Source organism: Pedobacter terrae (assembly GCF_900100705.1).
GTDB lineage: Bacteria > Bacteroidota > Bacteroidia > Sphingobacteriales > Sphingobacteriaceae > Pedobacter > Pedobacter terrae.
The window spans coordinates 1-57,671 of sequence record NZ_FNCH01000022.1 but is presented as its reverse complement, the minus strand read 5'-3'; the positions used below and the strand labels follow the sequence as shown (position 1 = coordinate 57,671).

General features: G+C 39.3%; 36 protein-coding genes. 31 read left to right on the top strand and 5 right to left on the bottom strand.

All coding sequences use genetic code 11. The annotated features are described in order from the left end of the window. Positions 1-128: 128 nt before the first annotated feature. The 3 genes from BLR60_RS20890 to BLR60_RS20880 all read left to right on the top strand — a co-directional run bounded on the left by BLR60_RS20890 (position 129) and on the right by BLR60_RS20880 (position 4,237). Complete coding sequence (locus tag BLR60_RS20890; RefSeq protein ID WP_090503505.1) at positions 129-2,504, top strand: TonB-dependent receptor; 2,376 nt, start codon at positions 129-131, stop codon at positions 2,502-2,504. 31 nt (positions 2,505-2,535) lie between these two features. Then, positions 2,536-3,357, top strand: coding sequence for a DUF4249 domain-containing protein (locus BLR60_RS20885; RefSeq protein WP_090503502.1), 822 nt, complete (start codon positions 2,536-2,538; stop codon positions 3,355-3,357). Between the two features lie 136 nt (positions 3,358-3,493). Beyond that, positions 3,494-4,237 (top strand): phosphatase PAP2 family protein, encoded by a 744-nt coding sequence (locus tag BLR60_RS20880; protein WP_090503500.1) that lies wholly within the window; start codon positions 3,494-3,496, stop codon positions 4,235-4,237. Positions 4,238-4,856: 619 nt separating this feature from the next. Here the strand turns inward: BLR60_RS20880 and BLR60_RS20875 are convergent. Next, positions 4,857-5,270, bottom strand: coding sequence for a VOC family protein (locus tag BLR60_RS20875; protein ID WP_090503497.1), 414 nt, complete (start codon positions 5,268-5,270; stop codon positions 4,857-4,859). Between the two features lie 256 nt (positions 5,271-5,526). Between BLR60_RS20875 and BLR60_RS20870 the strand changes: the two genes are divergently transcribed. Next, positions 5,527-6,681, top strand: a complete 1,155-nt coding sequence (locus tag BLR60_RS20870; RefSeq protein ID WP_090503495.1) for an aspartyl protease family protein — start codon at positions 5,527-5,529, stop codon at positions 6,679-6,681. 224 nt (positions 6,682-6,905) lie between these two features. Here BLR60_RS20870 and BLR60_RS20865 read toward each other — a convergent pair whose 3' ends face one another. Together BLR60_RS20865 and BLR60_RS20860 are read right to left on the bottom strand one after the other, a co-directional pair. Beyond that, positions 6,906-7,523 (bottom strand): hypothetical protein, encoded by a 618-nt coding sequence (locus BLR60_RS20865; protein WP_090503492.1) that lies wholly within the window; start codon positions 7,521-7,523, stop codon positions 6,906-6,908. 198 nt (positions 7,524-7,721) lie between these two features. Further along, complete coding sequence (locus BLR60_RS20860) at positions 7,722-8,510, bottom strand: AraC family transcriptional regulator (RefSeq protein ID WP_167354797.1); 789 nt, start codon at positions 8,508-8,510, stop codon at positions 7,722-7,724. An 87-nt stretch (positions 8,511-8,597) separates the two neighbouring features. On the opposite strand from BLR60_RS20860, the gene BLR60_RS20855 reads away from it, so the two are divergent. From BLR60_RS20855 to BLR60_RS20790, 14 genes are all read left to right on the top strand, one after another. Continuing rightward, positions 8,598-9,656 (top strand): SDR family oxidoreductase, encoded by a 1,059-nt coding sequence (locus tag BLR60_RS20855; protein WP_090503487.1) that lies wholly within the window; start codon positions 8,598-8,600, stop codon positions 9,654-9,656. A 209-nt stretch (positions 9,657-9,865) separates the two neighbouring features. Then, positions 9,866-11,401 (top strand): SulP family inorganic anion transporter, encoded by a 1,536-nt coding sequence (locus tag BLR60_RS20850; protein ID WP_090503484.1) that lies wholly within the window; start codon positions 9,866-9,868, stop codon positions 11,399-11,401. A 531-nt stretch (positions 11,402-11,932) separates the two neighbouring features. Next, on the top strand, positions 11,933-14,947 hold the full coding sequence (locus tag BLR60_RS20845) for a SusC/RagA family TonB-linked outer membrane protein (protein ID WP_090503482.1): 3,015 nt from the start codon (positions 11,933-11,935) through the stop codon (positions 14,945-14,947). Positions 14,948-14,981: 34 nt separating this feature from the next. After that, the gene (locus BLR60_RS20840) at positions 14,982-16,499 is read left to right on the top strand and encodes a RagB/SusD family nutrient uptake outer membrane protein (protein ID WP_244155718.1); all 1,518 of its coding nucleotides are present in this window, start codon (positions 14,982-14,984) and stop codon (positions 16,497-16,499) included. Positions 16,500-16,510: 11 nt separating this feature from the next. Continuing rightward, positions 16,511-17,620 carry a discoidin domain-containing protein gene (locus tag BLR60_RS20835; RefSeq protein WP_090503566.1) on the top strand — a complete coding sequence of 370 codons (1,110 nt, stop codon included), beginning with the start codon at positions 16,511-16,513 and terminating at the stop codon, positions 17,618-17,620. A gap of 36 nt (positions 17,621-17,656) precedes the next feature. Then, positions 17,657-18,748 carry a DUF5007 domain-containing protein gene (locus BLR60_RS20830; RefSeq protein ID WP_244155717.1) on the top strand — a complete coding sequence of 364 codons (1,092 nt, stop codon included), beginning with the start codon at positions 17,657-17,659 and terminating at the stop codon, positions 18,746-18,748. Positions 18,749-18,769: 21 nt separating this feature from the next. Beyond that, positions 18,770-21,916: a SusC/RagA family TonB-linked outer membrane protein gene (locus BLR60_RS20825; protein WP_090503473.1), complete on the top strand. Its 3,147-nt coding sequence runs from the start codon at positions 18,770-18,772 to the stop codon at positions 21,914-21,916. A gap of 11 nt (positions 21,917-21,927) precedes the next feature. Further along, a complete protein-coding gene (locus tag BLR60_RS20820) occupies positions 21,928-23,448 on the top strand; it encodes a RagB/SusD family nutrient uptake outer membrane protein (RefSeq protein ID WP_090503472.1) in 1,521 nt (506 codons plus the stop codon). A gap of 16 nt (positions 23,449-23,464) precedes the next feature. After that, positions 23,465-24,205 (top strand): fasciclin domain-containing protein, encoded by a 741-nt coding sequence (locus BLR60_RS20815; protein WP_167354796.1) that lies wholly within the window; start codon positions 23,465-23,467, stop codon positions 24,203-24,205. Between the two features lie 30 nt (positions 24,206-24,235). Continuing rightward, entirely contained in the window at positions 24,236-25,858 is a 1,623-nt protein-coding gene (locus BLR60_RS20810; RefSeq protein WP_090503467.1) for a DUF5008 domain-containing protein, read from the top strand. A gap of 36 nt (positions 25,859-25,894) precedes the next feature. Beyond that, positions 25,895-27,592, top strand: a complete 1,698-nt coding sequence (locus BLR60_RS20805; RefSeq protein ID WP_167354795.1) for a DUF4983 domain-containing protein — start codon at positions 25,895-25,897, stop codon at positions 27,590-27,592. 31 nt (positions 27,593-27,623) lie between these two features. After that, positions 27,624-29,060, top strand: a complete 1,437-nt coding sequence (locus tag BLR60_RS20800) for a PA14 domain-containing protein (RefSeq protein WP_090503462.1) — start codon at positions 27,624-27,626, stop codon at positions 29,058-29,060. Between the two features lie 25 nt (positions 29,061-29,085). Beyond that, on the top strand, positions 29,086-29,907 hold the full coding sequence (locus BLR60_RS20795; RefSeq protein WP_167354794.1) for a PKD domain-containing protein: 822 nt from the start codon (positions 29,086-29,088) through the stop codon (positions 29,905-29,907). 409 nt (positions 29,908-30,316) lie between these two features. Then, positions 30,317-32,758, top strand: a complete 2,442-nt coding sequence (locus tag BLR60_RS20790) for a glutaminase family protein (RefSeq protein WP_394333581.1) — start codon at positions 30,317-30,319, stop codon at positions 32,756-32,758. A gap of 661 nt (positions 32,759-33,419) precedes the next feature. Here BLR60_RS20790 and dinB read toward each other — a convergent pair. Further along, positions 33,420-34,520, bottom strand: coding sequence for a DNA polymerase IV (gene dinB / locus BLR60_RS20785; protein WP_090503454.1), 1,101 nt, complete (start codon positions 34,518-34,520; stop codon positions 33,420-33,422). Between the two features lie 65 nt (positions 34,521-34,585). Between dinB and BLR60_RS20780 the strand changes: the two genes are divergently transcribed. Next, the gene (locus BLR60_RS20780) at positions 34,586-34,939 is read left to right on the top strand and encodes a DUF6717 family protein (protein ID WP_090503451.1); all 354 of its coding nucleotides are present in this window, start codon (positions 34,586-34,588) and stop codon (positions 34,937-34,939) included. A 140-nt stretch (positions 34,940-35,079) separates the two neighbouring features. Here the strand turns inward: BLR60_RS20780 and BLR60_RS20775 are convergent, their stop codons facing one another. Then, complete coding sequence (locus tag BLR60_RS20775) at positions 35,080-35,439, bottom strand: response regulator (protein WP_090503446.1); 360 nt, start codon at positions 35,437-35,439, stop codon at positions 35,080-35,082. A 312-nt stretch (positions 35,440-35,751) separates the two neighbouring features. Here BLR60_RS20775 and BLR60_RS20770 point away from each other — a divergent pair, with 312 nt between their 5' ends. The 12 genes from BLR60_RS20770 (at position 35,752) to BLR60_RS20715 (ending at position 57,243) form a co-directional block, all read left to right on the top strand. Further along, positions 35,752-36,762 carry a LacI family DNA-binding transcriptional regulator gene (locus BLR60_RS20770; protein ID WP_090503443.1) on the top strand — a complete coding sequence of 337 codons (1,011 nt, stop codon included), beginning with the start codon at positions 35,752-35,754 and terminating at the stop codon, positions 36,760-36,762. A gap of 437 nt (positions 36,763-37,199) precedes the next feature. Further along, positions 37,200-40,166: a SusC/RagA family TonB-linked outer membrane protein gene (locus tag BLR60_RS20765; protein ID WP_090503441.1), complete on the top strand. Its 2,967-nt coding sequence runs from the start codon at positions 37,200-37,202 to the stop codon at positions 40,164-40,166. Between the two features lie 22 nt (positions 40,167-40,188). Beyond that, positions 40,189-41,778, top strand: a complete 1,590-nt coding sequence (locus BLR60_RS20760) for a RagB/SusD family nutrient uptake outer membrane protein (protein ID WP_090503438.1) — start codon at positions 40,189-40,191, stop codon at positions 41,776-41,778. 17 nt (positions 41,779-41,795) lie between these two features. Further along, entirely contained in the window at positions 41,796-42,812 is a 1,017-nt protein-coding gene (locus tag BLR60_RS20755) for a SusE domain-containing protein (protein ID WP_090503436.1), read from the top strand. Between the two features lie 91 nt (positions 42,813-42,903). Then, positions 42,904-44,784 carry a glycoside hydrolase family 13 protein gene (locus BLR60_RS20750; protein WP_244155716.1) on the top strand — a complete coding sequence of 627 codons (1,881 nt, stop codon included), beginning with the start codon at positions 42,904-42,906 and terminating at the stop codon, positions 44,782-44,784. Between the two features lie 65 nt (positions 44,785-44,849). Further along, complete coding sequence (gene pgmB, locus BLR60_RS20745) at positions 44,850-45,536, top strand: beta-phosphoglucomutase (RefSeq protein WP_090503429.1); 687 nt, start codon at positions 44,850-44,852, stop codon at positions 45,534-45,536. Positions 45,537-45,608: 72 nt separating this feature from the next. Beyond that, positions 45,609-47,927, top strand: a complete 2,319-nt coding sequence (locus BLR60_RS20740; RefSeq protein WP_090503426.1) for a glycoside hydrolase family 65 protein — start codon at positions 45,609-45,611, stop codon at positions 47,925-47,927. After that, complete coding sequence (locus tag BLR60_RS20735; protein ID WP_244155715.1) at positions 47,924-49,789, top strand: alpha-amylase family protein; 1,866 nt, start codon at positions 47,924-47,926, stop codon at positions 49,787-49,789. Before BLR60_RS20740 ends, BLR60_RS20735 begins: the two co-directional genes overlap by 4 nt. A 130-nt stretch (positions 49,790-49,919) precedes the next feature. Next, positions 49,920-51,296: an MFS transporter gene (locus BLR60_RS20730; RefSeq protein WP_090503424.1), complete on the top strand. Its 1,377-nt coding sequence runs from the start codon at positions 49,920-49,922 to the stop codon at positions 51,294-51,296. 252 nt (positions 51,297-51,548) lie between these two features. Next, positions 51,549-53,480: an alpha-amylase family glycosyl hydrolase gene (locus BLR60_RS20725; protein ID WP_090503421.1), complete on the top strand. Its 1,932-nt coding sequence runs from the start codon at positions 51,549-51,551 to the stop codon at positions 53,478-53,480. 203 nt (positions 53,481-53,683) lie between these two features. Next, positions 53,684-55,243 (top strand): S10 family peptidase, encoded by a 1,560-nt coding sequence (locus BLR60_RS20720; RefSeq protein ID WP_090503418.1) that lies wholly within the window; start codon positions 53,684-53,686, stop codon positions 55,241-55,243. A 1,037-nt stretch (positions 55,244-56,280) separates the two neighbouring features. Beyond that, positions 56,281-57,243 carry an acetyl-CoA carboxylase carboxyltransferase subunit alpha gene (locus tag BLR60_RS20715; protein ID WP_090503416.1) on the top strand — a complete coding sequence of 321 codons (963 nt, stop codon included), beginning with the start codon at positions 56,281-56,283 and terminating at the stop codon, positions 57,241-57,243. Positions 57,244-57,671 lie beyond the last annotated feature (428 nt).

Genomic DNA, 57,671 nt, shown 5'->3' with positions numbered 1-57,671 from the left:
TTATTTTACTAGATGTAAAAGCAGCTTTAATATATAATGTAAGGCATTTAGTATATATAAAATATACGGGTTCAGCAAAAATATACTTTAGCCAAAAGTATTTAACATTTAACTCTAAAGATTAATAAATGAAAAGTAGAATCCTATCCTTTCTAGCACTCTTTTTTGCCCTTGCAGGCCATGCGTATTCGCAGGAAAAAGTTACCCTCAGCGGGACTATATCAAACAAGTCCAATACCGAGACACTCATTGGCGTGACTATTTACATTCCGGAATCGAAAATAAGCATTACGACCAATTCTTATGGATTTTTTACGACCACATTACCAAAAGGAACTTATACGATTATCATAAGCCACCTTGGTTTTGATCATATAGAAGAGAAGATTACACTGACCGAAAACACAAAAAGGAACTTTAGTATGACTGAAAACAGTAGAACATTGGGTGAAGTCGTAGTTAAAAGCAATTCAGCAAAAGAAAATATCCGAAAACCTGAAATGAGTACCAATAGACTGTCAATTGCAACGATAAAAAAGATGCCGGCCGTTCTGGGCGAAGTAGACGTCTTAAAATCGATCTTACAGCTTCCAGGTGTTACCAATGCCCAGGAAGGCGCATCGGGCTTCAATGTCAGGGGAGGCTCTGTTGATGGAAATCTGGTGTTGCTTGATGAGGCCGTTGTTTATAATACTTCGCATTTATTCGGATTCTTTTCTGTTTTCAATTCAGATGTAATCAAAGATTTAAAACTTTACAAAGGAGGAATCCCCGCAAATTTTGGAGGCCGTATATCTTCAGTACTTGATATTTATCAAAAAGAAGGAAACAACAAAGAGTATCATGTTAATGCGGGGATCGGATTAGTCTCAAGCCGGCTGTTGGTTGAAGGTCCTATCGTTAAAGATAAAAGTTCTTTCGTGGTTGCGGGTAGAGGTTCTTACGCGCATCTTTTTTTGAAAATGGCAAATGAACCAAATTCAGCCTATTTCTATGACTTGAACACTAAGTTCAATTACAAATTCAACGATAAAAACAATGTTTTTGTATCGGGGTACTTTGGCAACGACAATCTGAATTTTAATAACAGTTTCATAAACACCTACGGTAACAAACTTTTTAACCTCAGGTGGAACCATATATTCTCAGACAAGATTTTCTCCAACGCATCTGCCATTTATAGTGATTATGACTACAGGATTAAAGTAAAATCTGCTGGTCTTGACTGGAAAGCAGAGGTTAAAAATTACAATTTTAAATATGATTTTAAACATTATGTTTCAAATAACCTGACTTTAAATTATGGTATAAATTCAATTTACTACAATTTTAATCCTGGAACAATCAGACCTTTTAATGCGAGTTCAGCTGTCAATCCGGATCAGTTGGCCAAAAAATATGCCTTTGAAAATGCCGCCTATATCAGTGCCGAACAAAACCTTTCCGAAAAATTATCACTGAATTACGGACTTCGCTACAGTAATTTTCAAAGATTAGGTGCGCAGCAAGTGTACACCTATGCTAACAATCAACCGGTTGTTTACAATAAGGAACTTCATATGTATGAAGAGGCTAGGCCAACAGGAACAATTAACTATGCGAAAAATAAAAAGATAGCCAGTTTTAACAACCTGGAACCAAGACTTGCAATAGCTTATTCGCTAAACAATGACCAGTCCATTAAGGCTAGTTACAACAGAATGAGCCAATATGTTCATTTAATTTCCAATACTGCTTCTGCAAGCCCGCTCGATATATGGGCGCCTTCTGACCAATACCTTAAACCGGAAATTTTAGATCAGGTAGCACTGGGGTACTTTCACAATTTTAAAGACGGTAAATATTCTTTGGAAACTGAAACATTCTATAAAAAAGTGAAAAACAAGTCAGATTACATTGACGGAGCAGATTTATTGGGAATCGATGCTGTAGAAAGTGTGCTTTTAAACGGCGAAGGAAGAGCGTATGGTCTGGAAATGATGTTGAAAAAGAATACAGGAAAGCTGACGGGCTGGGTTTCCTATACGCTTTCTAAGGCACAACAAAGGACACCGGGTAGAAATGCAGAAGAATCGGGTATAAACAACGGAGAATGGTACAGGGCAAATTATGACAAACGGCATAATTTATCTGTTACGGGCGCTTATGCCGTAAGTCCGAAATGGTCATTTGGAGCTATTTTAACCTTTCAGAGCGGAAAAGCAGCGACATTTCCTGATGGAAAATACCTGTATCAGGGCGTAAATGTTGTGAGTTACGGAGTAAGAAATGAAAATTCTTTAGCTGCATACCACCGCATAGATGTATCTGCAACTTATACGCCTAAACCCGACAAGAAAAGAGGATGGCAGGGTGAATGGAATTTCAGCATCTATAATCTTTACAACAGAAACAATGCAGCATCGTATTCTTTCAGACAGAATGAAGATACTGGAACAAGTGAAACACGAAGAGTATCCATTTTTGGTATTGTCCCTAGTGTAACCTACAACGTAAAATTTTAAGTGCAACTCACCTATTTATAAAAAGATAAAAATGAAACTACTACAAAAAATTATAATTCTATCCGTTGCACTGTTTGTGACAGGATGCGAAAAAGCCATTAATGTGCCTCTTACAACAGCATCGCCAAGATTGGTTATAGATGCATCTATAGATTGGGTTAAAAATACAACGGGAAATGAACAAAAAATTATATTGTCGACAACAACAGGTTATTACAGTTCCGAATTCCCGAGCGTTTCGGGAGCAGTAGTTACTGTGACAAATGCATCAAATACGGTCTTTAATTTTGTAGAAACTCCCGGAACGGGGCAATATGTTTGTCACAATTTCCTTCCCGTTGTCGGCCAGGCTTATAATTTAAAAATTGTATTAAACGGCGAAACCTATACTGCATCAGAAACATTTACCCCTGTTCCAAAAATTGAAGACAATATTGATCAGAACAACAAAGGAGGTGAAATGGGCGATGAAATTGAAGTAACCTTTTCCTATAAGGATAATGCAAGTCAGGCAAATTTTTATCTAAACAGTATTAGTCAGCCGTATTCGCCGTTCCCCGAGCTTGAAGTTGAAGATGATGAACACACTAATGGCAATTTAATGCAGGAGTCCTTTTCGCATGAAAAGTTAAAAGCCGGGGACCAGGTAGACTTTAAACTGTACGGAATTTCAGAAAGCTATTACAATTACCTATTCAAATTAATATTAGCTACTGGCAATGATGGCAATCCTTTTCCTACAACACCAGGTACAGTCCGCGGTAATATTATCAATCAGACCAATAGCAATCATTACGCTTTAGGCTATTTCAGACTGGCCGAAGTAGACACTAAAAGCTATAAGATAAAGTAACCAAGTTTTGTGGGCGGAATAAAGATCACGTGTTATTCGCCAGACCAGAATTCCGTTCACATCATATTTGGAGGAAGTTCAGCAATACCATAGTTCAAATAGACACAAATTTTTCTTTGTAATTGTAATAAACTAAATGAATAAAATAATAATTGTGCTTTTTCTATTTTTATCTGTTTTACAGGTTAACGGACAAAGCGTTTCAATTGACTCAACGATAAACAATAAAAATATTCAGTTCAAATACAAATCGCTTATCATTCCAACTGCTTTAATCGGATACGGAGTTGTTGGTCTTGTAAGCCCTGCTTTAAAGGACATCAACAGGAGTACAAAAAATGAATTCAGGGACCATGATGATAAGAAAGTAAACTGGGACGATTATGCTCAATATAGCCCGCTTTTATCTGTTTATGCACTAAATGCGTTAGGCATACAAGGAAAAAACAATTTTAAAGATAGGACTATCGTTTTAGCAACGGCATATCTCCTAATGGGTGGTTCTGTAAACATCATAAAAAAAACTTCAAAAGTTACCAGGCCGGATGGCGCAGACATAAGGTCATTTCCATCTGGACATACCGCTACGGCTTTTATGGGTGCCGAATTTCTATATCAGGAATATAAAGATGTATCGGATTGGTATGGTGTTACCGGCTACCTGGTCGCAGCCGGCACAGGACTTTTTAGGATGTCCAACGAAAAGCATTGGCTTACGGATGTTGCAGCAGGCGCGGGAATCGGAATTTTAAGTACCAAAATTGCTTATTGGATTCACCCATTAATTAAGAAAACGATTTTCAATGATAAAATAAACGGAACCATCATGCCTTTTTATAATCAAGGGGCATATGGGGTAGGATTATCAATGACATTCTGAAAAGACAGTACAAAACCTAAACTCAAATATCAAGCAAAAAATTAAATCGTGCAATAATAATGTACTTTGTGGAAATAATTGATATACTGAAAAAGCTTCAACATGAATTTTAATTCAATCTTGTTTCTTACCAAAAGAAGCTAATTTCGATAATAAGGCTACAATTTGCTTCGAGAAGGGAAAGATGAGGTGCGAATAGTGGAAATGCAGCTTGCCAAACTTGCTAATTCCTATTTCCACTTTTTGCCTGTCTAACGGCATGCTCACCACTTAAGTTAAGGTGGTAAACAAAGGCTAGTCGATACCTTGCAGCATTTGGACTGTTAATTATTGGAAGAGAATAACGTCGAATCGATAATACGATTCTTCCAAAAACGCAAAAATAGCGCGAATATCCATCACAAGAAATCGAAATCCAGGCTAGCTTCGCTGGTCTTTTTGATGCCAAAAAGAAAGAGCCCTTGGGCGGCGGCGAGCCGAGGCAGGACCGCGTCCCTGGGACAAGAGAAGACAATTATATGTCCCTCATATTGATTTTAAACAATTAATTAACCCTCGGTGTGACAGCAAAGGCTATTTTGTAATAAAAATTAAATAGGCTCTTAAAGTCACATCTAAATTACTCTTGCTGTTGAGGCATGCCGTTCGGGTCCATCCATACATATTCCCAATGGTGGCCATCAAGGTCATCAAAACTGTGCTGGTACATAAATCCGTAATCAGTAGCCGGATTAGGTATAGTGGCACCGGCAGCTACCGCTTTATCTACCATTTCGTTAACCGCCTCTTTACTATCGGCTGATATGGCAAGAGAGGTTTCTATGGCTTTGTGGGCATCTATAATTTCTTTTTCGGTAAAGGTTTGGAAAAAAGTTCTGGTGAGCAGCATCACGTAAATCGTATCGCTGATGATCATACAGGTTGCTTTTTCGTTGGTAAATTGCGCGTTAAAAGTATAACCGAGTTTGGTGAAAAATGCTATAGATCGGTCAAGATCGTTAACAGCCAGGTTTACAAAAATTTGAGTTGCCATAATTGTTTTCTTATTTAGTTATCCAAAGATACTACCGTTGCTTAAAGATGTTCGTGTGCAAAAACGACAAGTTAAGGGGTTAAACGCGACTGAAATGTAGGATGCTAATCATTTAAACAACTCAAGATGGTTTATCGTTGCTCCAAACTTAAATGCATGGAAAATTACAAAGTTTAGCAATTCTTTTTATATTTAGTATCGATGGCAGCCATCAATAATTCACTGTAAGTCTAAAATCTAAATTCATTTATCGCTCATGAAACGAATATTGCCTGTTTTAACCCTCCTGCTTAACATTTCTGTCTTCGCTCAGAACAAACTGCCAGTGGTAAAGGCAAGCGCTGGTCAGGCAAAAATTTATGAAGAGCATCATGCAATATCACGCTGGTATATTAATCCTAAAGTGAAACTTGACGTTTTTACTACTGGTAAGTTTACGAAGTCTAAAACGGTAAAATTCAAAACAGATATTGATTCAATTGTTTTCAACATCAGCCCGGGGCAAAAAAAGGAATTTATAGTTTTATTAAACGGGAAAGATTCTTGCCTTACCCAAATCGTTGCCCCGATGCTCAAAAACTTCAGTAAAGTATCGCCCGAAATTCATGACACGATACCTTTTTTTGTGAACAAATACAATACGAATTTCTTACCTATCGTTTTCAATGGCACAGATTCGCTGTTGATGAATTTTGATTCAGGTGCAAATGACATAGACTTTACTAACGCTGCACTGGCCACAAAAGTGAAATCGAAGCCCAGGCTTTACGATACCGATTATGATGTCAAAATTGGAAACCATACTTACAAAAGCAAAATTTATGATATAGAATTGGCAGGGAATGAAACAGATGGTTTGTTAGGCTGGGATATATTTGATGGTATGATTGTAGTGCTGGATTATGATCAAAATAAAATGATGGTGCATTCTGTCATGCCAAAAGAGATTTTACAGGGTAAACAATATACCAGGTTTAAGCTCACTTATATTAAAAATAAACCTTTTATAGAAAGTGAAATGTCGCAAAGCGGAACCAAAAATAAAAGCCTGTTTATGTTCGATTTAGGCTACCAGCGTACGGCTATGCTGGATAAAGATTTGCTGCGTGAAATGAAGTTTCCAACTGAAAAAATGGAAGTGATCAATAAGGTAATGATGCATGGGGTAAAAGGTAATGAAGTGCCGGTAACTACGGTAAAACTTCAAAGTTTAAAAATCGGCGGTTTTGAACTCAAAAATGTACCGGCTCAGGTGATGGAACAAAATAAACCCATGCCAGGTATTAACGTTCATTACCTTGGAACCGATATATTGAAAAGATTTAATACCGTTTTTGATTTTCAAAATAATGTGATCTATTTGAAGCCCAATCATCTTTACGATGTTGCCTATGCAGATCAAAAGAGCTAATCTCATTTGTTTTACCGGAAAGACCGCTAAGGGAAGATGCAAAGCACGTAGAGTTAGGGTCGTCCTCTCGACTGAAGTTAAGGTTTTGACCACAGATTTACACGGATTATTATATCTGTGTGCACCCTTTTTTATCTGTGGTTAAATTGCATTGGGTGAAGGGGATGGATGCAGGCTTTATGTCCATCCTAAATGATCCCTTTTACCTCAGCCCCATACTCTCATTAATCAATAAACTGTATTTGCTGCACCAGATAGGCCTTTCCAAATTTCTGCGGATCGTGTACTACCGTAGCTTTAATGGCTTTCCATTTAGGACGTTGTCCATTTTGCCAGTTTGCACGGATTTCCTGTGCGTTCAGCCAGATTTCCTCCAACTCGTTCTGAACGGTACTGTTGGCATAAGTGAGCTGTAACTTATCTGGAATCATATAATAATCGTTTCCTGTTTTGCTGAGCCTGATATTTGGCCCGCCAACAACGTAATTGGTGATGAGCTGCACAATAAAAGATTCACTTCCTTTATACTGCTCTTTGCTAATTACCTTTTCGAAAACAAAATAATATTCAGGTCCATCCTGTAAAGGCACTTCATCGCGATTAAACCTCGCTTTAACACGGTAAGTGTAGCCAGGTTCACGCTCATCAAAACCAGATAGCGAAGCGCCAGCATCTACATTACCAGGTAGCTTTAATAGCAGATCATTATCTGCACCATAACGATGGCTGACCAGCAGTTCAACTTCCTGTCCGTTTTTTAAGTTTAGCGGACCGTATCTTTCTGATTTTTTACAAGAAACAATTGTAAAAACAGTAACTAATAGCAATAGTAGGTTTTTCATAGCGGTTTTGTGATTTAGATGAATTGTTTCTGTAAAACGATATGATAATGGTAGACGCTACACTATACTGACCATTTTTTGTCAATCTTTCTGCGTGATCTCTTTTTTCACTTGCCCAATGGAAAAATGTTCATTCACCAAAGTTTACTGAAACATTTGTTCTCCATTGATTTTAGAATAGGCTTACCATGTTAGGCCTCAGGCCATTCGCATAAGCTTACTTACATGGCTTTCATCAACAAGGCCAAATTCTGCAGCAATTTGTTTTAATCCAGATCTTCCGCTTTCTATCCTTTGTCTGATTAAATTTTTACGGTAATCATGGATATACCGGCGCAAGGTTATGCCTGTATTTCTTTTAAAGTAAGGACCAATATAATCTTCTGAAAGCTTAAAATGTGCTGCCATTATACTTGCTTTTAAATTTTTAGGCTGGTAAATGTTTTTGTGCAGGTAACAGAACATGGCTTGAATGTTTTTTGAACGTTCTGCACTGCTTTTAATTTCAGGCATATTACGCTGCATAATAACGGAAAGCATTAAGATCTGCGACCAGATCAAAGCCTCATTTTGCATTGTGTTTTTGCTGAGTGCTAGGATGAGTGCAATGATATGCTCTACAATCAACTGATCATCGGCAGTAAAGTTGAAACCTAGAAAATGTGTTTCACGGCTTTTGATCAGGTATTCCAGGTGTTGTAAACCAGTGGGGCTATTTTCCTTTTGATGGAGGTATATATCGGTAAATTTGATGTAAATGAACTGTGTTTTCTGGTCAATTTTAAAATGATGCTCCTCCTCCGGACCAATTAAGAAAAGATTTCCTTCTTTATAATCGATTGGAATTTCATTTATGATGTGCTGGCCAGATCCGCTTTCAATATAAATTAGTTCATAATGGTTATGCCGGTGTACAGGGTGGCGCCATTTGCTCATTTCAAATGCTGAAATAACAATAGGCTGAAATTGGACATACCGCTTTATCATAGATTTATACAAATGTATCATACTATTTTACAAAAACATATCTCCGGTTTGTCAGGATCTTTACATAAATCAATTTAGATTAAAGACATGAATAAAAGTAAAATAGCATTGGTTGTAGGGGCAAATGGTGTAATTGGCAGCAATTTAATCCGCCACTTAGAAAGCCTTAGTGATTGGAATATTATCGGCTTATCGCGTAGGGGTGGGGAGAATACGGACAAAACCAGGTACATTTCTGTTGATCTGCTCAATGCAGACGACAGTAAAATACAATTAAGCCCTTTAACCAGCGTAACACACGTTTTTTTTGCCGCGTATCAGGATAAACCAACGTGGGCAGAACTTGTACCGCCTAATTTGGCAATGCTTGTAAACGTGGTTAACACTATTGAACCTATTGCAAAAGACTTACAGCACATCAGTTTAATGCAAGGTTATAAAGTGTACGGTGCGCATTACGGTCCTTTTAAAACGCCGGCAAAAGAAACGGACGGTGGACATATGCCCCCGGAATTTAATATAGATCAGCAACAGTTTCTGGAGAAACAGCAGAAAGGTAAAAAATGGAATTGGTCTGCGCTTCGCCCATCGGTAGTTGCAGGTACGGCATTGGGTAATCCAATGAATTTGATTTCCGTAATTGCGGTTTATGCCACTATATCTAAAGAACTGGGTTTGCCTTTGCGTTTTCCTGGTAAATTGGGTGCTTATGATAAACTTTTAGATATTACAGATGCCGGATTATTGGCTAAAGCTACGGTGTGGGCCGCCACTAACCCCGCAGGTGCCAATCAGGCCTTTAATATAACCAATGGAGATCTGATCCGCTGGAACGACCTATGGCCTAAAATTGCAGCTTATTTTAAAATGGATATTGCCCCTCCGCTTCAAATGCCTTTGCAAACCATTATGGCCGATACATCGGCTATATGGACACAATTGCAGGAAAAACATAACCTTGTTAAACACAGTTACGAAGAAGTATCTTCGTGGGCCTTTGGCGACTTTGTTTTTTCATGGGACTACGATTTCTTTTCAGATGGTACTAAAGCCAGGCAAATGGGCTTTCATGAGTATATCGATACTGAGAAAATGTTTTTTGATCTGTTTGATGAACTTAAAAGCAAAAGGGTTATTCCAAACTAATTCATCTATATCTTTTGCTACCGGAACGGATGCATTTTTCTTTCGTATTTTAGTATCCTTTTGAAAAAACATGTGGCAGTGGTAAATAATAGCAGTACGTTTATTGGTATTATGTGTTAGGCTGTTGTCGGAATTAATTCAGCATCTGTTTTTATAAAGAATTAATATGCCAATAATTTAGATATTTGCAGCTTCCAATAACATAACTAATGAAGCCCTACCTGCAACTTTTCGATTTTTCAAAGAAGATCAATTACCGAACCGAAATTCTGGCAGGCTTAACGGTAGCCATGACCATGATCCCCGAATCACTTTCGTTTGCTATTCTTGCAGGTTTTCCTCCGTTAACAGGTTTGTACGCTGCCTTTATTATGGGCTTGGTTACTGCTGTTTTAGGCGGTAGGCCAGGCTTGGTATCTGGTGGGGCAGGTGCAACCGTAATAGTGCTAATTGCATTAATGAAAAGCCAGGGCATAGAATATGTTTTTGCTGCTGTGGCTTTGGCAGGGCTAATTCAAATTATGGTTGGGTTGTTTAAACTTGGTAAATTTGTAAGGCTGGTTCCGCAGCCCGTAATGTTTGGTTTTGTTAACGGTTTAGCAGTTATTATTTTTATGTCGCAGTTAACACAGTTCCAAACCCTTGTTAACGGCAGGGTAGAATGGTTAAGTGGTATGCCTTTATATATTATGCTGGCTTTGGTATTGCTCACCATTGCCATAGTAATTATTCTCCCAAAAATTACCAAAGCTATTCCGTCCTCACTGGTGGCTATTATTTTAGTTTTCCTTGTCGTTTTAGGTTTTGGGATTGATACCAAACTGGTTAAGGATATTGCTTCGGTAAATGGTGGTTTTCCACCCTTTCACATTCCAAAGGTTCCGTTAAATCTGGATATGCTCAAGATCATTTTCCCTTATTCGCTCATTATGGCTGGTGTGGGCTTAACAGAAGGCCTGCTTACTTTGAATCTGGTTGATGAAATGACGGCAACTAAAGGCAATGGGAACCGAGAAAGTATTGCACAAGGTATTGCCAACATTACAAACGGTTTTTTTACGGGCATGGGTGGTTGTCCGATGATTGCGCAAACACTCGTTAATCTCTCAGCAGGTGCGAGGGCAAGGTTATCGGGCATTATTGCAGCCTTAACCATACTGGTTATCATATTGGTTGGTGCTCCGGTAATCGACCGTGTACCGATGGCTGCTTTGGTTGGTGTAATGATGATGGTAGCGATTGGCACTTTTGAATGGATGAGCTTTAAAGTGATTAATAAAATGCCAAGGCAGGATATTTTCATTGGTATCCTGGTGGCTGTAATTACCGTTTGGCTGCATAATCTGGCATTGGCTGTATTAATAGGAGTAATTATTTCGGCACTTGTGTTTGCCTGGGAAAGTGCTAAACGGATACGTGCCGATGAATATACGGATGCCAGTGGTGTAAAAACTTATGAAATATTTGGTCCCTTGTTTTTTGGATCAGTTGCTCATTTTAATGAGCTGTTTGCTGTGGCACACGATCCGCAGCATATTATCATTGATTTTAAGCATAGCCGTGTTTTTGATATGTCGGGTATTGATGCGCTAAATAAACTAACCGAACGCTACCGTTTGTTGGATAAAAAACTTCAATTAAAACATTTAAGTAGCGACTGTAAACGCTTACTGAAAAATGCCGATCAGATTATAGACGTAAACATTATCGAAGATCCTACTTACCAGGTGGCTACGGAAAAGTAACTGATTTAACTTTTCGTTTTATATCATAAGCTACCTTTAGGATCCTGCCGATTTTAGCTTCCAATAATAGGCTTGGTTAATGCCTGAACGTTAATTTACGTCTGGGCTTCATTGTTTTCTTCAAATTGCCCGTTTATACTAAAACGTTTCAGTGTTTTGAGAATTGGCAACAAAAAAATGTTTCATTTATTGTGTCTATTGGCTAAAAATATCCTTACTGCCTGTTTTATAAGATGTTACTTTTATAAAGTATCCTGACAATATTTATTTTTTTACCTGTCTATCTGACAATTATTTTATTAGAATTAAATATTATTGCGCCATTTAATAAAAATTTCATAAAAATGACAATTCGTTATTAAAACGTTTTAGCATATTATATATTTGAATTAACCAAATAACTAAATTTTATGAGAATCCCTAACTACTACTGCCAAAGTACCTGTCCTTTTAACCTAAGACATGTCTTGCCGTTTCCGAAAAACTAAGTTTTAGCAATCATTTTTTTACCAATTAAAAGATCCATTAACTATGCGATACTTATGGGCGTGCCTTGCTTTTTTTGCGGCGTTTACGTTAAACGTTTTACCGAATTATGCTGCGGGCAAAAAAAATCATAAAGGCCTTACAATTAATTATTTGATCTTTCAGGATACAACGAGAATAAAGATCGTATCGTTAAAAGACTCCTTACAAAAAGATAGTCTTGAACAGATCAGGAAAAAAACACTTTACAACAAGTTATCTGGAGGTATACAAAAAGACACCAGGGATCTGGCACTCTTTCCGGCCATTTCATTGCAGCAAAATTTAAAGGGTAATTTTGCTGGCCTGTATGTTCAGGAGCCTTCAGGCGAACCCGGTTCTATGCAGAACATGTTTATCAGAGGGGCTGCCATGCCACTATTATCTAAAAAAGATTTGTACGATGCTCAGCCGCTGGTGGTTCTAGATGGGATTCCTTTGGTACGGGAGCATCCTTTTGCTTTTGATATACAGCAATTCGATTTTAATAGGATTGGTCCGGCTACTAATTTACTCGCCGGTATCGATATGAATAATATTGCGTCGGTAGAGGTGCTTAAAGATTTAGCTTCCACGTCAGTTTACGGGCCAAGAGGTGTAAACGGGGTAATTGTTTTAACCTCAAAAACAGCAGTTGGCAGATATCGCGCTATATCTTTCAATTCGTATATCGGTATGGTGCAAAAACCATTCGTAAATACCATCAATGGTAAGTATGAAAATAGTTTCAGACAGCGCTTTTATGATGTGTATACTACAAATGGCAGGTATTCTGATGATGAAGAGTATCCGGTATATTTAAGCGATTCGCTTAATAATGTATATAGCGGAAAATCAGACTGGACTGATTTATACTATAAAAATGCGCTGGTATATGGCATTAATTTTTCACTTGCTGGCGGTACCGATAGGGCAAACTTTAGGTTTGCTTTGGGTAATACCAAAAGTGAGGGTGTAGCTGATGAAACGGGTATCGACCGTTATAGCGCCACTTTTAATATCAATATGAAGCCCACCAAATGGTTGCTGTTTTCAACTATGATTAATGCGAACCGATTAAACCGCGATAGGAATAAGACCCTGCGCGACCGATTTGCACAGCTTAATTATTTTCCTGATTTAAGTGCGCCGCTCCCTCCTAATAAAGATTTCTATGGTTCGTACCTGCAACAGTACAAAAAAGGTTTTGATGATAACAAAACAAACTCCATTCAGGGGTATGCCAAATTAGAAGGGATTTTTGGCCAGTTTAAGGTGGTGTCATCTTTTAATGCCGATTACAGCGAAGGCTATAGAGATGTATTCTACGCCAGAACGCTTTTGCAAGGGAATAGTTATGCATCCAACTATTATGGCTTTAGCCAAAGATTAATGATGGATAACAAGGTAACTTACGATTTAAACCTGAATAAGGTTCACGATTTTCATTTTGCTTTAGGGCAATCCATGCAGTGGGATATTTATAAATACAGTAACGCCTACGCTTATAAAGGTGTTAACGATTATATTAAAATCAATTTGCTTGATTCTAAACCTAAAAATGACGATGGTACGGATAACGGTGGTTATTTAACACCAGTAGCCTTTCCTAGAGAATTAACTTACCGGTTTTTAGATAAAACAGAAGATAACTTATTGTCTTTTTATGGAAAAGCCGATTATTCGTTTAGCGATAAATACTTCTTATCAGCCATATTACGTTTAGATGGTTCTTCAAACGCACAACCCACAAGCCGTTGGTTTTATTCGCCAACCATTTCTGCCGCCTGGAATCTCAAAAACGAATTTTTGAAAAGTAACAGCTTGGTTGATGATTTGGTATTGCGTGCAAGTGTGGGTAGAATGGGGCGTACCTTTAGTTACGATAATTATACCCAAGGCCCACAATATACCGCGTCAGTTGGCTATACAGGTAACTTAACCGTGCCAGGATACAACGCCTTCGGGGTATTAACCCGTCCTTACCAGTTTGGTTGGGTAGGTTACGGTGTGCCGTGGTCTTACTCAGATCAATTCAATATTGGTGCTGATGTGGCCATGTTAAAAAACCGTCTTCACGTTTCAGTTGATCTTTACAGTAAAACCGATAAAAACCAATTAATTGGAATCCCTGCTTATGCAGAATATGGTTATAAACAAGCCATAGAAAGTGGCATGTCTGTAAACAACATGGGAATTGATTTTACTGTGAGTGCCCAGGTTATCGCAAAGAGTAAATTCTCCTGGAATTCGGCCGTAAACTTTAATCACAACGCTAACGAACTAAAAGCATTGCCTAGAGGATTGGATCAGTTGGTGGTAAGCAACAGGTTTTTGAAAGTTGGGCAACCGGTAGATCAATATTGGTTACTGGAGAATAATGGTATTTATACTTCGGATGCAGATGTACCAACCGTTAATGGACAAAAGTTAAAATATAAAGGAATTGTTTTAAAGGCTGGCGACCCACGCTGGAAAGACCAAAACGGAGATAACACCATCGATGATAATGATAAAGTATTAAAAGGTCACTCTTTACCAACCCTTTCAGGTGGTTTTGATAACAACTTTAAATATGGCAATTGGAGTTTAGGTACAAGTTTCTACTTTAATTTAGGAAGAAAGCTCATCAACCAGGAGATGGCTAACCGTTTTGATTTTGTTAACCGCGAAGGTAACACTGATATCAATTCTGTGAAAGAAATTACTTTCTGGGAGAAACGTGGTGATTACTCAAAATATCCGCTTTATAATCCTTGGAGCACCGTAATCCCATATCGTGCAGATCAGGACCTCTTCCTGGAGAATGCTTCATTCTTAAAATTAAGACAGGTTTCATTGGGTTATGAACTCGGCAATTTACTCAATAAGAAAAATATCAAAATCAACAAATTCTTCGTGTACGGTGCCGTGAGCAACATTTTTACCATTACGCCTTATACTGGTCAGGATCCCGAACTGGTTAGCTACGATGGCGTTGATACCGGTTATGGCCAACCTATTCCGAGAACGTATACCCTGGGTGTTAAAATGGAGCTATAAGATGAAAACAAGAACGAACAAAACATCAAGTGAGATGAAAAATATATTTTACACACTACTGGTTGCTGTAATAGCCTTTTCAGGCTGTAATAAAGCGTTAGAAACCGATTCTACCAGGGTTGTAGGGGAAAAAAATGCCTGGAATACTGTGGAGGATGCCCGATCTGGAATTTTGGGTGTATATGCTTTAACCCGGGCTGCATTATCAGATAACAATGGTCACTGGATTTATGGTGATGTAAGAACGGGAGAGTTTTTAAGTCCGAAAAGACAGGATTTAAAGGCGGTAATCGGCAATAATTTAAATGCCGCATATCCTGTAATGGAGGCCCTATCTGATTGGACAAGGTTTTACGCCATTGTAAATGGTGCCAATGTTTTCCTGGAAAATGTTGGGCATGTAAAAGAAACAGATAAGCGGTACACAAGCAATAACATGACGGTAGATATTGCTCAAGCCAGATTTTTAAGGGCTTTTGCTTATTTCTACATGGTGAGAATCTGGGGCGATGTACCGTTCATTACCTCATCAGATGAAGGTAAATTTACCAATAAAGCCCGCGAAAGCCAGGGAAGGATTTTAGCTTGGGCCGAACAGGAAATGCTAAAGGCAGCAGCTGATCTTCCATTTATCTACAGCGGTGGCGATGTGCAGCAGCCAACTGATTATTATAATGAAACTTCAGGAAGATGGGGCGGTGCTTTAGCCACAAAAGTTACGGTATACGCAGTCTTGGCTCACTTGGCAGCCTGGAATGGCGATTATACCAATGTTTCTAAATATGCCAAATTTGTTGAAGATAATTATGGCAGAAGCGCCGGCGGTTTTACGGGAAGTGCTGATTTATCAAACTCAAATGGGTTTTTCTATAATAAAAATACCAGACAAATGTTCGGTTTCAATTCCGATTATGGCCATGTGGATGGTTCATCAACCGGACATATTGAAGAGTTGACTTTGGCCGAGCCGGTGATGACCAAGTCGGTTCCGGATATTTACCTGCCAAAAGATTCGATCCTGAAATATTTTAATCTTCCAAAAGATCAAAGGTTTGCGGTTGATACCTTAGGGCAGGCCAAATACGATGGAAGATATTTTACCAACATTAATGGTAAGTATCCGATTTTTAGCAAAATCAAAGTAATTCAGGGTGGCGGAACAGATCCTAACTTCAGGTATTTTACCAGTGCACTGGTTTTTACCCGCTTAGAAGATATCGTTTTGCTGCGTGCTGAAGCACTATCCGTATTAGGTGATCAAAATGGGGCGCTAAGTGAATTGGTAAGTGTTCAGGCAAGAAGGTTTGAAGAAGGTACCACGTTCTCTTTCAATCTGACTCAGGACGATATTATAAAACTAATCTTTGAGGAGCGCCATCGCGAACTCTTAGGCGAAGGTTCCAGATGGTATGATTTGATCCGCTATAATAAGATCAAACAGAACGACGCCAAATTTATGAATCTCATTAATTCTGGCGGAATTTACTGGCCGATATCCAGAAAACTCCTTTCCCAAAACAGTTTATTAACCCAAAATGCTTACTGGCGCTAATGATCACGGATATGAAAAATTCAATAAAATATATAGGTGCATTGGCAATCTTATCGCTGCTAACACTCATTAACCTGGCCTGCAAAAAAAATGGAGGGTTTTATGATGCACCAGATCAGAATGTAACTTTTTCTGGCAATACTTACGAGTACCTGAAAAGCAAACCGGGTGTTTTCGATTCGCTTATTGTAGCGATTGACAGAATGGGTTTGAAAAAAACATTAACCGATAGTAATGTTACCCTGTTTGCAGTAAGTAATCCAAGCTTTCAACTGGCTTTGCGGAACTTAAATACCTTGAGGAAACTATCTGATAAGGATCCACTTTTTTTGGCCAACATTGATGCTGTTCAGTTAGATACCATGACCTCGTACTACATTATAAGAGGTAAAAATACAACCGATTCATTAAAACTTCAGGATGGTTTAGACTTAAAAAGTGTACGTGTGGGTTATCCCATGCATGCAAGTGTAACCAAAATATCGGCTTCTGGGCAAGTTGGTGCCGGACCGGAGGTTATTAATTTCGATAATACCAAAAAAAGCAAATTTATTCGCAACTGGGCAACCAGTACCACATCATCAAATAACATTAGAACAAAGAATGGTATTGTGCATGTAATCAGCGCCGATCACATATTTGGCTTTAATGAATTCGTTACGCGGTTAACATTTGTACCACCACCACCAAACCTTTACCTCGAAATCGGCGGTATATTTTCGTCAAACCGCGAAAACGGTGGAGGGATAACCAGTGGGGAAAATTCGAGAAAAGTAATCGATGGTGATGATCATACTAAATTCCTGGCCGACCTCCAGGGCGAACTATGGATGAGGTTTGAACTTAAAACACCTGCTGTTTCATCGGTATATACCCTAACATCTGCTAATGATGCCAACGAGAGAGATCCAAAGGCGTGGACTTACGAAGGTTCAATGGATGGCACTAACTGGGTAGAACTGGATAGAAGGTCTAACTTCTTCTTTGAGGAAAGATATCAGCAAAAGGTATTTAGGTGTACAAATACGGTTGCCTACAAATTTTACCGCATTGTGATTACCGAGCTTAGAAATAGCGGCACCTTCCAGCTGGCTGAGTTTACCATAAACAAATCGAAATAAGTGATGGGAAATAAAAACATTAAAATAAATAGCCCGATGAAATTGATCATATATAAATATTTTGCGCTCCTTTTACTTACTGTAACCCTTTTTAGCAGCTGTAAAAAGATTTTCGATTTACCTGATGAGAAAGATTATATGAGCAACAACGTGAATTTTAGTAATAAAATTCTGGAGCCTATAATCGGTAGAACTAACCTTATTGGTGGCTTTAACAGTGATAATTCAACCAATCCGATCACGTTCGAAATTGTAAACGTGAGGTTTGGTGATGGAAAGCCAGTGAGCGATCTTTTTACCACAGCACCAACTTATGTATGGACAGCACCTTATACCGGCTTGGAAAAAAGTCTGGCTGAAATTGAGGCTAAAAGAAAAATCGAAACGCATCCCATATTCGAAATACGTTCATCAGGTGAGTTCATCTTATGGCCATCTGCAACTAACCAGATATTAAAACCGCGCCCTACTGATAGTACCAACTTTTCTCAGGATACCCGCTTTTTTGATGTAAAAGTTAAAAATACGGGTGGCGAGCGTCTGATCAGAGATTTTCAGATCAGGCCTTTCAGAGAGCGCCCGTACGAGCCATCGAATGATTTTAATGCCTATACCGGTTTGCCTGCTCCTGATCCTAACTTTCCGTTCGATCAAAAACGCAGAGATTACATCCGCCCTTATCTAAATAATGTAATTGGTGCAACTTCAAGTTTAAACCTAGTGAGCAACAATGAAAAAAAGGATGCAGTTGTATATATCCGTCCGCTAACTTCAGGCGGTAATGGACATTCGTTACGCATTGTAGTTTTGGGCACAGATTCTTTACCGATTGATCCGAAGTTTTTCAATGAAACAGTTTGGGATAAAATGATCCATGGTTTCAATATCCAAAAAACCGACAAGTATGTTCAATATGATGTTGCTTATCCTATTCCATTGGTAGAAATCCCTACCTCTTACGCCAGGGGCGGATCGAGGGCAAAAGCAGAGCTGAGTTACTCCAGGCTTGGTTTTGGGGGTACACGTACCGTGGGCAGTTTCGGTGTCGATTTCGCTATTTACAAGGCCGGCGACTGGGAAATCGTCTTTCATTTCAAAAATGAGAACCCAAAATTTGCTAACGAATAGTTGATCAATAAAGTTAATATTATGAAAAGAAATATACTTTTATATACATTACTTATTGTATGTATAATATGTTGTACGAATGCCTATTCACAAGAAAAAAATATTATTGTAAATGGCACGGTACTCGATAAAGATACCAAACAGGGGGTGCCAGGCGTCTCAGTTGTTTTGCAAAGCACTAATAAAGGCTTAACGCAGACCAATGGCGATGGAAAATTTTCGGTTAACGTACCTGTTGGCGGAACACTATTGTTTAAATTTTTAGGTTACAATACCGCATCGGCCAAAATTACCGGTCAAACCAATATTACGGTTACCATTAGCGAGAACCGTAAAGATTTGAATGATGTGATTATTGTAGCTTACCAAAACAGGCCAAAAGAAACAGCTGCTGGATCGGTAACGGTGCTTAGCGGTAAAGATGTTTCGGATGTTCCGGTATCAAACATTGAAACCCTTTTACAGGGTAAAGTGCCGGGGTTAAATATCCAGAATAATACCGGTGCACCAGGTTTTAGGGGATCGGTACAGCTTCGGGGTTTATCCAGTTTAAGCATTTCAGGTAGTGGTAACGATTCATTTTTACAACCTACATCGCCATTGTATATTATAGATGGTGTGCCTTTAGATGCAGATAGAGCAGCAGAGTTTGGTTTTCAAACACAAGGTCCTGGTGTGAGTCCACTTTCGCTGATCCCTCAGGAAGATGTTGAAAACATCCAGATCCTGAAAGATGCACAGGCAACGTCCATGTATGGATCCAGAGGTGCTTATGGGGTAATCATCATCACCACTAAAAGAGGTAACTCTAAAGTGCCGCGTATTAAATATGTATCGAACTTCTTCGTTAATGCTCCGCCTAAATTACGCGAAACATTAGGAGGTAATTCTGAACGTCAGTTAAAAATTCAGCAAATTATATTAAACGCAGAAAATATCAATCAGATCAGGGGAATTAGCAATACACCTTTTCTTGCAGATAGTTTAAATGCGTACTGGAATAATTCTACCGACTGGCAGGATGTATTTTATCAAACTACGTTTAACCAGAGTCATAACCTGGCTTTAGATGGTGGCGACCAGAAATTTAATTACAAGGCCAATATGGGCTATTATGCCGAAAAAGGAGTAATTAAAAACACGGGCTATAATCGCTACAATTTAAATATGAACATGGAGTTTAAACCGAATGATAAATTTAGATTTTTCGGTTTCGTTAATGGCTCTGTAGGAAAACAGAATAAAGGTAACGGTGCCGGCTTACTTCAATCAGGGGTAGCTGCAAACGGTCAGGCATCAACACTTTTACCGCCTCCGTCTTTTTACCAGGCTTCTGGTGGGGTATTATCTGCTCTGCAAACGCTGAATGATAATAACTCCAGAAATTTAAGGGCAAATATCGATGCCCGTTACGAATTTATACCAGGTTTGGCAGCATCTTCCACCTTGAGTTACGATTATACTTCAGATACCGAAACCACATTTACACCAGCTGCGGCCAATGGATCATTTGCCAAGCTTTATGATTATAACGGCAGAAATTTCCAGTTGTATAATAGGAATGCAATTACCTACGCTAAAACATTGGGCGATAAGCATAATTTCTTTATCAATACATTTAACGAAATTTATAAAATCGGTGCCCAATCATCCATAAGCAGGCAGGAAAGAATTCCAAATGATCAGCTTCAGGGGCCGCTCGGTTACGATGGTTATTACTCAAGAGGAGGCGGGGTGTTAAGTAGTTATAAAAATGCTACAATTGCCTCTTTTGCAGGATCACTATCGTACGATTACGATAAAAAATATGTAGCCGAGTTCTCTTACCGTTTAGATGGTACTTCATCAAGTGGTTTAGAAAATCCATATTCTAAAAACTCTTCAGTAGGTTTAAGGTGGAATTTTAATAAAGAAAACTGGTTAATTGATCAAAAATGGCTGGACTATGGTAGTTTAAGGTTAACGTGGGGTCAAAATATTGTACCTACAGGTAATCTTCAGAGTATTTATGGTATTTATAACCTGAATGGAAATTACAACAACACGCAAACCATTGGTATCGATTACGATTTAATTCCAAACCCGGCTTTAAAGCCAACCACCACAAGTCAATACAACATTGGTTTTGATATTGGTTTCCTGAATAGATTCTCGATCGTTGTAGATAGTTATTTCAAAAAGGTAGATAATTTATTGTTCGATCGTGTTTTATCAAATACTACAGGTTTTAATAAACTGGCAAGTAACGATTTGGGTATCGCCAACTATGGTACCGAGGTAAACTTAATTGTAAAAGCCGTTACCAGTAAGGATTTCGATTTATCTTTTTCCATAAACGGTGCGTATAACCGCGATGTGCTGTTAAAATTGCCTGAAGAGTATAACGGACAGTATATCCGCTTTGATGGTTCTGGTTATCTGCAGCATAATGTTTTCCGTGTAGGCAGAAATACCCTGTCAAACTATTTACGGATTAACCAGGGCGTTTACAGAACAGATGCAGATGTACCGGTAGATCCGGTTACCGGAAAGAGGTATCAAACCAACAATACTTTCTTTTACGGTGGAGACCCGATTTTGAAAGATGTAAATGGCGACTATATTCTGGATGGCAGAGATTATGAAATTACCGGAAACTCGCAACCCTTGTTTACAGGCGGTTTATCCCTCACCATGAGGTATAAAAAGTGGGGCTTAAACGTGTATGCCAGTTACACAGCCGATAGAACAATCTTAAATAATGCACTTGCTGATCGTATTGCCATCATGAGAGATCCTTATGCATTAAATGCCGTAGTGCCGTTAGGCGATTTAAATATCTGGCAGCGTCCTGGTGATGTGGCTAAATACCCATACCCTTATGATTTTGCCCGGTATGGGAATATTCAACCGCTAAGAGCCGATCAAACCTTATGGCAGGAAAGCGGTAGCTACCTGAAAATTAATAATTTAACGCTGTCTTACATGTTCGATAAGAAGCTGATCCGCAGGTACGGATTAGCCAATTTAAGGATCTTTGGTTCTACCAATAACTTAATCACATTTTCTAAGTATAGTGGTCCAAATCCAGAAAACGTAACCGCATTAGGTCGCGACATTTCTAACGGTTACCCTGTACCACGTACCTACAACATTGGTTTAAACTTAGAACTTAATACAGGCAACTAAAAATATTTATTATGAAAAAAGTTATTATTTACACTTTGGTTATTGCAGCATGTTTTTGCCTGCCTTCATGTAAAAAGTTTTTAAACGTACAGCCTTTAGATAAATTAACCGGAAACAATTATTTCCAGACTAAAGAGGATGTTGTTGCCAATATTTATGATCTGTCGAGGATTGTTTTCAGCAAAATAAACGAAACACATTATGTTGGTGCAGTTGGAGAATACAGATCGGGCGAGGTATTGCACGAAAGCCAGTCTGATAATGCCCCGTCCCGCGAATATGTGGAGTTTTTGGGTAGAAACGATCTGTTAAACCTGATCAGAAGAGGACAACCCTGGGACTATTACAATTTTGACAGAATAACAGATTGGACCGGTTACTATAGGGCCATTCAGGGCGCCAATATCCTGATTGCAAAATTAGATGAGGGTGTTCCGGGCATCACTGATACAGAAAAAGGACAATTTAAAGCTGAAGCTGCATTTATTCGCTCACTTTGTTACTTTACCATGGTGCGGTTATTTGGCGATGTAGTTTATTATACTGATGCTTTTCATTCTACATCCTTACCCCGCGAAAATTTTGTATCCGTATTAAATAAGTGTATTGCCGATTTAAACAGTTATAAAAATCAAATTCCATTTACTTATAGTGATCCCGCTTTGAAAGGTGTTCGCGCAAGTAGGGGCAGTATCATTGCCTTAATGATGGAGATGAATATGTGGAATGCAGGTTTTGATGGTGCTAATGCCAAAAAATATTATCAGGCTACTGCAGATTTAGGAAAAGAATTGGTTGCCAGTAACGCCTATCGGTTATTGCCTATTTCAGATTGGTCAACAGTGATTAAAGGGCGTTCAGATGAAAGTTTGTTCGAATTTTATCAGAGTATAAATTATGGAGATGCTGTACTTAACGTTGCACCTATTGCCGATATGTTTTTGCATTACCCGTACAAAAGACCAGAGTATACCCACCGCGTAAGTTTTGCTTATTACAGGGGAGAGTATATGCAAAAACTTTTTCAGGATGGAAGTGATAAAAGGATCACTACCTGGTTTAACGAAGACATTTTTGCTGACAATGGTAAGTTTATGTTATTAAAATATGCCAAAAACTCTTTTATAGTAGGAGAGGAAGATGCCAACCCAGATAACACCTTTATGATTTTTAGGTATGGAGGAGAACTCCTGCTGGCAGCAGAAGCGCTTGCCAATATAGATGAAGATGCTGAGGCCATAAGGTTGGTTAATCTGGTAAGAGCGCGCGCTGGTGCTTCTCCGTATACCTCCTCAAACGGAGATCTTAAAGAATTTATCTTTTACGAACGTTCAAGAGAGCTGATCGGCGAAGGTCATCATTACTTCGATTTAGTTAGAACGAAGAGAATCTTGAACAGCCAGTATTCTTACAACGTGCTCACATCCGATAAATTTAGTCGTGGTGCCTGGACCTGGCCCATTAACCAAAATGCGCTAAACAATAACCCATTTATGAAACTGAATGATTACTGGGTTAATGGGGGTAATTAATTATAATAAAAGAGATATGAAAAAGCTAATTTTTGCTTGTGCTGCTTTACTGCTGTTGTTAAATGCTTGTAAACGAGATGAATATTATCGCGATGGAGGCCTGGCCAATCCTAATTTTAATGGGAACATGCTTCAATATTTACAGGCTAAAAAAGTGCCGTTTGATACCATAGCCCAAATTGTAAAACTGGCGGGTATGGAAAGCACCTTTTCTAATGAAGACTTTACTTTTTTTGCACCTGATGATGAGGTAATTAAAAAAACAATTGGAACAATCAGAACCGATGGATTAAATAATTTTCTTTTTTACGCCGGAAAGGACACGGTTAAAACGCTGGATCAGATTAGTCCGCTAATCTGGAAGAGATATCTGCAGCGCTACATGTTTAAAGGCGTAAACCGGTTGAAGGATTATCAGCAGATCGATTTTGATGTGAAGAGTGTATATCCGGGTGGTTTGTATTATTCTTTTGGAGGCAATATCTCAAATATCGGGGTAACCTATGCTACTGCAAACAATATCAAATACATCGGGTACCGCCAATTAAATCTGACCTATATTCCTGATCCTTCAAAGCCTAATGATAATTGGTATATTAATAAGGTAGCATCATCTGATATAAAACCTACCAATGGCGTGGTACACACTTTAGCCTATAATGATACAAGAGGTGGTGCTTATTTTGGCTTTAACGAGAGTGATTTTTTTAGTGACGTATATTTTAGTGGTTTAGCGTCTTCTAATTCCTCAAAATAAGTCGTAACTGGTTTTACCTCAATAAATTAAATGATGAAAAAAATTAAATTTATACTCACAATAATTACTTTGATTGCTTTAAGCTTTCAAGGATGTAAAAAAGCGGAAGATGTGATTCCTGACCCCTATGCTGATGCCAAATCGCCTTTAGGGGTGGCCATTTCACAAACCGATGTCCCCGTTCCTGCGGTTGGAACTGTAGGTACCTCTGTAGTCATCAAAGCTTCCGGCTTTGATAAATATAAAGATCAGTTAACCTTTATGTTTAACGGAGAAAAGGCCGAGGTAGTAGGTGTAACGGCTACAGAAATTACAGTTAAGGTTCCAGAAAGCGGAAGTACGGGCGTAACTTCCATCGCTATTGGCGATCAGTTATTTATTGGTCCAACTTTTACCGTAAAGGGACTCATTCAGATCGATCCTACTTTTAAAGCTACAGCGGGTACCAATGGTTATGTAAGTCAGTTTTACGAAATGCCTGATGGAAGAGCGATCGTTGTAGGTAACTTTACCAACTTTGATAATAAAGGTGGAGTGGTTCCAATCAACCGGATTGCCAGAACATCCATTGATGGAGAATACGATCGTACTTTCCGTACTGGAAAGGGCGCTAATGGTCCATTATATAGGGTTTTGGAAATTGGTGGTCGCTTTATTATTGCGGGTAGTTTTAGCGGATTTAACCAGCGTACCGAAAATATCAGCAACATTACCAGTTTATTCACCACCGGAGCAATAGATACGGTAAAAATCCAAACGAAAAGAAAGCCAACGGTTACCGATACGGTTACGCAGAAATGGTTTCCAAGGTTTAACGGTGGTACAAATGGTTATATCAACCGTTTATATGCCCATCAGGGAAAAATTTTAGCAACAGGTAATTTTAGGTTTTACGTAAAAAGAACTTACGATAAGTTTAATTATGATTTATCAAGAGATACGGTAATATTGGATAGTACAGATATTCGCCAGGTTCTGCGCTTTAATTTAGATGGTAGCCTGGATAAAACATTTCGTTTTAACACTACAACCAATAAAGGGAAAGAAAGTGGAAATGGAAATATCGACAGTTATATGCATACCGATGCAGAGAAAATGGAAAAACTGGTGGTATTTGGTAGCTTTAATACGTTTGATGGTCAACCAGCCAATCGTATCGTTCGTTTAAACCCTGATGGAAACATCGATCCTTCTTTTACCCCCGGCTCAGGCGCGGATAATACCATAAGTTCGTGTACGTATAATGCCACTACAAAAAAATATGTAATTACTGGGACCTTTAGCCAATACAATGGTAAACCAGCATTTGGTATAGCGGTTTTAAATGATAATGGAACTTTAGATGAGACATTTGCGCCCAAATCATTTGAGGGTGGTTTTCCTGGCTTTGCCAAGCAGCTTAACAATGGATTAATTGTAACGAGCGGGAACTTTATAAAATATAATAACGTTACCAGAAATGGTTTTATGGTATTAACACCAACAGGAACACTGGCAAAAGGATACAATTCTACCGGTCCTTTTACTGGTGGCTTATCTGATGTGATCGAAACCAAATCGGCAGATGGTAAAAAAGCATTATTGTTAATTGGAGAATTTTATCGTTTTGATAATTTACCATTATATCACATCATTAGGGTAACCATCGAATAATAGATTAAGCTAACCACAATATAAATTAAGATGAGTATGATGAAAAAATATAAATTATTGATTGGCTTAATCGCAACAATCACTACTACAGCCATATTTTCCTGTAATAAAGAATTCGAAAGAACAATCGGGGATAAGAATGCAAATGATACCACAACCGTTAAATACGGAAACCGTAAGGTACTTTATTTAGTGGTTGATGGCGCCAGGGGGCAATCCGTTTTAGATGCCAATACACCAAATATCGATGCAATTTTACCGCACGCCATCTACACTTGGGTTGGTTTAAGTGATCCTGATGCAAACTCAAACGCAAGCAATTGGGCAAATATGTTAACCGGGGTTAAAAAGGAAAAACATAAGGTTACCAATGATGCATTAACGAATAACGATCTGCAGAATTACCCCATTATCTTTAACCGGATTAAAGAGGCAAGCGCAAAATCGAAAATTGTTACCTATACCCCTTCAGCAGTTTTTAAATCGTTAAATACAGGGGCTGATGCGAGTAATTTGGTGGCAGATGATGATGCTGTTAAAGCTGGTCTAATCAGCAACATCAGCAGCGATACGGCCTCAGTTATAGTCGGCCACTTTACAGGGGTTAATGCAGCAGGAGCAGCATCCGGATATGATGTTTCTTTTCCAGCATACAAAGCAGCAATAGAAAAATTTGATACCAGTGTGGGTGAACTCCTTGCTGCACTAAAGAAAAGGCCTAATTATAACAATGAGCAATGGCTGGTTGTTATTGCATCAAGTGCAGGTGGACAATATACCTTACCGGCAAATGCTGATGATCAGACTATTTTTAGCCAGCCCAAAGCAAATTCATTTGTAATTTATTATGCGCCAACCTACAACAAACGAATTTTAACAAAGCCATTTACCGGTAACAGGTACTTAGGTAAAACCATCCGCTTTAAGGGTGAAGATGTGAGGGCGCAGGTTGATGCAGCAGATGCCAATGTTTACAACATAGACGACACGACAAAGGTAACCATTGAGTTAAAGGTTAAAAAGAACGAAGACAAATTTTTCTGGCCAAGTATTTTAGGTAAACGTAACGAATGGTCCGGAGGCCACCCAAGTGTAGGTTGGGTAATTTATTTAGAAGAAGATTACTGGTATTTTGAATGGCGCGGTACTAAAGATGATGATTATCACCAATGCAGGGGCGGAAGTTTTGCCAAAGGGAAATGGACAAACTTAACAGCAAAGATAGAGGTACGTAATGGCCAGCGGTTTGTGCGTACCTATACCAATGGTACCTTTAATAATGAGCTCGAAATTACCGGTTCAGGCTCGTTGGTAAATTCTAATCCGCTAAAACTGGGATTTTTAAACGGAAATGGCCATGGTGTACCAGATGTATATGTAAGTGATATCCGCTTTTTTAAGTTTTCTGTTCCAGATGGTATGATTGGTAATTATGCCTGTCAAACTTCAATAGATCAAAGCCACCCATACTTTAATTTTCTGGTAGGATACTGGCCCGCAACGGATGGTAATGGCAATATCATGGCTGATATAAGTTCTCAGGCACATGATTTCAATCTTCAGGGAACTTATAACTGGGAGAGTTTTAACGATCTGATCTGCCCTCCTGCACCAGAAACACTGGCCATATTTGTTCCGCAAACATCAGATATTCCGGCACAGATTATAAACTGGTTAAAAATTGCCAATAAACAAACCTGGGGGCTTGATGGCCGCGTTTGGTTAGATCAATAACAGATTTGCTGATCATTTAAAATAGCATAAAATGAAAAAAATTATATACATCGCATTGATAAGTTTAGCCATCATTGACATTTATTCTTGTCGCAAATCAAAAATAGAAGATTTAACATTGCCCGATCCTAATACCAGAAGTATAACAGGAGAAGGTATTGTTGCCGGAAAAATTTCCATAGATAATGAATACATTAAGGTGCCTTTTAAAATTTCTTTAACCGGCGTTGCAGAAGAGGCCTTTCAGGTAGGTTTAACTTTAAATAACGATACTGTTGCGCAGTTAATTAATAATGGAACCATTACAAATGCAGTGCTTATGCCATCTACAGGCGTTGAGTATCCCAATGTAATTAATGTAGCTTATGGAACCGATAACAGTGAAGGTATTGCCATTGTGCGCCGGTCTGTGCTGGAGCGTAATTATGGTAAAAAAGTTGTTTTTGCATTAAAACTTTCAGCTCCGGGCAAAGGAAATAAAATTGCTGCCGGCAAATCTACCATCATGGTGATTATCAATACTGCTGACCTGCTGAAAACTACCGATTTACACTACTTAACGTTAAAAAATGCCGGTACTTATAACGTGGTGTACCAGGGCGATTACATTGTGGGGCCTGCAGGAATAACTATTCCACTGATTGTAAATTTAGAAAATCAACCATCAACAGCTTTCAATATTAAAATTAAAGAGAATATTGATACCATTGCTACTTTGGTGGGTAACGGAACTTTGCCGGCTGATGCCATACATTTGACTGCTAAAGATTATACCATTGATACGTTGGTTCGGTTTGCCACAGGCGCTTCGAGTGCCGTTGTCAGACTTCAGATTCCATGGCCGGTTTTTGATGCGAACATTGTTGCCAATAAAAAATTTGCATTTGCCTTCAGTATTAGTGAAGCAACCAACCATGTAATTCATCCTACTAAAAATAAATTAATTGTAGTGGTAGACCCTAATGTAAATTTGGATAATAACTCGTACATCACTGGAAACGGGACTGGTTTAACTGCGAAATATTATACCAACACCCAGTTAGACCCTGATGACGGACGTGCGCCATTTTTGACCAGAGTTGATGAAACCATTAACTTTAGTGGCGATGGATGGCCGGATAATGTAAAAAATGAAGCTGGAACGCAGTTGAGCCGGGATAATTTTGCAAGCAGATGGAAAGGTGAGTTCCTGGCGCCAGTACGCGGTACCTATACTTTTTATCAAACCCGCTGGGATGATGGCTCAAGATTATACGTAAATGGTGTTGCTTTGGTAGATGATTATACCACTCAGTGGGATAAAGACACACGTAAGGGCACTATCTTTTTAGAACGTGGAAAACGTTACACCATTGAAGCACATCACCGCGAAAATGTAGGCGGGCAGCAGGCTTATCTGGAAATTGAAGTGCCGAATATTTTGTCAAAACGGGTAATCCCAAAATCTCAGTTATTTCCAACGCCTTAAATATTAATCAGATATGAAAAATAACATGAAAAGATTATGCAGTATTCTATCTCTTTTAATACTTGTGGTAATAACCACAGTAAAGTGTAAGAAAGATGCAGAAGAGATTGTGCCCGTAGTGGATGAACCTAAACCAACAGCAGGTTTTGACTTTACAGTTGCCAGTCCGACCAAGTTTTTAGAATACCAGTTTACAGGTAGCGCTACAAATTACAAAACTTTGTTGTGGCAATTTGGAGATGATAGTACGTCGGTTTTGGTTAATCCGAAACATGTTTATCGGTTCCCAGGGAAATATAAAGTTACCTTAACCGCCAGAAATGGCCAGGGTTATTCTGCCTCAAAAGAAGTGCTTTTAAATATTGTTGATCCGAATTTCGACCCAACCAAAATTGGAGAGAATTATATGCAGACAGTTGGAGGTACATTCTCGGTAAACTTAGAAGCTGGAGCTGGCGCCAATTCTGCTGAGGGTTCTAAAAAACTGGTGGATGGCGACATCACTACTAAATTTTTGCAGGCAGGTTTCGATGGCACGCAAAGATGTACTTTCGAACTTGCAACGCCACAGGTTGTGGGTGCCTATACCCTAACTTCAGGAAATGATTGGGAAGACAGAGATCCAAGGTACTGGATTTTACAAGGATCAATAGATGGGATTCAGTATACCGACCTGCATACCGTAACCACTTGCCCCTGGGCAAACTCAAATGAAAGACGTGTGACCAAAAGGTACTATTTCGATAACTTTGTGGCTTATAAATTTTACCGTCTTTATATCAAAGCCAACAGGGGAAGCCGTATATTTCAGCTATCTGAATGGACTATCAATAAAAAACAACCTTAATAAATAGCGCTCTACACATTTGATGAATACATGAAGCTTAAAAACTTCATGTATTTTTTTGTTTAGGGAATTCAAGTTTTGCCAGGTCCTCATACTGATTTTTTTTTAATGGGGTAACATTATCCTGAACCGAGCCTTAGCAAGCCCGCTAGAGGTAATTTATTTCAGGGTATATTAAGAGAAAAGCAGCTGGCCTCCAAAGAAGTCAAGTCGCTCTGATATTAATGAAATTAAACCCGTATCTTTTTAAATGTCAAAAAGACAATTAAAGTTTAGCTTCTCTTTCGAAAAGTAAATTATATTTTATACTTTAGTAAAACGTTTAACTAACGTTAAATCTAACCAAAATATACGATCGAATTTCAACACACAAATTATGAACAGAACCAACATTTTAAAAGTCTCAGTCATGCTAGGCTGTATGTTTGCAGGCAGTTTGCTTAAGGCGCAGGAGCGGAAAGCCCCGGCTTATCCCTTAATTACACACAATACTTATTTCAGTATTTGGTCTACCACGGATAAACTAAATGAATCTTCTACCGAGCATTGGACAGGCGCCGATCATTCTCTTTTAGGGATGATTAATGTTGATGGTGGTATTTATCGTTTTTTAGGTAAAGAAAGCACCACCTACAAAACGGTTGTACCTGCTTCAGATGAGAAAGCTTACGATGTAAAGTATACAGAAACTGAACCTCAGGGCGATTGGAAAGCTACAAACTACCCGGCCAGCAACTGGCAAACAGGTAATGCACCTATAGGAGACGATGCCAAAAACGTAAAAACATTATGGAAATCGCATGATATATGGGTGAGGAGAACCTTTAACGTCGCTAACCCGGCATCAATAAACGAACTGTTTTTAAAACTCAATCACGATGATAACATTGAGGTTTACCTGAATGGAAAGAAAATCTACACAAAAGAAGGCTGGACCAATGATTTTAAATATATTGCTTTAAGCAAAAGCGATAAAAGTGCTTTAAAAGCCGGATCAAATGTAATAGCCATCCACCTGATTAATACTGCGGGAGGTCGTTTCCTCGATTTTGGTTTAGTTGATAAGTTAAAAGATAATGCCGAAAAAGTACAGATCGCCAAGCAAAAAAGTGTCGATATTAATGCTACACAAACGATCTATAACTTTACCTGTGGTAAAATAGATCTTAAATTAACTTTCACTTCACCATTGTTGATGAATGATTTGGGTTTATTTGCACGTCCGGTTTCTTACGTTTCTTACCAGGTAAAGGCAAATGATGGGAAAACACACCAGGTAAAAGTATACCTGAGCGCCTCATCAAACATTGCTGTTTATCGCCCTACGCAAGAGGTTACCGCCAGTAAATACAGCACGGCCAAATTATCGGTACTAAAAACAGGTACGGTAGAACAGCCGATTCTTCAAAAAGCGAGTGATGATATGCGTATTGATTGGGGTTATTTATATGTAGCTGCCCCAAAAACCAGTAATGCCATCCAGTTTGTAACAAGCGAAAAAGAAGCTGCTGATGCTTTTAGAAAAGGCAATTCCGCTTCCACCGCCAAACAAGGTAAAATGCTTGCTTTAAATACCATGATCCCTTTCGGCACTGTAGGTAAAGCTGCGGTAGAGAAATATGTTGAATTGGGCTATGATGAAATTTACAGCATTCAATATTTTAATAAAAATTTAAGGCCATGGTGGAATACTTCAGGTAAAGAAACTATCGAAGCACAATTAACGGCTGCGGCAGACGAATATAAAAAAGTAATGGAGAAGTGTGAAGCTTTTAACCAGACTTTGTATGCCGATGCCTTAAAATCGGGCGGTAAAGAGTATGCAGATTTATGTGTATTAGGTTATCGACAGAGCATTGCTGCACATACTTTGGTAAAGAGTCCACAAGGTGAAATTTTATGGTTATCTAAAGAAAATAACAGTGGTGGTTTTATCAATACCGTTGATGTAACTTATCCATCAGCACCATTATATCTGATTTATAACCCTGAATTATTAGCGGGCATGCTGAATGGTATTTTCTATTTCAGCGAAAGCGGAAAATATCCTCATCCTTGGGCGGCACACGATCTCGGAACTTACCCATTGGCCAACGGACAGACTTACGGTGAACCGATGCCTGTGGAAGAATCTGGTAATATGATCATCCTAACTGCTGCTATTGCCAAAGCGCAGGGAAATGCCAATTATGCCAAAGCGCACTGGAAAACCTTAACTACCTGGGTTGATTATTTGACAAAAGAGGGCTTAGACCCTAAAACGCAATTGTGTACCGATGATTTTGCCGGTCACCTGGCCCGTAATGCCAATTTATCGGTGAAAGCAATTGTGGGGATAGCCTGTTATGCCCAAATGGCCCAAACATTGGGATATGATGATATCGCTAAAAAATATAGGGCTATCGCGGAAAGCATGGTGCCAAAATGGATGGAAATGGCCGATGCCGGCGATCACTATGCCCTAACTTTCGATAATAAGAATACCTGGAGCCAGAAATATAACCTGGTTTGGGATAAGGTTTTAAACTTAAACTTATTCCCTCAAAAAATATATGATACCGAGACCAAATATTATCTGACGAAACAAAATAAATATGGTATCCCTTTGGATAGCAGAAAAGCCTATACCAAAAACGACTGGATTTTGTGGACGGCTGCTTTTGCGCCAACACAAAAAGAATTCGAAGCGCTGGTGCACCCTGTTTACAAACATGCTATCGAAACCGAATCGAGAGTGCCTTTAAATGATTTTTATGATTCCAATACCGGTATCCGCGATAACTTTAAAGCGCGTAGTGTAGTTGGCGGGTTTTACATGAAAATGCTTGCCGATAAATTAAATAATAAATAATAACTCACCCCTCCATTAAATTAGCGATAGAAGGTTCTGCATTAATTTGTAGAGCCTTTTTTATGTTTGATAAGAACATCGTCAAGCTGTCCCGAATGTTCGGGAGAGCAGTTTTTTAAAGACCCTGAAATGAATTTACTGCGTACCTTTCCGCTTTGCTACAGGTCAGGGTGACGGCACAAATGAAAACTGTGCAGACTTAATGTTGAATGAGCCTCATCCCTGATCTGTGACTCACAGACCAGGGTATACACTTTAAATATGAAGGCGAAGAGCATCATTTATCCTATCGTTTGGTGTCTCACCGGCCGAAATAAAGATATTCTATTTAGGAAATGATTGGCTTGTGATTCTTGGCGGTCTGCAGCCCCGCCATTCGCTATAGCTCCGATGAAAAATCGGAGGCTGCCGCTGCTGTCGGGTTTAGGCACAGTGGTTTGTACACCTTACAGCCCTACAAATGAGACACTTTTTTCGCCAAATAGCCCCTGCCCGTTGCAGGCGGGCGGTTGAAGCGATACCCCGCAGCACGAGGTACGAGGCAGCGAAGTGTATATGCGGAAAACGGGAAGAATCCTGGTGTTTTGTTACAGGCCCTGCGCTCCAAACGGAAATTATGTTTTTAAATTAAAAGTAAATTCTTGAAATGACTATTTATTTTTCAAAACTCAAACTCTAATTGATTGCTTTCTGGTTTTTCCATCTCCACATCATCATAAAACCGCGATAAGGTAATGCCCAGCAACCTCACCTGGGTTGTGCCGATTGCTGCTTCCTCTAAAAGTTTAATCGCTTCATCATAAATGATCGTTGCTTTGTTAATCGGTGTGGCGAATGAACGGCTGCGCGTAATCAGTTTAAAATCGGCAAACTTGATTTTCAGGGTTACCGTTTTTCCGCTCAGTTGATGTTTTTCCAGGCGTTTGGCCACGGTTTCACTGATCTGTTTCAGCAGATCATGCATCACGGCATCTTCATTGGTGTCTTCTGAAAAAGTATCTTCTGCACCTACCGATTTTGCTTCGCGGTTTGCCCGGACAGGCCGGTCGTCTATCCCACGAACAATTTTATAATAAAATCTTCCCGATTTCCCGAATTGGGCAATAAGCTGGGCTTCCGTTAGTTTTTTTAAATCAGCACCAGTATTAATCTGCATGGCCTTCATTTTGGCGCTGGTAACTTTGCCTACTCCAAAGAATTTTTCGACCGGGAGTTTTTCCATAAAAGCTTCAATCCTGGATGGACCAATAAAAGTTAAACCGTCAGGTTTATTCATGTCTGAAGCTACTTTGGCCACAAATTTATTGATCGATACACCTGCCGAGGCCGTTAAATTTAACTCATTTTTAATCGCATCTTTAATTGATTGCGCGATATCAAGTGCCGATCCGATGCCGAGTTTGTCTTCCGTTACATCTAAGTAAGCCTCATCCAACGAAAGCGGTTCTATTAGATCGGTATACCGGCTAAAAATTTCTCTAAGTGCCTTAGAAACCGCAGTATAGGCATCAAAACGCGGATATACGAAAATGGCTGTCGGGCAAAGCTGGTAAGCTTTACTTGATGGCATTGCGGAGCGGATTCCATATTGCCTGGCTTCGTAACTGGCTGTAGAAACCACACCACGACTGTCTGGCTTACCGCCAACCACTACAGGCTTCCCACGATATTCAGGAAAATCACGTTGCTCTACAGATGCATAAAAAGCATCCATGTCGATATGAATTATTTTTCTTAAAACCGGTGGAGTTAAATCTGACATGCAATGATCTAAATTTCGTGATTTTTATCAGGATTATTGGGCTAGATTTTTTTTCTTTACAAAATATGGAGAGAACAATTCGCTTTTATAAGAATGCAAAACACGAATGGTATGCCGATATACCCGAATGGGGTGGGGCAGTAGAAGATTTACAAATGGTAGAAGGCGCTGATGAACTATTAAACTGGGTAGCTGCTTCAGAAAATGAATGTAAATTATTAATGGCTGATGAGCAAATACAAAATGCCGAAATTTTAGACCTTATTTATACACGGGAAGAGAATTTAGGCGGCGGTGGAGACTACCTGTTAGAAAAGTTTCGCGGCGAATTTAAGAACCACAAAATTTGGCTTTGTGGCGTTACGGAGTTTGTTTTTAAACAATTGCCTGAAAAGATTTATTTTAAAGAAGTTGTGTGACTTCTATCCGAGATCTTCATTTCGAACGTAGTCGAGAGCCACGATTGATCACTATAGCTAAATCTGTTTCGGGATAAATCTCTCCCTTCACTGCGTCTCGGTGGAGATGATTATCCGGCGAGCATTACACCCCAATCCTTCTAATTCAATAAAATTTCCACTCTATTCAGTAAAGAATCCATCTCAAACGGTTTTTCCATAAAATCGTTTGCACCTGCATCCATCGCAGATTGCCTGATGTCTCTACTAGCCGAGATCATTAAAATAGGGATTTTCCTAAATTCAGGGTCATCCTTAAGCTGTTTACAGATATCTCTGCCATCATATCCACTCATCCAGATATCCAGCATAATCAGATCGGGTTTGTTTTTTACGGCGTCGATAACTGCTCCACCGTCATATGTAAATTCAACATCATAACCCATCACTTCCAAAATCATTGTTATAGCATCAACAATTCCTTCATCATCATCTGCAATGAGTATTTTTTTGTTTCCCATTTTGTAATTTTATTTCAAATAGTCTTGTTTTCCAATTGGTAAATGAGAAGATGGTTAATAGCGTTTAAGTTACTAATACGGCAAAGATGCTTTTTGTTTTAAAAAAAATGAATATTTATTTAAAGAATTTATCAATGGACTGATGAACTACTTCTGTTACTGAGTTTGATGACCGAATGTGCGTTTAATAATTGATCGCCAAATGCATAAATTAAAGCTTAGGAAGTATTTCTTTAAAGCGAACAAAGTATTTCGGACATTTATAGTTTATATTTACAGCGTTTATTCAAATTAATTGGGTTTAATAACCAAATGGATAGTATTAATATTAAGAAGTTAGCAAAAGCATTAAATTTATCTACTTCTACAATTTCGAGGGCTTTTAGGGACAATAGCGATATTAATGGGGATACCAAAGAACGTATATTGGCTAAGGCGAAGGAATTAAACTACCAGCCCAATCATTACGCCAGTAATTTAAGGGAGCAAAAAAGTAAAACGATAGCCGTTATTGTACCCGAATTGGCCAATAATTACTTCTCACAGGCCATCCATGGTATTGAACGCGTAGCCAGAGAAAATGGTTACCATATCTTAATTTATGTAACTGATGATGATTACCAAAAGGAGGTTACTTTCATCCGCCATTTACACAATGGTAGGGCAGATGGCATAATTATGTCGGTTTCCGGAGAAGCCAATGATCATAATTATCTTAATAAATTTGGAAGTAAAAGATTGCCATTGGTATTTTTCGACCGGATTTACGAAGACATTGATACCCCAAGGGTTATTACCAATGATTATGACAGTAGTTTTCTGGCCACAGAGCACCTGATAGAGCAGGGTTGCAAGCGGATTGCTTACCTGGTGGTGAATAAAAGTTTATCGATAGGTAAAACCCGTATGCAGGGTTATATTGATGCACTGGCGAAATACCGGATTCCATTTGAAGAAAGTCTTATTGTTGATTGCAGCAACAGTTATGAAGAAAATAGCCTGATCATTAAGGAGGCTTTAACGCAATTAAAACCCGATGGTATTTTTACCTCGGTGGAACGTTTGGCGTTTGCCACTTATTATGCCTGCTACGATCTTAATATTAATATACCAAAGGATTTAAAGGTGATCAGTTTCTCCAGTTTGGAAATTGCCCCTTTGTTAAACCCTTCACTTACCACCATTACTCAACCCGCTATTGAAATAGGTGAAGAAGCCGCTAAGTTGCTGTTTACCGTATTGGATGATCAAGCCAATAAGAACCGACCAAATGAGGTGGTTTTAACATCCAAAATCATCAAGCGAAATTCGACCGGTAAATAGCTAAAAAACAGACTAAAAAACGGGTCTTTTTTTTGGTCTTAAATTTTCAAAAATTTTCTTCACTTAGTGTAAAATAAGCAGAATTTTGGATGATTTTCGGGAACGTTCCCGAAAGATGACAGAATTTTGATCTATTTTTTTCGGGAACGTTCCCGAAAAAAGCAGCAAAAATGGCTTAGTGTAATAATTACACTCTAAATTTAAATTTGTAATTTTTAAGTAATTGATATTCATGTAATTAAAAATTAAAAATTATTTAATATGGTTTTTTTATCTGTGTGAAAAAACTAATTTTAGCTTGATTTTTTTACGGCAATTTCAGCCTGAAATATATTTTTTAAATAAATTTTGAAATCTCATGAACAGCTGTAAATTAGGCCTATGTGTAAATCACTATAATATTTAACCAAATTTTTATACTTAAACGAGCTTCGAATATGAGAGTATTTTACCTGTTAAAACAGGGGCTTTTGGTGCTGTTGGTTTTTTCAGCATTAATGGTAAAAGCACAAACCGGATCGGTGTCTGGAAGGGTGCTTGATGAGACAGGCCTACCATTACCTGGCGCTTCTGTAGTTGTTAAAGGAACAACAAGAAGTACCGCAACTGATGCCGATGGTAATTTTAAACTGGCCGGTTTATCCAATGGTCAGATAACTTTATCCGCAAGTTTCATCGGTTATCAAACCCTGGATAAAGCGGTAAGCATTTCGGCAAATGCGACTGTTAGTTTTCAATTGGTACCCGATGCACAGAAACTGAATGAGGTGGTGGTGATCGGTTATGGTACCGCTGAAAAGAAAAACCTGACAGGTTCTATTACCACTGTAAATTCGAAAGACTTTCAAAAAGGTACCATTACCACGCCCGAGCAATTAATCCAGGGTAAGGTAGCTGGTGTAAACATCGTTTCAGGCGGTGGGGCACCAGGTGGCGGTAGTACTATCCGCATCCGTGGAGGTGCATCGCTTAATGCCAGTAATGATCCTTTGATCGTAGTTGATGGTGTGCCTTTTAGCGGTAACAGCATTGGTAACGCACCAAGTCCGCTTTCATTGATCAACCCTAACGATATTGAAACCTTTACGGTTTTAAAAGATGCAAACGCTACAGCCATTTATGGTTCAAGGGCATCTAACGGGGTAATTTTAATCACTACAAAAAAAGGTACTTCAGGCGCTCCGGTTATTAACTTCAGTACCAACAACTCCATTGCCAGCGTGGCCAAAAAAGTAAATGTGCTTACAGCCGATCAGGTGCGTGCCTTTGTAAACGCAAATGGTAATGCTGCTCAAAAAGCATTGCTTGGTACAGCCAATACCGATTGGCAGAATGAAATTTACCAAAATGCCTTCTCTACAGATAACAATTTAAGTATTGCAGGTTCTCTCAAGGGTGTTCCGTACCGGGTATCGGCAGGATATCTTGATCAGGACGGCGTGGTGATTACCAGTAAACTAAAAAGAGCTACTGGCGCCATATCTGTTGCACCCCGGTTCTTTACCGATCACCTGAAAGCCGAACTGAACTTAAAAGGTTCTTTAAGCCAATCCCAATATCCAAACGATGGTGCTATTGGTGCAGCTATTCAGTTCGATCCTACACAACCCGTTTATGCCAACAATAACTATGGCGGTTATTTCGAATGGTTAAGTTCTAACGGTGTGCCTAATCCTAATGCACCGCGTAATCCGGTAGCCTTAATCAGGCAACAGGATAATGGTGGAAATGCCGCGAGAAGCTTTGGTAACTTAAAATTGGATTATTCTTTCCATTTCTTACCCGAATTACATGCCGTGGTAAACGTAGGTTATGATTATTCTAAAGGTCGTGGACGTACCATTGTACCCATCTATGCGGCACAGAGCGCATCAACCAGCGGATCATATTCAAGCCGGTTAAATACCGAGATGAACAAATTTTCTGAAGCCTATTTAAGTTATGCCAAAACAGTAGAAAGTATCAAAAGTAAATTTGATGTAACAGCTGGTTATGGTTATTACGACGATGCCGTTACCAATTACAACTTCGCCACCTATAAAGGTACCGGAGAGCTGTTAACTACACCCGTTTTTCCTTTTTCAGTTGAGCAGAATAAACTGCTTTCTTACTATGGCCGTTTCAATTATACGTTAAACGATAAATACATCTTATCGGGTACCATGAGAGCTGATGCATCGTCTAAATTTGCCCAGAACAACCGTTGGGGTTATTTTCCATCGGTAGGTTTTACATGGAGAATTATCGGTGAGAATTTCTTGAAAAATAGCGAAACCCTGTCAGATCTGAAACTGCGCTTAAGCTATGGCGAAACCGGTAACAAAGATGGTATCGGCAATTACGATTACCTATCTAAATACTACGCCAGTACTAACAATGGTCAGTATCAGGTAGGCAATAATTTCTACAACTATTATAGTCCGGCAGGTTACGATCCCGACTTGAAATGGGAAACCACAACCACTTACAATGCTGGTTTAGATTATGGTTTCATAAAGGGTAGGTTATACGGAAGCATTGATGTTTACTATAAAAAAACCAAGGACCTGTTAAGTACCGTAACCATTCCTGTAGGAACGAACTTTACCAACGTATTAACCACCAATGTGGGCAATATGGATGTAAGGGGTGCTGAGGTAAGCTTAAATTATGTCGCCATAAAAACAGCGAATACCAGTTGGGAACTGGGCATCAATGCCGCATACAATAAAAGAGAGGTTACCAACCTAACGTTGAACCCAAATTCAGGTTTCAAAATTGATGCAGGCGATATCACCGGCGGTACCGGTATCCACCTAAAATACAATGCGGTTAATCAGTTGCCTGGTTCATTCTATGTGTATAAACAGGTATACAATGGCGATGGCAAACCGCTTGAAGGTGTTTATCAGGATCTGAACGGCGATGGTAGCATTTCTGCAGCAGACCAGTATTTCTATAAATCACCCGATCCTAAAGTAATCTTAGGTTTCAATACCTCGTTTACCTATAAAAAATGGACGGCAAGTACTGTGTTAAGAGCCAATATCGGTAACTACGTTTACGACAATATTTCATCAAACTTTGGTATCAGGAACAACGTATTAAGTACCCAGGGAATTCTTAATAATTCTACTTCAGATTTATATGTAACCAATTTCTCAGGAAGTTCTGGTGTACAATACCTGAGCGATTATTTTATCAAAAATGCTTCTTTCCTGAAAATGGATAACCTTGGTTTATCTTATAATGTTGGTAAGCTGTCGAAAACGGGAAATGCAAACATGCGTATATCAGCAAACTGCCAAAACGTGTTCGTAGTTTCCAAGTATAAGGGCATAGATCCGGAACTGGTTTCGGGTATTGATTATAACCTTTACCCTCGTCCACGTACCTATACTTTAGGCTTAAATGTTGGATTCTAATACTGAATAAAGAAATAGAGAAATGAAAAATTCATTTAAAACAATATTAGCATTGGGTTTCCTGGCAATCAGTTTAAATGCTTGTAAAAAAGAAGATTTAAACCTGACACCAACCAATGATGTAACCGCCGAGAATGTTTATGCAACACCGGCAGGTTACAAAAACAGCTTAGTTAAGCTATATGCAACATATGCACTTACCAGTCCGTCGGGATCAGATAACAGTGACGTGGGCGGTTTAAATGCAGGTTTTGCTGATTTTTTAAGGTTATTCTGGTCATCACAGGAATTGGTGACCGATGAGGCCATCTGTGCCTGGGGCGATGTGGGTATTCCTGAACTGGATTACGGTACCCCGACCCCTGATAACCAGTTTTTGCGTGGTCTGTATTCCAGAAGCATTCTACAGATTACTTTCTGCAATGAGTTTCTCCGTGAAAGCACTCCTGAGAAATTAGCCAGCAGAAATATCACCGGGGCCGATGCCACTGCAATTAACCGCTACCGTGCGGAGGCCCGTTTCCTGCGTGCCTATCAGTATTGGGTACTAATGGATGCTTTCGGAAATCCACCGTTTATTACAGAGGATGATGCCATTGGTAAGGTAAATCCAAAACAGATCCAACGGGCTGCTTTGTTTACCTATGTAGAATCGGAATTAAAAGCCATTGAAGGCGATTTGGCCGATGCGCGTACCAACGAATACGGACGTGCCGATAAGGGGGCAGATTGGGCTTTATTGGCCAGGTTATACCTAAACGCCCAGGTGTATACCGGAACAGCTAAATATACCGAGGCCATTACCTACTCGAGTAAGGTAATTAATGCGGGTTATAGCTTAAGAGCAAATTATATGGATCTGTTCAAAGCTGATAATGATCTTAACAACACCGAAAATATTTTAACCATTAACTATGATGGTATCAATGGTACTAATTATGGCGGTACTACCTTTATCATCAATGCGGCCATTAACGGTGATATGAACCCGACGGCTTATGGTGTGCCAAATGGTGGCTGGAGCGGTAACAGGACCAGGCAAAACTTACCCGCACTCTTCCCTGATGCCAATGGAAGCCAGGATAAACGTGGTGTGTTTTTTGGTACAAAAAGAAATGTTGATGCTGTAGGCGAGTTTACAGATGGTTTGCGCGTAACTAAGTTCAAAAACATAACTTCCAATAATGTCATGGGTCGCTCACTGAACGGAACTTTCAGCTCGGTTGATTTTCCCCTGTTCCGTTTGGCCGAACAATATTTGATTTACGGCGAAGCTGTAGCCCGTGGTGGTTCTGGTGGTAGTGCTGCACAAGCATTAACTTATGTAAACCTAGTGCGCCAACGTGCCTACGGCAATGCCGGTGGAAACGTGTCGGCAGCAGCATTAACGGTCGATTTTTATCTTGATGAGCGTGCCCGCGAATTATATTGGGAAGGTCATCGCCGTACCGACTTGGTCCGTTATGGTAAATTTACAGGTTCAACTTATTTGTGGCCTTTCAAAGGTGGTGTCCAAGCTGGTGCTTCTTTGCCTGCTTACCGTAATTTATATCCGCTTCCTTTAGCAGATCTGATTGCAAACCCAAATTTGGTTCAAAATACTGGTTATTAATATTAATCTTAAAAGAGATGAAATCGATATTTCTCAAAACCCTGGCAGTTGGCCTTATGGCGGTTTCGCTATGGTCTTGTAAAAAAGACGAAACCCAAACCGTTTCAAATGTTAGCCCTGCAGGAACATTAACAACATCAACAACTACACTTAATCTGGTACAATCCAATGCCTCACAGGCAGCATTTACCCTAAGTTACCCAATTGCTACTTCAACCGGATACGTGGTGCCGGTAAACACCAGCTTACAGTTTGGTTTAAAAGGCACTAATTTTTCTCCGGTAAGAGAAGTGGCCGTGACTGCTAAGACCTATGCGCCAACCGTTACTGAAGTAAACAATATGATTTTGGCACTGGGAGGAAAGGTAGGAACTGCGGCACAGATTGAGGTGAGGTTAAAATCGGGTGCAGCAGTAAACGATCTAACTTATTCAAACGTAATTACATTAACCGCTACACCTTATCTTGCCTCGGCATGGGTATATGTTCCTGGGGCATATCAGGGCTGGAATCCATCCACTGCTGATAGTTTGATCTCTGTTTCAAGCAATGGCATTTATACCGGGATGATAGAATTTACCCCCGGTAACCTCGAATTTAAAATTACCCCGGCAAAAAAATGGGATGTAGCTTATGGCGATGCCGGAGGTGGTAAAATCGGCACGGGTGCAGGCGATAATCTTAAATCGCCTGATGCAGTAGTGAAACAGGTAACTGTTGATCTGAACGCAGGTACTTATACCATCGGCGTTCCTAAAGAATGGTCGATTATTGGCGACGCTACCATAGGTGGCTGGAGCAATGATACCGATATGAAAGTAACCAATGATGGTAAAGCTAATTTTTATACCATTAAAACCACTTTAACTACCGGCGCTTTCAAATTTAGGTTTGCGCATGATTGGGGTACAAACCTTGGTGGTAGCTTAGGTACGCTTACAAATGGAGGTGATAATATTGCCGTTACCACTGCCGGAAACTATACCATCACTTTAGATGTGGCCGCTAAAAAAGCCACCATGGTTAAAAACTAATTGTTTATACATACCGCCCTGCAGCATTTTTTGCTGTAGGGCATTTTTAAGTTTTAGCATGATCAGACGTCATACCCTTAAAAAATTTCAGTTGCTATTTAATACTCATACTAATACTTTTTTTAAAAAGATAAGCAGTACCGTTGCGCTTTTGTTTATCCTTTCTTTCAATAGCCTTTTCGCCCAAACACTCGAGCGTATCGAACCGATGTTTTGGTTTACCGGTATGCACAATCCTAAACTGCAATTATTGGTACATGGCGATCAGATCGCCAATACAACTGTAACCTTAATTTATCCGGAAGTTAAACTGGTTAAGGTTAACAAAGTAGAAAATCCGAACTATTTATTTCTCGATTTAACCATTATGCCTGCTGCTAAAGCCGGGAAATTCCCGATTAATTTTACAGCTAACGGCAAAAAGATATTTACTTACATCTACGAATTAAAAAACCGCGATAAAAGTGCGGGCAGAATTCAGGGGGTAACCAACAAAGATTTTATTTATCTGCTGATGCCCGATCGTTTTTCGAACGGTGATAAAAGCAATGATGTGGTTCAGGGTTTAACTGAAACGGCATTAAATCGCGACAGCATGTATTACCGCCACGGCGGCGATATCCAGGGGGTAATTAACCACCTTGATTACCTGAAAGATTTAGGTGTAACTACAGTATGGATGACACCAGAAGTAGAAAATGATATGCCACAGGCTTCATATCATGGCTATGCGGTAACCGATCATTACAAAATAGATCCCCGCTATGGTACTAATGAACTTTACAGAAAATATGTAGAGATTGCCCATGCCAAAGGATTAAAGGTGATTAAAGATATTGTACACAACCACATTGGCACCCACCATTGGTTTTATAAAGATTTACCCATGAAAAACTGGTTAAACCAATGGCCAAAATACACTCAAACCAGCTACCGCGATCAAACTTTGATGGATATACATGCCTCAGCAGCGGATCGTAAACAGATGCTCGATGGTTGGTTTGTACCCACCATGCCCGATTTAAATCAACGAAACCCTTATGTGCAAAATTACCTGACCCAAAATCACATCTGGTGGATCGAATATGCAGGTATTGATGGTTTACGTTTGGATACTTATGGATATAACGATCCGGTTTATATGGCCGATTGGGCTTTAAAAGTTCAGGCAGAATTTCCGCACTTATCTGTTTTTGGCGAAACACTCGTAACTGCAGTAGCGAACCAGGCCTTTTTTACAGGTGGTAACACCGTTAACCGTGGTTTTGATACCCATTTACAAGGCATTACTGATGCTACTTTAAAAGATGCAATTTACGAAGGAATAAATGGCAAAAATGGTTGGGTAGACGGAATTAATCGTTTATATGCCACCTTAGCGCACGATTTTCTGTATAAAAACCCAAATACCAACTGCATCTTTTTAGATAACCACGATATGAGCCGCTTCTATTCTATGGTTGGCGAAGATTTCGATAAATACAAAATGGGCATGAGCATCTTGTTAACCATGCGCGGCATTCCGCAGATGTATTATGGAACCGAAATCCTGATGAAAAATTTCTCCAATCCGGATGGATTGATTCGTTCTGATTTTCCTGGTGGCTGGGAGGGCGATAAAAAAGATAAATTTGTGGCTGACGGACGTACCAAGAAAGAAAACGAAGCTTTTGATTTTGTTAAAACACTGGCTAGTTTTCGTAAAAGTAGTCCGGCTTTACAAACAGGAAAATTAATGCAGTTTGTTCCGCAGGATGATGTTTATGTTTATTTCCGCTACAATGCAGAACCAAAAGGCACGGTAATGGTTATTGTAAACAATACAGAAAAAGAAAAAACAATAAGCACAGATCGTTTTGCCGAAAGAACAGCGGGGATTACAGCAGCAAAAAATGTAATTACCGGCGAGAACATCGAATTTAAAAACATTAAAATACCCGCTAAGACCACGTTGGTTCTTGAATTAAGGTAGAAAGGTAAAAGGTGTCAGACTTACATCTTGATACTGATTACCTGATACAAAAAAATATAACAAAGATGCAAGAAAATCTCAAATCTCAAATCTCAGATCTCAAATCTCAAATCAAAGCTTGTTTATTTGATTTAGACGGCGTGCTGGTAGATACTGCGGTTTACCATTATAAAGCCTGGAAACGTTTGGCCAATACCATGGGCTTCGATTTTACAGAAGAGCAGAACGAACAGTTAAAAGGTGTGAGTAGGGTAGAAAGTTTGAACAAGATCTTGGCCTGGGGTGATGTAGAAAAAACCGATGCAGAAAAAGAAGAATTGGCTACTTTGAAAAACGGTTGGTATGTAGATATGATTACCAAAATGACACCTGCAGAAGTTTTGCCCGGAACGGTTGATTTCCTAACTGCAATTCACAAAGCTGGTTATAAACTGGCTTTAGGCTCGGCAAGTAAAAACTCAGGAATTATTTTAGAAAGAACAAACCTTGCTCATTTCTTCGATGAAATTGTAGATGGCAATATGGTGACCAAATCAAAGCCTGATCCTGAAGTGTTTTTAAAAGGAGCCCAACTTTTAGGTTTCGCACCAGATCAATGCGTGGTTTTTGAAGATGCTGTTGCAGGGGTAGAAGCCGCAAAAAGAGGTGGCATGAAAGCCATCGGTATCGGCGAAAAAAGTGTGCTTAGCCAGGCTGATCTTGTAGTAAGTGGATTAGATAAATTAACGGTTAAAGATTTAGAGAATTTATAGGTTTATGGTGTAGGGTTTAGGGTTTAAGGCAATATGTCTCATATCTCAAATCTCACTTCTCAATACTAGAATATGAAAAACTACATTAAAGCGGATGAGTGGAATATTATCGAAGAAGGCTTTGATCCACATCTAAATAAAATTTCGGAAAGTATTTTCAGTTTGGGCAACGGACGTATGGGCCAGCGCGCAAATTTTGAAGAAACCTATACCGGAGAAACCCTGCTGGGGAATTATGTTGCAGGCGTGTATTATCCAGATAAAACCCGGGTAGGATGGTGGAAAAACGGCTATCCCGAATATTTTGCCAAAGTACTAAATGCTGCAAACTGGGTAGGCATCGAAGTAAAAATCGATGACGAAATCCTTGATCTGGCAACAGCTGAGGTAAGTGATTTTAAGCGGGTGTTGAACATGCAAGCCGGATACTTGGAACGTACCTTCAGCGCCAGATTAAAAAGTGGTAAAACCCTAAAAGTTAAATCGACCCGTTTTTGCAGCATTGCTGATGATGAAGTTGGAGCCATCTGCTATAGCATTACCCCTTTAAATTTCGAGGGTAAGTTAACATTAATGCCTTTTATTGATGGGGATGTAAAAAACCAAGACAGTAATTACGATGAAAAATTCTGGGATAAAGTTACTGATGAAATCTCGGGTACAGAGGCTTATATCAAATTAAGAACAAAGAAAACCGAATTTGAAGTTTGTACAGGAAGTAATATTGAACTTTATAAAAATGGGGAGAAATTAGATTTCAATCCGGAAGCTGTCCGTAAAGAAAAATTCGTCGGACAAACTTTTTCTGTGGATGTTAAAGCAAACGAGGAGATTACGCTGGTTAAAATTGCGGCTAATTTATCTTCAGAAAATTATCCTAAAGAAGCACTTTTAAAAGATACCAAATCGGTAATTGCCAAAGCATCCGCTAAGGGTTTTGATACTTTATTAAAAGAACAAAGCGATGCCTGGGCAGCGAAGTGGGAAGAAAGTGATATCATTATTGAAGGTGATGTTTCTGCACAGCAGGCCATCCGTTTTAATATTTTTCAGCTTTTTCAAACCTATACAGGTAAAGATGATCGCTTAAATATTGGTCCGAAAGGTTTTACAGGAGAAAAATACGGTGGCTCTACTTATTGGGATACCGAAGCCTATTGTGTGCCTTTTTACCTGGCAACTGCTCCTCAGGAAGTAAGTAAAAACCTGTTGGTTTATCGCCATAAACAATTGGGTAAAGCCATAGAAAATGCCGAGAAATTAGGTTTTAAACATGGTGCAGCATTATACCCAATGGTAACCATGAATGGTGAGGAGTGCCATAACGAGTGGGAAATTACTTTCGAAGAAATCCACCGTAATGGTGCCATCGCTTTTGCCATTTTCAATTATATCCGCTATACAGGAGATGAAAGTTATCTTTCTGATTTTGGCCTGGAAGTGTTAATTGGTATTGCGCGTTTCTGGAAACAGCGTGTTAACTGGAGCAACGATAAACAACAATATGTAATGCTTGGTGTAACCGGACCAAATGAGTATGAAAACAATGTAAATAATAATTGGTACACCAATATTTTGGCAACATGGTGTTTAAAATATGCAACCGAAGCTGCTGAAATTGTAAAGACACAACAACCTGAAAAATACAACCACCTATTAAAAAGTTTGAATTTCGATCAACAGGAATTTACTGATTGGGCCGATATCATCGAGAAAATGTATTATCCACAAGATGAAAAATTGGGAATTTTCTTACAACAGGATGGATATTTAGATAAAGAGCAGATTTTAGTGAAAGATCTTCCGGCAAGCGAACGTCCTATTAATCAAAAATGGAGCTGGGACAGGATTTTACGTTCCTGTTTTATTAAACAGGCCGATGTTTTACAGGGCTTATATTTCTTTGAAGAAGATTACGATCTGGATACATTAAAACGCAACTTCGATTTTTATGAGCCACGTACCGTACATGAAAGTTCATTATCGCCTTGCGTGCATAGCATTTTAGCGGCAAAATTAAATGACGAAGCACGTGCCTACGAGTTCTACTTACGTACTGCACGTTTAGATCTGGATGATTATAACAACGATACAGAAGATGGTTTACATATCACCTCGATGGCGGGTACCTGGATGAGTGTGGTAGAAGGTTTTGCTGGCATGCGTGTGCGCGATGGCAAACTGCATTTTAATCCTTTCTTGCCGGATAAATGGAAATCTTTCTCATTTACCATCGGTTTCAGAGGAGCTACCTTAAAGATAAATATTACCGAAAACAGCATTAATATCAAAAACAATGCAGGTGTTGATTTAGAAATCGGCGTCCGAAATCAGTTTTTTAACCTGGCTGGAAATGCCGAAATTAACGTGAATAACGCTGCGTTAGTATGAGAAAGATAAAGGGTATAAAGGCAGAAGGTAGCGGTTTAAAATCTAAAACTTTATCAAATAGAAGATGTTATTCTGCTCAAAGCTTATGCTTATCTGGAAGCAATAAAAAGTGGCTATTTATACTTTTTTTTATTGTCATCATACTTCCTATATCATCCTTTGCACAAAAACAGCGCCTGAAAATGAATGATAAACAGATCGTTATCTACCAGTTATTACCCCGCTTATTTGGGAATAAAAATACCACTAATATCTCTTACGGAACTATTGAACAAAACGGTTCCGGTAAGTTTAACGATATTACGGATAAAGCATTGGATGGTATAAAAGAACTCCATGTAAACTATATTTGGTATACCGGTGTACTTGCCCATGCGAGTTTAACCGATTATGCTACCTATGGCATTAAACCTGATGACGCTGATGTAGTGAAGGGTAGGGCGGGCTCGCCTTATGCCATCCGCGATTACTACGACGTAGATCCCGATCTGGCTGTTGATATCAAAAACAGGATGAAAGAGTTTGAAGCACTGGTGAAAAGAACACATGCTAAAAACTTAAAAGTGCTGATCGATTTTGTACCTAATCATGTGGCCAGAAGCTATCATTCTGGTGCGAAACCAAAAGATGTAATCGATTTTGGTGCAGATGATGATGTAAGCAAAGCTTTTAGCACTAAGAACGATTTTTATTATATTCCCCGTCAGGCTTTAGTGGTTCCAACAAATGGACAAAAAACGCCACTTTCAGTACTTCAGGATGGTAAATTCGATGAAAATCCGGCAAAAGCCACTGGTAACAATGTTTTTTCAGCACAACCTAGATACGACGATTGGTACGAAACAATTAAGTTGAATTATGGCGTAGATTATCAGAATGGCGAAAAAGAATATTTTGATCCTATTCCGCCGGTATGGTTGAAAATGCGCGATATTTTAATCTTTTGGACCAATAAAGGAGTTGATGGTTTCAGGTGTGATATGGCCGAAATGGTACCCATTGCATTTTGGAACTGGGTAATTCCACAGGTTAAAAAATCGAATCCGGATTTAATTTTTATCGGAGAAGCCTATAATCCAAAAGTTTATAAACAATATTTAGATGAAGGCAAATTTGATTATCTCTACGATAAAGTAGGTTTGTATGATGGTTTAAAAAGGTTGATCAGAAATGAACCAAATGCAGATGTAAAAGATATCCGTTTCATTTGGCAGCAGGAAAGTGCTGGTTTTGGCCATCGGATGCTGCGTTTTTTAGAAAACCACGATGAAGAACGAATTGCTTCTGCCGGATTTGCCGGCAAGGCCGAGCTGGCTTTGCCAGCAATGGTTATTTCAGCAACTTTAGGCGGAGGCCCTGTGATGCTTTATTTTGGTCAGGATGTAGGTGAACCAGGAAAAGGACAAGAGGGTTATGGCGGAGACGATAACCGGACCACTATTTTCGATTATTGGGGTGTTCCGAACCACCAGAAATGGATGAACGGCGGCTTGTTTGATGGCCATAAATTAAATGCTGCACAACAAAATTTAAGGGCGTATTATAAGGAGTTATTAAAAGTAACATCAACAAGTGATGCTGTAATTAATGGCAAAATTTATGAAGTGCCTGTTACCGGAAATATGAACAAACGGATGTATGCTTTTATCCGTTATTCTGGCAAACAGCGTTTATTGGTAGTCGCCAATTTCGATCGAGACCAAACTTTAACTGCCAAAATCGAAATTCCGGAAGAAGTTTTAAAGGTTAAAAGTTCATCGCCCGTTACCGAACTGTTAACAGATAGAAAATTGAATATCCCTGCAGGAACAAGCATACCAGTAAACCTGGCGCCGGTGAGTGCACAGGTGATAGAGTTTTAAAAAAAATGAATTAACCGCAAAGAACGCTAAGTGCAACGCAAAGCAAGCAGAGAACAGGTTAAATTTCCACTTTGCGTCTCTTTGCCTTTTTGCTCTGTGACCTTTGCGGTTAAAAAATAAACCAATTATAATGAGCTTAAAAACAGTATTCGAGAATCCCAAATTAACACTTGTGCAGATTATCAATATGAGCGTGGGGTTTTTCGGGATCCAGTTCGGTTGGGATTTGCAAAGGGCTAACATGGGCCGCATTTACGAAAACCTTGGTGCCAATCCAGATCAGGTTCCATTATTGTTTTTGGCAGCCCCTTTAACCGGTTTATTGGTACAGCCAATAATAGGTTACCTGAGCGATCGTACCTGGCATCCAAAATGGGGCAGGAGAAGGCCTTATTTTATGGTTGGGGCCATTGTAAGTAGTATTGCATTAATTTTTATGCCACATAGTAGTGTGCTGTGGATGGCAGCCGGTTTACTTTGGATTTTAGATGTGTTCGGAAACATTGCAATGGAACCGTTCCGCGCTTTTGTTACCGATAAATTACCGGATAGTCAGGTTAACCGTGGCTTTATCATGCAGAGTATGATGATTGGTTTGGGTGGTAGTGTGGCTTCGGCGCTACCATGGATCATGAACAATGTATTCCATTTAACCAATACGGCAGAAAAAGGCAATATCCCGGAAAATGTAAAGTTTTCTTTTTATATCGGTGCCTTTTTCTTTTTCGCCGCTGTATTATGGACGGTGCTTACCACAAAGGAATACCCACCCCAGGATCTTGATTTTAAAGAAAAAGTGCAGGAAAGCAATAAAGGTTTTGGTGGTGGGGCAAGAGAAATTTTTCATGCGCTAAGAAATATGCCAAAAAGGATGCAGATTGTTTCTTTGGTGCAGTTTTTTACCTGGCCAGGCCTGTTTTTAATGTGGTTTTATTATACTACAGCTGTTGCGGTGAATGTTTTTGGCGGTAAAGATGCAGCTGATCCGGTTTATGCACATGGTGCCGATTTTGGCAGTTTAACACTTGCCTATTATAGCGTAATAACTTTTCTTTTTGCTTTGGTGCTACCCAAAATTGCTGATGCACTGGGCCGTAAAACCACACATGCCCTTTGTTTAATCTGTGGAGCCATAGGCTTAATCAGCGTAGCCTGGGTACACGATAAAAATATGCTGTATTTATGTATGACAGGGGTAGGCATTGCCTGGGCCAGTATTCTTTCTATGCCATACGCCATGCTGAGCGGCTCGCTACCAAAAGATAAAATCGGGATTTACATGGGCATTTTCAACTTCTTTATTGTATTGCCCGAAATTATTGCTTCGCTGGGTTTCGGTTGGTTAATGCGTAATGTGTTAAATAACGACAGGCTTTTAGCCGTGCAACTAGGCGGTGGATTGATGATTTTGGCAGCAGTAATCTGTTATGTATTTATACGGGAACCTAAGAAAACAGACGAAGTTTTAGCTTCAAAGCTTGGAGTAGAGGAAAATAGGTCAGTTTAAAACACTATACATAATCTGTGTCCTCGCAGATCGCCAATATAATATCTGTCTGTGAGACACAGACAGATAGAAGAAATTCATCAGTATGGTTCGTGTAGACACGAACCATGGCTTAGAGTGGAGAAATAGATCTGTATAAAGATATCCATGGTCTGTGAGGACACAGACCGAGGTACATAAAATATGTATTAGGAGTGCACTCTGTGAAAAACTCGGTGATCTCTGTGGTAAAAACCAAAAATACCTAACCAAATGAAAAAAAATATTAACCACCTTGGTTCGTGTCTGCACGAAACAAAAAAACGCAAAAGAATAATTTACCTATTGCTTTTGTTAACAGCGTTTAATACCGCCTGTAAAAAAACATCAGATACTGGTCTAGAGCCTGCACCAATTGATCAGAAAGCTGATCTGCCGGCAGGGGCAAAAGACGGTGTGGTATTTACGAATAACGGAACATCAGCTATTGTAACACTTTATGCACCCGGAAAAAAATCAGTCTCCTTGATTGGTGAATTTAATGATTGGTCTACCAGTGCAACGCCAATGAAAAACACAACCGATGGAAATTACTGGTGGATTCAGCTTGATCATTTAAATCCATCTACAGAATATGCCTACCAGTTTTATGTAGATGGAAACCTAAAAGTTGCCGATCCCTACTGCGAGAAAATACTTGATCCTGATAACGATAAATACATTAGTGCGGCAACTTACCCCAATTTAAAAGCTTACCCAACAGGTAAAACAACGGGAATAGTAAGTGTAATGCAGGCTAACCAGCCCGTTTATACCTGGAAAAACACCAGTTTCAACCGTCCTGCAAAAGATAACCTGGTGATTTATGAATTATTGGTACGTGATTTTACTACTGATCATAACTATGCATCAACTTTGGCCAAACTCGATTATTTAACTGGTTTGGGAATCAATGCAATAGAATTAATGCCAATAAATGAATTTGAAGGGAATTTAAGCTGGGGTTATAACCCATCCTTTTATTTTGCCCCCGATAAATACTACGGTACCAAAACTGCATTACAGAATTTTATAGATGAATGCCATGGACGCGGTATTGCTGTGATTATGGATATGGTATTAAATCACTCTTTCGGTCAATCGCCCATGGTGCAATTGTATTTCGATGGCTCAAAACCTACCGCAAATAGTCCGTGGTTTAATGTGGATGCCAAACATCCATTTAATGTAGGTTACGATTTTAACCATGAAAGTTTGGCCACCAGGAACTTCTCGAAAGATGTGATGAAATTCTGGATGCAGCAATACAAAATTGATGGTTTCCGTTTCGATCTTTCAAAGGGTTTTACGCAAAAGCAATCAACTGATGATGCACAGTTTAGGTTATACGATGCCGGCCGGATTGCCATCTGGAAAGATTACAATGGCTACATTAAGAGTTTAGATCCTAATTTCTATGTGATTTTGGAGCACTTTGCAGAAGAATCTGAAGAAAAGGTATTGGCTGATGACGGTATGATGCTTTGGAACAATATGAATTATAACATGAATGAGGCTACGATGGGCTGGTTAGATAATTCTAATTTTCAATGGGGCTTTTATGCCAACCATGGCTTTGCTAAGTCAGAAAATTTAGTGGGTTATGGCGAAAGTCATGATGAGGAGCGATTAAATTTTAAGAATATTACCTTCGGCAATGCTTCCGGAAATGATGTAATTAAAGGGAGCCTGGCCACTTCGTTAAAAAGAGAAGAACTTGTAGCCGCCTTTTTGTTCAGCATTCCCGGACCTAAAATGGTTTGGCAATTCGGGGAGCTGGGTTATGATATTAGCATAGATTTTAATGGTAGGACAGGCGAAAAACCAATTAAATGGGATTATTACAGCGACCCTAACCGTAAGGCTTTATACGATGCTTATGCCAAATTCATCAGGTTGAAAAAGAATAACAGCATCTTTAATTCCTCTAATTCAACATATAACCTTACTGGCGGCATCAAATATATCAAGTTAACGGATGGAAATAATACCGTGGTGGTGGTGGGTAATTTTGATGTAGTGAGCCAAACGGCCAACATTGATTTCGGTACAGCTGGAAGCTGGCTTGATGCAGTTGGTGCTGGTATTAATTTAAGCACCGACAATTACACGCAAACTTTAGCGCCTGGAGAATACCACATCTTTAGTAGAACAGCTTTAAAGTAATTTAATTTGCTTTCATACCTTGTAGGTTTTGAAAATCTGCATGGTTTCAATTATTTGTCCATCTTGGTTGATCGTGTTATATCTTTAAGACGTTGAGGGCCGTTATTGCTGGATGCAGTATCGGCTTTTTTATGGTAACATTTCTAATGTGCTGTTTGATTAACGCTACAATAGTTTGATATTTAGCAACCAAACCAAACGTAATGAAATTCAGATTTATATTCGCTACATTTTTATGCATGGGCATTTTTGCATATGCACAGCAAGGACCAAAAAAAAAACAGTCTAAAGAAACCGTAACCACTACACAGGTAACCGTTAAAGACGAACCTAAATCTTCGGCTGATGAAAGGAACATTAAAGTGGAGAGTTCGGTGGTTACCAATCACTCCGTAAACATTGATGGCAAAGCCGTTCCGTATAAAGCCACTACCGGTACCTTACCTGTTTGGGATGAGGATGGCAAACCGATTGCTGGTTTATTTTATACTTATTACGAACGCAGCGATGTACAAAACCGGGATAGAAGACCTTTATTAATCTCTTTTAACGGTGGTCCAGGGTCGGCTTCTGTATGGATGCATATTGCTTATACCGGTCCGGTGGTTTTAAATATTGATGAAGAAGGTTATCCCGTACAGCCTTATGGTTATAAAGAAAATCCATATTCTATTTTAGATGTGGCAGATATTGTATACATCGATCCGGTTAACACAGGCTATTCGAGAGCAGTGAGCAAAGATATTCCAACCAATAAATTCTTCGGTGTACGTGCCGATATTAAATATCTGGCCGAGTGGATCAACACCTTCGTCACCCGTAATAACCGATGGGCCTCACCTAAATTTTTAATTGGCGAAAGTTATGGCACTACGCGCGTTTCTGGCTTAGCTTTAGAATTACAGAACAGCCAATGGATGTATCTGAACGGTGTGGTATTGGTTTCGCCAACCGAATTGGGCATTGAACGTAGCGGTTCTGTTGATGCCGCTTTGCGTTTACCATATTTCGCCGCTACCGCTTGGTACCATAAAGCTTTAGCAGCCGATTTACAGGGCAAAGATTTAACGGCTATGCTTCCTGAAGTCGAAAGTTTTACCATTAATGAGCTCATCCCGGCCATTTCGCAGGGCGGAATGTTAAGTGAGGAAAAAAAGAAAGCCATTGCGGGAAAAGTGGCCCGTTATTCAGGACTTTCAGAAAAGGTAATTTTAGATTATAACCTTAATGTACCAACAGATTTCTTCTGGAAAGAACTACTGAGAGATAAAGGTTTTACTGTTGGCCGGTTAGATTCACGTTATAGGGGCATTGATAAAATGAGTGCAGGTGAAGGACCCGATTATAATGCCGAACTAACTTCCTGGTTGCATTCCTTTACGCCAGCCATCAATATGTACATTCGCAACGAGCTGAATTACAAAACCGATTTGAAGTACAATATGTTCGGTTCCGTGTATCCATGGGATAAATCCGGAGATCAGACGGGTGATAACCTCCGGCAGGCCATGGCGCAGAATCCTTACCTGCATTTATTGGTGCAATCGGGTTATTATGATGGTGCCTGCGATTATTTTAATGCCAAATATAGCATGTGGCAGTTAGATGCTGCTGGTAAACTGCAAGACCGTATGAGTTGGGAAGGTTACCGCAGCGGGCATATGATGTACCTGCGGAAAGAAGATCTGAAAATGGCGAATAATCATATCCGCGAGTTTATTAAAAAAGCTTTGCCAAAAGCAGGTGAGGCCGCTAAGTTCTAAATTTAGTATTTACAACCTTCTTAAGCACTATTATTTGTCAATGCTTTTGGGTTTATAGGAGCGCACAAGCATTGCAATAATTATCGTTCGTCCTGCTTTGCATTACAAGTCCGCACTCGTGCCTCGCTTGCGTGCTTTCCATTGCAATCAGGGCTAGATGGGTTGGCCTGCGACACGGAGATCCTACATGGTTGCTAATATCGCCGGTGCGTCCCATCGGGACGATTCCTGGGTAGCCAATTTATAATTGGCGTTTACGTTCCGTAGGAACGTTTGGTGTTAATAGGGCAGTGGCACGGAAACCAGGCATAGTTGCGCGAACAGGAGTAATCTAAACCTGGCCGGAGTGAGATGCCAATTTTTTCCAATCGGCAGAAACAGGGGCTGGATTGCTTTAACCAACGGGCTACAGGTATTGCTTTCCAAATCAATCATTTTAACTTTAGCGTTGACAACCTTCTATAGCTATTAATTGTTAATTCTTTTAAGTTATTGGAGCGCAGTTGTAGTGCAATAATTATCGTTCGTCCTGCTTTGCATTACAAGTCCGCACTCGTGCCTCGCTTGCGTGCTTTCCATTGCAATCAGGGCTAAATGTGTTGGCATGCGACACGGAGATCCTACGTGGTTGCTAATATCGCCGGTGCGTCCCATCGGGACGATTCCTAGGTAGCCAATTTATAATTGGCGTTACGTTCCGTAGGAACGTTTGGTGTTAATAGGGCAGTGGCACGGAAACCAGGCATAGTTGCAGAAACCAGCGTAAAATAAACCTGATCATACGGATGCCGCCCTTCGCGGCAGGAGGGAGAGCAGGACGGAACCAAACCAAAGAACTACTGCAATTGCTTTCTAAACTAAAAAGAATGAAAATAGAACAGCAATAAATTCAAATTTGAGATTCTAGAGTTGACAACTTTATTACCACTATGCCGATAAATTTGTCAACTCTTTGAAACGATTTATCTCCTCAAAAACGTAAACAAAAAACTGTTGGTTACAAACCAAAAATAATTACTTATTTTTGTGGTTCAATTATGCAGCAAATAAAAACATCATTCGATTTTGAAAAACCTATTGCCGATTTAGTTCAGCAGATAGAAAAGGTTAAGCAAGTTGCCGAAAAAACTAAGGTAGATATGTCTGCCACTTTAGACGAGCTTGATGGTAAATTAGATGAAACTACCAATAACTTATATAAAAATTTAACCGGTTGGAACAAGGTTCAGATGAGCCGTCACCCAGATCGTCCGCAAACCCTTGATTATATCAATATGATCTGCGATGATTTTATCGAGATGCATGGTGATAGAACGGTTAAGGATGATAAGGCGATTATCGGTGGTTTTGCTACCATAAATGGTCAAACGGTAATGGTTATCGGTCATCAAAAAGGTAAAAACACCAAAGAGCGCCAGTTTCGCAATTTTGGTATGGCCAATCCGGAGGGTTACCGCAAAGCTTTACGTTTAATGCGTTTGGCAGAAAAGTTTAATAAGCCTGTCGTTTCTTTTATTGATACAATGGGTGCTTACCCAGGTTTAGAGGCGGAAGAGCGTGGCCAAGGTGAGGCAATTGCCAGAAACTTACTGGAAATGTCTGTTCTTCGCGTGCCGATTATCTGTATTGTAGTAGGTGAAGGTGCTTCCGGAGGTGCTTTGGGTATCGGTATCGGTGATAAAGTATATATGTTAGAGCACACCTGGTATTCGGTAATCTCTCCTGAATCCTGTTCCTCTATTTTATGGAGAAGCTGGGATTTTAAAGAGAAGGCTGCTGAGTGCTTAAAGTTGACTTCTGATGATATGTTTGGCAACAAACTAATCGATGGTATTATCCCTGAACCGCTTGGGGGCGCACATCAGGATCCGGAGTTAATGGGTAGAACATTAAAAGAATATATCGTGAAAGATTTAGGCGCTTTGGGTAAATTAAAAACAGATAAGATGATTGAGCAGAGGATTGAGAAATTCTGTGAAATGGGCGTAGTAAACGAATAATCATTAACTAAAATAAACTTGAATCCTGTTTGGCAATGCTAAACGGGATTTTTTTGTGCTTTATAAACCTATCATGTTTCAGAAACCTGATAACCTAAGCTCGATAATTATTTATGAAAAACTGCTTTACAAATGTCCCGAACTAGACCAATTCGTCATGCTGAATTTATTTCACTGTTGTCCGGTTAAAATTTACAAAGAAGAAAATACTTTGTTTTTAGGCTAATTGGGTTAGGTTATGTTTTAAAATCAATTTCCAAGGCCCCTCTTTTTAGACTGCTGTTATCTCTCCGTCCAATATTTAGCTTTTCAGGGTTGTTGAGAAACTGATACAGACTGATGTAACTCATGATATGCAGCCTGATGATCGACCTCAAGTTTGAGAATGCCCACTTCTTTTTGAGCTGTACCTGAACGATCTTTATCAG

Coding starts and splice junctions, on each gene's coding strand:
- BLR60_RS20890 (WP_090503505.1), top strand. CDS start 129: ATGAAAAGTAGAATCCTATCCTTTCTAGCACTCTTTTTTGCCCTTGCA.
- BLR60_RS20885 (WP_090503502.1), top strand. CDS start 2,536: ATGAAACTACTACAAAAAATTATAATTCTATCCGTTGCACTGTTTGTG.
- BLR60_RS20880 (WP_090503500.1), top strand. CDS start 3,494: ATGAATAAAATAATAATTGTGCTTTTTCTATTTTTATCTGTTTTACAG.
- BLR60_RS20875 (WP_090503497.1), bottom strand. CDS start 5,270: ATGGCAACTCAAATTTTTGTAAACCTGGCTGTTAACGATCTTGACCGA.
- BLR60_RS20870 (WP_090503495.1), top strand. CDS start 5,527: ATGAAACGAATATTGCCTGTTTTAACCCTCCTGCTTAACATTTCTGTC.
- BLR60_RS20865 (WP_090503492.1), bottom strand. CDS start 7,523: ATGAAAAACCTACTATTGCTATTAGTTACTGTTTTTACAATTGTTTCT.
- BLR60_RS20860 (WP_167354797.1), bottom strand. CDS start 8,510: ATGATAAAGCGGTATGTCCAATTTCAGCCTATTGTTATTTCAGCATTT.
- BLR60_RS20855 (WP_090503487.1), top strand. CDS start 8,598: ATGAATAAAAGTAAAATAGCATTGGTTGTAGGGGCAAATGGTGTAATT.
- BLR60_RS20850 (WP_090503484.1), top strand. CDS start 9,866: ATGAAGCCCTACCTGCAACTTTTCGATTTTTCAAAGAAGATCAATTAC.
- BLR60_RS20845 (WP_090503482.1), top strand. CDS start 11,933: ATGCGATACTTATGGGCGTGCCTTGCTTTTTTTGCGGCGTTTACGTTA.
- BLR60_RS20840 (WP_244155718.1), top strand. CDS start 14,982: ATGAAAAATATATTTTACACACTACTGGTTGCTGTAATAGCCTTTTCA.
- BLR60_RS20835 (WP_090503566.1), top strand. CDS start 16,511: ATGAAAAATTCAATAAAATATATAGGTGCATTGGCAATCTTATCGCTG.
- BLR60_RS20830 (WP_244155717.1), top strand. CDS start 17,657: ATGAAATTGATCATATATAAATATTTTGCGCTCCTTTTACTTACTGTA.
- BLR60_RS20825 (WP_090503473.1), top strand. CDS start 18,770: ATGAAAAGAAATATACTTTTATATACATTACTTATTGTATGTATAATA.
- BLR60_RS20820 (WP_090503472.1), top strand. CDS start 21,928: ATGAAAAAAGTTATTATTTACACTTTGGTTATTGCAGCATGTTTTTGC.
- BLR60_RS20815 (WP_167354796.1), top strand. CDS start 23,465: ATGAAAAAGCTAATTTTTGCTTGTGCTGCTTTACTGCTGTTGTTAAAT.
- BLR60_RS20810 (WP_090503467.1), top strand. CDS start 24,236: ATGATGAAAAAAATTAAATTTATACTCACAATAATTACTTTGATTGCT.
- BLR60_RS20805 (WP_167354795.1), top strand. CDS start 25,895: ATGATGAAAAAATATAAATTATTGATTGGCTTAATCGCAACAATCACT.
- BLR60_RS20800 (WP_090503462.1), top strand. CDS start 27,624: ATGAAAAAAATTATATACATCGCATTGATAAGTTTAGCCATCATTGAC.
- BLR60_RS20795 (WP_167354794.1), top strand. CDS start 29,086: ATGAAAAGATTATGCAGTATTCTATCTCTTTTAATACTTGTGGTAATA.
- BLR60_RS20790 (WP_394333581.1), top strand. CDS start 30,317: ATGCTAGGCTGTATGTTTGCAGGCAGTTTGCTTAAGGCGCAGGAGCGG.
- dinB (WP_090503454.1), bottom strand. CDS start 34,520: ATGTCAGATTTAACTCCACCGGTTTTAAGAAAAATAATTCATATCGAC.
- BLR60_RS20780 (WP_090503451.1), top strand. CDS start 34,586: ATGGAGAGAACAATTCGCTTTTATAAGAATGCAAAACACGAATGGTAT.
- BLR60_RS20775 (WP_090503446.1), bottom strand. CDS start 35,439: ATGGGAAACAAAAAAATACTCATTGCAGATGATGATGAAGGAATTGTT.
- BLR60_RS20770 (WP_090503443.1), top strand. CDS start 35,752: ATGGATAGTATTAATATTAAGAAGTTAGCAAAAGCATTAAATTTATCT.
- BLR60_RS20765 (WP_090503441.1), top strand. CDS start 37,200: ATGAGAGTATTTTACCTGTTAAAACAGGGGCTTTTGGTGCTGTTGGTT.
- BLR60_RS20760 (WP_090503438.1), top strand. CDS start 40,189: ATGAAAAATTCATTTAAAACAATATTAGCATTGGGTTTCCTGGCAATC.
- BLR60_RS20755 (WP_090503436.1), top strand. CDS start 41,796: ATGAAATCGATATTTCTCAAAACCCTGGCAGTTGGCCTTATGGCGGTT.
- pgmB (WP_090503429.1), top strand. CDS start 44,850: ATGCAAGAAAATCTCAAATCTCAAATCTCAGATCTCAAATCTCAAATC.
- BLR60_RS20740 (WP_090503426.1), top strand. CDS start 45,609: ATGAAAAACTACATTAAAGCGGATGAGTGGAATATTATCGAAGAAGGC.
- BLR60_RS20735 (WP_244155715.1), top strand. CDS start 47,924: ATGAGAAAGATAAAGGGTATAAAGGCAGAAGGTAGCGGTTTAAAATCT.
- BLR60_RS20730 (WP_090503424.1), top strand. CDS start 49,920: ATGAGCTTAAAAACAGTATTCGAGAATCCCAAATTAACACTTGTGCAG.
- BLR60_RS20725 (WP_090503421.1), top strand. CDS start 51,549: ATGAAAAAAAATATTAACCACCTTGGTTCGTGTCTGCACGAAACAAAA.
- BLR60_RS20720 (WP_090503418.1), top strand. CDS start 53,684: ATGAAATTCAGATTTATATTCGCTACATTTTTATGCATGGGCATTTTT.
- BLR60_RS20715 (WP_090503416.1), top strand. CDS start 56,281: ATGCAGCAAATAAAAACATCATTCGATTTTGAAAAACCTATTGCCGAT.